Source organism: Pantoea sp. AG702, assembly GCF_003182295.1.
Taxonomy (GTDB): Bacteria; Pseudomonadota; Gammaproteobacteria; order Enterobacterales; family Enterobacteriaceae; genus Pantoea; species Pantoea ananatis.
This window is the reverse complement of sequence record NZ_QGTU01000001.1, coordinates 228,844-286,514: the sequence shown is the minus strand read 5'-3', so window position 1 is coordinate 286,514 and position 57,671 is coordinate 228,844. Positions and strand designations below refer to the sequence as shown.

At 54.7% G+C, this 57,671-nt stretch carries 53 protein-coding genes (1 of these 53 running past the window's edge); 20 read left to right on the top strand and 33 right to left on the bottom strand.

The genetic code is table 11. The features are described 5' to 3' along the window. Positions 1-20: 20 nt before the first annotated feature. The 3 genes from rimK to DFO57_RS01365 are packed head-to-tail and all read right to left on the bottom strand — an operon-like array spanning position 21 to position 1,937. A complete protein-coding gene (rimK, locus tag DFO57_RS01375; RefSeq protein WP_014593292.1) occupies positions 21-923 on the bottom strand; it encodes a 30S ribosomal protein S6--L-glutamate ligase in 903 nt (300 codons plus the stop codon). 22 nt (positions 924-945) lie between these two features. Continuing rightward, positions 946-1,668 carry an oxygen-insensitive NADPH nitroreductase gene (gene nfsA, locus DFO57_RS01370; protein ID WP_110014996.1) on the bottom strand — a complete coding sequence of 241 codons (723 nt, stop codon included), beginning with the start codon at positions 1,666-1,668 and terminating at the stop codon, positions 946-948. A gap of 11 nt (positions 1,669-1,679) precedes the next feature. After that, positions 1,680-1,937 carry a DUF1418 family protein gene (locus tag DFO57_RS01365; RefSeq protein ID WP_022623649.1) on the bottom strand — a complete coding sequence of 86 codons (258 nt, stop codon included), beginning with the start codon at positions 1,935-1,937 and terminating at the stop codon, positions 1,680-1,682. Between the two features lie 246 nt (positions 1,938-2,183). Between DFO57_RS01365 and DFO57_RS01360 the strand changes: the two genes are divergently transcribed. Further along, positions 2,184-2,447, top strand: a complete 264-nt coding sequence (locus tag DFO57_RS01360) for a GrxA family glutaredoxin (RefSeq protein ID WP_013025197.1) — start codon at positions 2,184-2,186, stop codon at positions 2,445-2,447. Positions 2,448-2,579: 132 nt separating this feature from the next. Here the strand turns inward: DFO57_RS01360 and ybjM are convergent, their stop codons facing one another. After that, a complete protein-coding gene (ybjM, locus tag DFO57_RS01355) occupies positions 2,580-2,945 on the bottom strand; it encodes an inner membrane protein YbjM (RefSeq protein ID WP_014606215.1) in 366 nt (121 codons plus the stop codon). Between the two features lie 253 nt (positions 2,946-3,198). Here ybjM and DFO57_RS01350 point away from each other — a divergent pair, with 253 nt between their 5' ends. Beyond that, positions 3,199-4,887: an aspartate:alanine antiporter gene (locus DFO57_RS01350; protein WP_028714974.1), complete on the top strand. Its 1,689-nt coding sequence runs from the start codon at positions 3,199-3,201 to the stop codon at positions 4,885-4,887. Between the two features lie 369 nt (positions 4,888-5,256). After that, on the top strand, positions 5,257-5,862 hold the full coding sequence (gene ybjG, locus DFO57_RS01345; protein WP_013025194.1) for an undecaprenyl-diphosphate phosphatase: 606 nt from the start codon (positions 5,257-5,259) through the stop codon (positions 5,860-5,862). A 30-nt stretch (positions 5,863-5,892) separates the two neighbouring features. Here the strand turns inward: ybjG and DFO57_RS01340 are convergent, their stop codons facing one another. After that, the gene (locus tag DFO57_RS01340) at positions 5,893-7,095 is read right to left on the bottom strand and encodes a serine hydrolase (protein ID WP_013025193.1); all 1,203 of its coding nucleotides are present in this window, start codon (positions 7,093-7,095) and stop codon (positions 5,893-5,895) included. Between the two features lie 272 nt (positions 7,096-7,367). Between DFO57_RS01340 and DFO57_RS01335 the strand changes: the two genes are divergently transcribed. Continuing rightward, positions 7,368-8,024 carry an HAD family phosphatase gene (locus DFO57_RS01335; protein ID WP_014593287.1) on the top strand — a complete coding sequence of 219 codons (657 nt, stop codon included), beginning with the start codon at positions 7,368-7,370 and terminating at the stop codon, positions 8,022-8,024. A gap of 1 nt (position 8,025) precedes the next feature. Here the strand turns inward: DFO57_RS01335 and DFO57_RS01330 are convergent, their stop codons facing one another. Beyond that, positions 8,026-9,162: a PQQ-dependent sugar dehydrogenase gene (locus DFO57_RS01330; RefSeq protein ID WP_110014995.1), complete on the bottom strand. Its 1,137-nt coding sequence runs from the start codon at positions 9,160-9,162 to the stop codon at positions 8,026-8,028. A gap of 223 nt (positions 9,163-9,385) precedes the next feature. Continuing rightward, positions 9,386-10,021 (bottom strand): carbonic anhydrase, encoded by a 636-nt coding sequence (locus DFO57_RS01325; RefSeq protein ID WP_013025190.1) that lies wholly within the window; start codon positions 10,019-10,021, stop codon positions 9,386-9,388. 376 nt (positions 10,022-10,397) lie between these two features. Here DFO57_RS01325 and rimO point away from each other — a divergent pair, with 376 nt between their 5' ends. Next, positions 10,398-11,726 (top strand): 30S ribosomal protein S12 methylthiotransferase RimO, encoded by a 1,329-nt coding sequence (rimO, locus tag DFO57_RS01320; RefSeq protein WP_110014994.1) that lies wholly within the window; start codon positions 10,398-10,400, stop codon positions 11,724-11,726. Here rimO and DFO57_RS01315 read toward each other — a convergent pair. From DFO57_RS01315 to DFO57_RS01290, 6 genes are all read right to left on the bottom strand, one after another. Further along, the gene (locus tag DFO57_RS01315) at positions 11,723-12,172 is read right to left on the bottom strand and encodes a DUF4385 domain-containing protein (RefSeq protein WP_014593286.1); all 450 of its coding nucleotides are present in this window, start codon (positions 12,170-12,172) and stop codon (positions 11,723-11,725) included. The two genes, rimO and DFO57_RS01315, sit on opposite strands and share 4 nt — an antisense overlap. Continuing rightward, complete coding sequence (gene gsiD / locus DFO57_RS01310) at positions 12,169-13,074, bottom strand: glutathione ABC transporter permease GsiD (RefSeq protein WP_110014993.1); 906 nt, start codon at positions 13,072-13,074, stop codon at positions 12,169-12,171. Before gsiD ends, DFO57_RS01315 begins: the two co-directional genes overlap by 4 nt. Then, positions 13,074-14,000 carry a glutathione ABC transporter permease GsiC gene (gene gsiC, locus DFO57_RS01305; protein WP_014606229.1) on the bottom strand — a complete coding sequence of 309 codons (927 nt, stop codon included), beginning with the start codon at positions 13,998-14,000 and terminating at the stop codon, positions 13,074-13,076. The genes gsiD and gsiC overlap by 1 nt, the downstream gene beginning before the upstream one ends. Before the next feature lie 143 nt (positions 14,001-14,143). After that, entirely contained in the window at positions 14,144-15,679 is a 1,536-nt protein-coding gene (gsiB, locus tag DFO57_RS01300) for a glutathione ABC transporter substrate-binding protein GsiB (protein WP_013025185.1), read from the bottom strand. Positions 15,680-15,730: 51 nt separating this feature from the next. Next, entirely contained in the window at positions 15,731-17,653 is a 1,923-nt protein-coding gene (locus tag DFO57_RS01295; RefSeq protein ID WP_233255843.1) for a dipeptide ABC transporter ATP-binding protein, read from the bottom strand. After that, positions 17,604-18,563, bottom strand: coding sequence for an isoaspartyl peptidase/L-asparaginase family protein (locus DFO57_RS01290; protein ID WP_014593282.1), 960 nt, complete (start codon positions 18,561-18,563; stop codon positions 17,604-17,606). The genes DFO57_RS01295 and DFO57_RS01290 overlap by 50 nt, the downstream gene beginning before the upstream one ends. A gap of 218 nt (positions 18,564-18,781) precedes the next feature. Between DFO57_RS01290 and moeA the strand changes: the two genes are divergently transcribed. Then, entirely contained in the window at positions 18,782-20,017 is a 1,236-nt protein-coding gene (moeA, locus tag DFO57_RS01285; protein WP_014593281.1) for a molybdopterin molybdotransferase MoeA, read from the top strand. Beyond that, a complete protein-coding gene (gene moeB, locus DFO57_RS01280) occupies positions 20,018-20,776 on the top strand; it encodes a molybdopterin-synthase adenylyltransferase MoeB (protein WP_110014992.1) in 759 nt (252 codons plus the stop codon). Positions 20,777-20,921: 145 nt separating this feature from the next. Here the strand turns inward: moeB and DFO57_RS01275 are convergent, their stop codons facing one another. The 7 genes from DFO57_RS01275 to mntR all read right to left on the bottom strand — a co-directional run bounded on the left by DFO57_RS01275 (position 20,922) and on the right by mntR (position 29,912). Further along, positions 20,922-22,514 (bottom strand): ABC-F family ATPase, encoded by a 1,593-nt coding sequence (locus DFO57_RS01275; protein ID WP_014606233.1) that lies wholly within the window; start codon positions 22,512-22,514, stop codon positions 20,922-20,924. A gap of 324 nt (positions 22,515-22,838) precedes the next feature. Beyond that, positions 22,839-23,240, bottom strand: a complete 402-nt coding sequence (locus DFO57_RS01270) for an H-NS family nucleoid-associated regulatory protein (RefSeq protein ID WP_014606234.1) — start codon at positions 23,238-23,240, stop codon at positions 22,839-22,841. Positions 23,241-23,938: 698 nt separating this feature from the next. Further along, positions 23,939-25,465, bottom strand: a complete 1,527-nt coding sequence (locus tag DFO57_RS01265) for an efflux transporter outer membrane subunit (RefSeq protein WP_014593279.1) — start codon at positions 25,463-25,465, stop codon at positions 23,939-23,941. Between the two features lies 1 nt (position 25,466). Further along, positions 25,467-27,035, bottom strand: a complete 1,569-nt coding sequence (locus DFO57_RS01260; protein ID WP_013025177.1) for a DHA2 family efflux MFS transporter permease subunit — start codon at positions 27,033-27,035, stop codon at positions 25,467-25,469. Next, a complete protein-coding gene (locus DFO57_RS01255; protein ID WP_015700686.1) occupies positions 27,032-28,177 on the bottom strand; it encodes an HlyD family secretion protein in 1,146 nt (381 codons plus the stop codon). Before DFO57_RS01255 ends, DFO57_RS01260 begins: the two co-directional genes overlap by 4 nt. A gap of 142 nt (positions 28,178-28,319) precedes the next feature. Continuing rightward, complete coding sequence (locus DFO57_RS01250) at positions 28,320-29,429, bottom strand: SLC13 family permease (protein WP_014593277.1); 1,110 nt, start codon at positions 29,427-29,429, stop codon at positions 28,320-28,322. 24 nt (positions 29,430-29,453) lie between these two features. After that, positions 29,454-29,912 carry a manganese-binding transcriptional regulator MntR gene (gene mntR, locus DFO57_RS01245; protein ID WP_013025174.1) on the bottom strand — a complete coding sequence of 153 codons (459 nt, stop codon included), beginning with the start codon at positions 29,910-29,912 and terminating at the stop codon, positions 29,454-29,456. 220 nt (positions 29,913-30,132) lie between these two features. Here mntR and DFO57_RS01240 point away from each other — a divergent pair, with 220 nt between their 5' ends. Next, positions 30,133-30,321 (top strand): hypothetical protein, encoded by a 189-nt coding sequence (locus tag DFO57_RS01240; RefSeq protein WP_014606238.1) that lies wholly within the window; start codon positions 30,133-30,135, stop codon positions 30,319-30,321. A gap of 441 nt (positions 30,322-30,762) precedes the next feature. On the opposite strand, the gene ompX is transcribed toward DFO57_RS01240, so the two are convergent. Further along, on the bottom strand, positions 30,763-31,275 hold the full coding sequence (ompX, locus tag DFO57_RS01235) for an outer membrane protein OmpX (RefSeq protein ID WP_014606239.1): 513 nt from the start codon (positions 31,273-31,275) through the stop codon (positions 30,763-30,765). Positions 31,276-31,641: 366 nt separating this feature from the next. Between ompX and rhtA the strand changes: the two genes are divergently transcribed. From rhtA to glnQ, 5 genes are all read left to right on the top strand, one after another. Further along, the gene (gene rhtA, locus DFO57_RS01230; protein WP_014606240.1) at positions 31,642-32,553 is read left to right on the top strand and encodes a threonine/homoserine exporter RhtA; all 912 of its coding nucleotides are present in this window, start codon (positions 31,642-31,644) and stop codon (positions 32,551-32,553) included. 322 nt (positions 32,554-32,875) lie between these two features. Further along, the gene (gene dps, locus DFO57_RS01225) at positions 32,876-33,379 is read left to right on the top strand and encodes a DNA starvation/stationary phase protection protein Dps (protein WP_014593274.1); all 504 of its coding nucleotides are present in this window, start codon (positions 32,876-32,878) and stop codon (positions 33,377-33,379) included. Positions 33,380-33,712: 333 nt separating this feature from the next. After that, the gene (glnH, locus tag DFO57_RS01220; protein WP_110014991.1) at positions 33,713-34,459 is read left to right on the top strand and encodes a glutamine ABC transporter substrate-binding protein GlnH; all 747 of its coding nucleotides are present in this window, start codon (positions 33,713-33,715) and stop codon (positions 34,457-34,459) included. 76 nt (positions 34,460-34,535) lie between these two features. Continuing rightward, entirely contained in the window at positions 34,536-35,195 is a 660-nt protein-coding gene (glnP, locus tag DFO57_RS01215) for a glutamine ABC transporter permease GlnP (protein WP_014593272.1), read from the top strand. Next, positions 35,192-35,914 (top strand): glutamine ABC transporter ATP-binding protein GlnQ, encoded by a 723-nt coding sequence (gene glnQ, locus DFO57_RS01210; RefSeq protein ID WP_014606242.1) that lies wholly within the window; start codon positions 35,192-35,194, stop codon positions 35,912-35,914. Before glnP ends, glnQ begins: the two co-directional genes overlap by 4 nt. A 35-nt stretch (positions 35,915-35,949) precedes the next feature. On the opposite strand, the gene rlmF is transcribed toward glnQ, so the two are convergent. Continuing rightward, the gene (rlmF, locus tag DFO57_RS01205) at positions 35,950-36,873 is read right to left on the bottom strand and encodes a 23S rRNA (adenine(1618)-N(6))-methyltransferase RlmF (protein ID WP_028714970.1); all 924 of its coding nucleotides are present in this window, start codon (positions 36,871-36,873) and stop codon (positions 35,950-35,952) included. Between the two features lie 237 nt (positions 36,874-37,110). After that, positions 37,111-38,217, bottom strand: a complete 1,107-nt coding sequence (locus DFO57_RS01200; protein WP_014593269.1) for an SDR family oxidoreductase — start codon at positions 38,215-38,217, stop codon at positions 37,111-37,113. 318 nt (positions 38,218-38,535) lie between these two features. Here DFO57_RS01200 and DFO57_RS01195 point away from each other — a divergent pair, with 318 nt between their 5' ends. Further along, positions 38,536-39,165, top strand: coding sequence for a flavin reductase family protein (locus DFO57_RS01195; protein ID WP_014593268.1), 630 nt, complete (start codon positions 38,536-38,538; stop codon positions 39,163-39,165). Positions 39,166-39,168: 3 nt separating this feature from the next. Here the strand turns inward: DFO57_RS01195 and hutH (DFO57_RS01190) are convergent, their stop codons facing one another. From hutH (DFO57_RS01190) to hutI, 7 genes are all read right to left on the bottom strand, one after another. Continuing rightward, complete coding sequence (gene hutH / locus DFO57_RS01190; RefSeq protein WP_110014990.1) at positions 39,169-40,668, bottom strand: histidine ammonia-lyase; 1,500 nt, start codon at positions 40,666-40,668, stop codon at positions 39,169-39,171. Further along, positions 40,668-41,459 carry an ABC transporter ATP-binding protein gene (locus DFO57_RS01185; RefSeq protein WP_013025163.1) on the bottom strand — a complete coding sequence of 264 codons (792 nt, stop codon included), beginning with the start codon at positions 41,457-41,459 and terminating at the stop codon, positions 40,668-40,670. Before DFO57_RS01185 ends, hutH (DFO57_RS01190) begins: the two co-directional genes overlap by 1 nt. Position 41,460: 1 nt before the next feature. Further along, the gene (locus DFO57_RS01180) at positions 41,461-42,192 is read right to left on the bottom strand and encodes an ABC transporter permease (protein ID WP_013025162.1); all 732 of its coding nucleotides are present in this window, start codon (positions 42,190-42,192) and stop codon (positions 41,461-41,463) included. An 11-nt stretch (positions 42,193-42,203) separates the two neighbouring features. Beyond that, positions 42,204-42,923: an ABC transporter permease gene (locus tag DFO57_RS01175; RefSeq protein ID WP_015700691.1), complete on the bottom strand. Its 720-nt coding sequence runs from the start codon at positions 42,921-42,923 to the stop codon at positions 42,204-42,206. A gap of 12 nt (positions 42,924-42,935) precedes the next feature. Then, positions 42,936-43,784 (bottom strand): transporter substrate-binding domain-containing protein, encoded by an 849-nt coding sequence (locus tag DFO57_RS01170; protein ID WP_015700692.1) that lies wholly within the window; start codon positions 43,782-43,784, stop codon positions 42,936-42,938. A 662-nt stretch (positions 43,785-44,446) separates the two neighbouring features. Then, positions 44,447-45,238 (bottom strand): N-formylglutamate deformylase, encoded by a 792-nt coding sequence (gene hutG, locus DFO57_RS01165; RefSeq protein WP_110014989.1) that lies wholly within the window; start codon positions 45,236-45,238, stop codon positions 44,447-44,449. Continuing rightward, the gene (gene hutI / locus DFO57_RS01160) at positions 45,235-46,452 is read right to left on the bottom strand and encodes an imidazolonepropionase (protein ID WP_014593262.1); all 1,218 of its coding nucleotides are present in this window, start codon (positions 46,450-46,452) and stop codon (positions 45,235-45,237) included. Before hutI ends, hutG begins: the two co-directional genes overlap by 4 nt. Positions 46,453-46,536: 84 nt before the next feature. Between hutI and DFO57_RS01155 the strand changes: the two genes are divergently transcribed. After that, the gene (locus tag DFO57_RS01155; protein ID WP_110014988.1) at positions 46,537-47,892 is read left to right on the top strand and encodes a formimidoylglutamate deiminase; all 1,356 of its coding nucleotides are present in this window, start codon (positions 46,537-46,539) and stop codon (positions 47,890-47,892) included. Continuing rightward, positions 47,889-48,434 (top strand): HutD family protein, encoded by a 546-nt coding sequence (locus tag DFO57_RS01150; protein ID WP_014606248.1) that lies wholly within the window; start codon positions 47,889-47,891, stop codon positions 48,432-48,434. Before DFO57_RS01155 ends, DFO57_RS01150 begins: the two co-directional genes overlap by 4 nt. Here DFO57_RS01150 and hutC read toward each other — a convergent pair. Beyond that, the gene (gene hutC / locus DFO57_RS01145; protein WP_014606249.1) at positions 48,418-49,173 is read right to left on the bottom strand and encodes a histidine utilization repressor; all 756 of its coding nucleotides are present in this window, start codon (positions 49,171-49,173) and stop codon (positions 48,418-48,420) included. The two genes, DFO57_RS01150 and hutC, sit on opposite strands and share 17 nt — an antisense overlap. A gap of 303 nt (positions 49,174-49,476) precedes the next feature. Here hutC and hutH (DFO57_RS01140) point away from each other — a divergent pair, with 303 nt between their 5' ends. Then, entirely contained in the window at positions 49,477-51,033 is a 1,557-nt protein-coding gene (hutH, locus tag DFO57_RS01140) for a histidine ammonia-lyase (protein WP_014593259.1), read from the top strand. Positions 51,034-51,043: 10 nt separating this feature from the next. Next, positions 51,044-52,726 (top strand): urocanate hydratase, encoded by a 1,683-nt coding sequence (hutU, locus tag DFO57_RS01135; protein ID WP_014593258.1) that lies wholly within the window; start codon positions 51,044-51,046, stop codon positions 52,724-52,726. Positions 52,727-52,824: 98 nt separating this feature from the next. Here hutU and DFO57_RS01130 read toward each other — a convergent pair whose 3' ends face one another. Next, on the bottom strand, positions 52,825-54,138 hold the full coding sequence (locus tag DFO57_RS01130) for an MFS transporter (RefSeq protein ID WP_014593257.1): 1,314 nt from the start codon (positions 54,136-54,138) through the stop codon (positions 52,825-52,827). Between the two features lie 72 nt (positions 54,139-54,210). Next, the gene (locus tag DFO57_RS01125) at positions 54,211-55,407 is read right to left on the bottom strand and encodes an L-talarate/galactarate dehydratase (RefSeq protein WP_014593256.1); all 1,197 of its coding nucleotides are present in this window, start codon (positions 55,405-55,407) and stop codon (positions 54,211-54,213) included. A 269-nt stretch (positions 55,408-55,676) separates the two neighbouring features. Here DFO57_RS01125 and DFO57_RS01120 point away from each other — a divergent pair, with 269 nt between their 5' ends. Next, positions 55,677-56,732, top strand: a complete 1,056-nt coding sequence (locus DFO57_RS01120; protein ID WP_019106162.1) for a LacI family DNA-binding transcriptional regulator — start codon at positions 55,677-55,679, stop codon at positions 56,730-56,732. 142 nt (positions 56,733-56,874) lie between these two features. Further along, a protein-coding gene (locus DFO57_RS01115; protein ID WP_024470907.1) for a M20 aminoacylase family protein crosses the window boundary here: on the top strand, positions 56,875-57,671 show its 5' portion. 367 nt of this gene lie beyond the right edge of the window; 797 of the gene's 1,164 nt are visible here — the first part of the coding sequence; it begins with the start codon at positions 56,875-56,877; the stop codon falls past the right edge of the window.

The following is a 57,671-nucleotide window of genomic DNA, read 5'->3' as shown; positions in this document are numbered from 1 at the left end:
AAACCACTGAAAAGCGCGGGTCAACCCGTGGTTTTAGGACGGAGCCCGGGGGTAGCATGCCGTTCAATGTGGTCAATCATCATGCCGGCGATGTCAAGACCGCTTGTGGTTTCAATCCCTTCCAGACCTGGTGAAGCATTCACCTCCATTACCAGCGGGCCGCGCGCCGAGCGCAGAATATCCACCCCCGCGACGTCCAGCCCCAGAACCGCGGCGGCTTTGACTGCCATCTCGCGCTCCTGCTCGCTAATGTCAACCGTGCAGGCTTTGCCGCCGCGATGTAAATTCGAGCGAAAATCGCCCTCTTTCGCCTGGCGCTCAATGGCCGCCACGACCCGATCGCCAATGACCAGACAGCGCACATCGCGTCCGCGCGCTTCCTGAATAAACTCCTGCACTAAAATGTGTGCATTCAGCCCACGAAAGGCATCGATAACGCTTTCTGCCGCCTGGCGCGTCTCTGCCAACACTACGCCGATCCCCTGCGTGCCTTCGACCAGTTTCACCACCAGCGGCGCGCCGCCTACCATGGCGATCAGATCCTGCGTGTCGTCAGGAGAAGAGGCAAATCCCGTTACCGGCATATCAATTCCGTCCCGTGCCAGCAGCTGCAGGGAACGCAATTTGTCACGCGCGCGGGTCACGGCGGCGGATTCATTCAAAGGATAACTGCCGCACATTTCGAACTGGCGTAGCACCGCCGTGCCGTAGAAGGTAATCCCGGTGCCAATGCGCGGAATAACGGCATCGAAGTGCCCCAGCGGCTCGCCACGGTAGTGAATACCTGGCGAGGCGGGGTTGATGTTCATGTAACACGAGAGCGGATCGATGATTTGAACAAAATGACCGCGCTGTTCGGCGACGTCACGTAAACGGCGACAGGAATAGAGCGTTCCATCGCGCGACAGAATGGCCATTTTCATCAATCAAAATCCTTGCGTTAAATTAGCGTGTTGCCCAGCCCTGCTGATGCAGGTAATCCAGCATAAACGGGCGCGTCTCTTTGATGATCAGGCGCTGAATCAACTGGCTCCAGGTTTCGCTACGCTGGTTGCTGTCGCGTTGTTCATAGTAGATCGCCGTGCGGCTATCGTAATCAGCCAGTACCGCAGGATCCACTGGTTGATAACGATTTTCGTGCACCAGCATCGACTGCGGGATGCGCGGTTTAACATCCGGTACGGATTCAGGATAGCCAAGACAGAAACCAAACAGCGGCAGCACAAATTTTGGCAGGCCCAGCAGTTCGGTAACCTGAGCGATATTATTACGAATGCCGCCAATAAAGACGCCGCCCAGCCCCAGGGATTCCGCTGCCACCATGGCATTTTGCGCCATCAGCGCCGTATCCACACAGCCCAGCAGCAGCTGTTCTGCCCGGCCTAACTGGGCATCAGGGCAGATTTGCAGGTGACGATTAAAGTCAGCGCAAAATACCCAAAACTCCGCCGCCTCGGCCACCCATGTCTGACCGCCCGTCAGGGTAACCAGTTGGTCACGTAACGCCGGATCGGTGATGCGTACAATAGATGAGCACTGCAAAAAGCTGGATGTGGACGCCGATTGCGCCGCAGCAATAATCGCCTCACGCTGTTCAGCACTCACCTTTTGATCCGTAAAAGAACGGATGGAACGGTGGCTGCATAATAAATCAATAGTCGGTGTCATAAAATCTCCAGCTAATTATCTTTTTTTTCAGAAAGGTTGAACAACTGCGGCGCAAGTGCTTTGGCACAGCGCCACATCAATAGCCAGGCGGCAGGTAACATCAGCAGAATGCCAATAATAAACAGTGCGGTCGCCAGGCGCGTGCTCCCGGCACCGGCAGGCAGTGCGGGTAACCACTGGTTAACGACCAGCAGCGCGCTCGCGATAAGTACGCCGCCCAGCGCCTCCAATGCCAGTATGGTCTTGGGCAATTTTGCGACATTCCGCATGGTTTCCTCCTGCCTCAGAGCTGACTGAGTCTCAATTATGGATAACATCCCTAAAATTGCCCATCAGCGGTTTCGGAGAGTGCCATTGCAGAGCACCGGGCCCGGCTTTTCGATGTCATAGGATGCGGGCATCAGACTAACAGGTAAATCCTGCTTTCTTTAAGCACGACGAGCGGGCATCATTACCGGCTTTCCAGACTTTGTCGTGTGATCGTCATCACACACTGACCTCGCAAGGAGTTCTCAATGATTGCTGTTATTTTTGGTCGTCCCGGCTGCCCTTACTGTGTTCGGGCGAAAGAACTGGCGGATAAGCTGCAGGCCGGGCGTGACGATTTCAATTACCAGTATGTTGATATTCAGGCGGAAGGCATCACTAAAGCCGATCTGGAAGCCAGTGCAGGTAAACCTGTCAGCACCGTACCGCAGATTTTTCTGGATGAGCAGCATATTGGTGGCTACACCGAATTCGCCGCCTGGACAAAAGAGAATCTGGGATTTGTTGCCTGAGCAACGGATGTATCAGAACTGACGTCCTGAAAAGTGCGCGCTGGCGTGATGCCAGCCGCGCCTTGATGATCGGTTAAGCCAGCCCCGCGTGCGTTAACGCGACAACGGCAGGATGCAGCTCAACACAGTAGCCTAACGCTTTGAGGCCGCGATCAGTCGCAGCAACCGCACCAGCAATGCCCCGCATCCCGCCCAGAACATACCGCTCATGCTCCAGACAGCAATATAATTCCAGCTGGCACTCCCGGCAAACACGCTATGTAGCAGCAGCGCAGCCAGCACCGTTCCAGTAAACGCCATCACCAGCGTGCTTTTTAGCGGCGCCTCCCGCTGCATGAGCGCCATGACGGCACCCGGCAGTAAAAAAAGCAGCAATTCAGGCTGGCTGTGTAGCGTCTGCGTGCCTGACAGCCGGAAATCCTGGGTAAACATAAACACGACACAATAAAACACGCCACCTGATACGCAGGTTGCCCAGAAATAATAACGCTGCGGCATAACTCCCCACTCATTAAAAACATGCCAAAACTTCGCCTTTGACCTTGCCGAGCCTGGTGGAAATAAAAAGAAACAGTCGTTTTGAGAACGAATGAAAGTCGCCAATGGCTGAGAATGATTTTTCTGATTAGAATATTGGCCGCGTTACCTTTTCAGACATCAGTGATAGCTGGAGGTAATCTTACGGCCTGCTCAAGATAGCGAAAAACAGGCCTCTCTTCAATAGGTTACAAGTAAACAAGAAGTTAAAATGTTGAATGTTAACATCGCAGAATTGTTAAGAGGTAATGACATTCTGTTATTATTTTTCGTACTGGCACTGGGACTTTGCCTGGGAAAATTACGTTTTGGCTCGATACAACTCGGAAATTCCATTGGCGTATTAGTGGTTTCATTATTATTAGGTCAGCAACACTTCTCGATGAATACGGATGCTCTGAGCCTGGGTTTCATGTTGTTTATTTTCTGCGTCGGCATTGAAGCAGGCCCCAACTTTTTTTCCATTTTCTTTCGGGATGGCAAAAATTATTTCATGCTCGCCATTGTGATGGTGGTCAGCGCCCTGCTGCTGGCCCTGGGATTCGGCAAGCTCTTTGGCTGGGACATCGGCCTGACCGCAGGCGTACTGGCCGGCTCCATGACGTCCACGCCGGTCTTGGTTGGCGCGGGTGATACGCTACGCCAGAGCATCAGCGATCCCAGACAGCTGGGCATCATGCAGGATCAACTCAGCCTGGGTTATGCCGTAACCTATCTTGTCGGGTTAGTCAGCCTGATTTTCGGCGCACGCTATCTGCCCCGTTTACAACATCAGGACTTACCCACCTGCGCCCAGCAGATTGCGCGCGAACGCGGTCTTGACGCTGACAGCCAGCGCAAAGTGTTTCTGCCGGTGATTCGCGCTTACCGCGTCGGCCCGGAACTGGTGGCGTGGAGCGGTGGCAAAAACTTGCGTGAGCTCGGTATTTACCGGCAAACCGGCTGCTATATCGAACGAATTCGCCGCAATGGCATCCTTGCCAGCCCGGATGGTGATGCGGTGCTGCAACTGGGGGATGATATTTCCCTGGTGGGCTATCCGGATGCCCACGCGCGCCTGGATGCCAGCTTTCGTAACGGCAAAGAAGTTTTTGACCGCGATCTGCTGGATATGCGGATTGTGACGGAAGAGATCGTGGTGAAAAACCACAATGCCGTCAACAAACGGCTAAGCAAACTCAACCTTACCGATCACGGCTGCTTTCTCAACCGCGTGATTCGCAGCCAGATCGAGATGCCTATTGATGACAACATCATGCTGAACAAAGGTGATGTGTTGCAGGTCAGCGGCGAGGCGCGACGGGTGAAGAGCGTAGCGGATCGCATCGGCTTTGTGGCGATTCACAGTCAGATGACCGACCTGCTGGCATTCTGTGCTTTTTTTATCATCGGTCTGATGGTCGGGTTAATTACGTTCCAGTTCAGCAACTTTAGCTTTGGCATCGGTAACGCCGCAGGGTTGTTGTTTGCCGGCATTATGCTGGGCTTCCTGCGCGCTAACCATCCTACCTTTGGCTATATTCCGCAGGGTGCGCTGACGATGGTGAAAGAGTTCGGGCTGATGGTATTCATGGCGGGCGTCGGGCTGAGCGCCGGCAGCGGTATCGACCACGGTATATCGGGTAACGGCGCGCTGATGCTCTTGTGCGGCCTGCTGGTCAGCCTTTTGCCGGTGGTGATTTGCTACCTGTTTGGCGCCTATGTTCTGCGCATGAACCGCGCGCTGCTGTTTGGCGCCATTATGGGTGCACGCACCTGCGCGCCAGCCATGGAGATAATCAGCGACACGGCTCGCAGTAACATCCCGGCACTCGGCTACGCCGGGACCTATGCTATCGCGAACGTTTTGCTGACGCTGGCGGGAACATTAATCGTTATTATCTGGCCGTTACTGCCCCTATAAAATTTTTTTACTGACGTCCAGAACTTTTTTTCCCGACCACAGTCTGAATAAGTGCCACTGCTTTTCTTTGAAATCCCCAAATTGTGGAGCCCGCTGGTCTTTTTCCCAGCGGGTTTTTTTATGCCTTTCTCCTGCCCGCCCTGCCTGGACACTAAAACATCATTAAACTTAAACCGTTTTGCAACCTTAACGCAGATTAAGAACCTTGTGATGGACTCTCTGACCGTCTGCACGCAGGATAGGCAGCTTATTTTGTTAGCAGTATGTGCTAGCAGATGCGACAGACTCAATCCGGTTTCGCCCGTTGGCTTAAGCCCTTTTTCCCGGATTGAGAGAATCTGAACATCAGTAAGAGGAACCGATCCAGTAATGGAAGAATTGAACCGCACCCTGTTTATGGCAATTAACGCAACACCGGATTCGCCTCACTGGTTATTGCAGCTTGCCATCTTCATCGCCAGAGACTTAATCGCCATCGTTCCGCTGCTGATTGTGGCACTGTGGCTGTGGGGACCGCGCGATCGGGTTGCCTCACAACGTGTGCTGGTATTAAAAACCGGCATTGCGCTGCTGTACGCGCTCGCCATCTCCTGGTGCGTTGGGCAGCTGTTACCGCATCCGCGCCCTTTCGCGATCAATTTTGGTCATCAGTTTCTTGCGCACGCGGCCGATGACTCCTATCCCAGCGATCACGGCACCACGATTTTCACCTTTGCGCTGGCTTTCCTGTTCTGGCATCGGCTCTGGTCGGGCATCATTCTGATGGTGGTCGCCACCGCAATCGCCTGGTCCCGTGTTTACCTTGGGGTTCACTGGCCAATGGATATGCTGGGCGGTTTTCTGGTGGGAATGCTGGGTTGCCTGGCGTCACACCTTGCCTGGCAACTGTATGGCGAACGCCTGCTCAATATCATCAACCCGCTCTATCGGGCGCTGTTCGCTTTACCGATTCGTAAAGGCTGGACACAAGGTTAAAAAAAAGGGACGCCACGGCGTCCCCTGTTTTTAGCTGAACCACTTCCCGAACCAGCCATTAAATTTCATCATGACGAAATCAATGATGCGGCTGAAGAAGCCGCCTTCCGGCACATCCTGCAGCACCACCAGCGGACGTTGTTCGATCGTTTTACCGTCCAGCTGAAAATCAATGGTGCCCACGACCTGATTTTTCTTCAACGGCGCCTCAAGCTGCGGCGATGTCAGGCTGTAGCTGGCTTTGAGGTTTTTCATCTGCCCTTTAGGAATGGTCAGTGCCGCGTCTTTTTCCACACCCAGGTTGACCTGATTATGTTCGCCAAACCAGACGCGCTGCTGGGCAAAAGGCGCACCCGCTTTAATTGGGGTCACGGTTTCAAAGAAGCGGAAGCCCCACGTCAGTAATTTTTCACTTTCCCGGAAGCGAATGGCATCGCTGGCGGTGCCCAGCACAACCGAGATCAGTCGCATATCGCCTTCGGTGGCTGAAGCGACCAGGTTATTTCCCGCGCCAGAAGTGTGGCCGGTTTTAATCCCATCCACCTTCAGATTGCTGCTCCAGAGCAGACGGTTGCGGTTCATCTGACGAATATTGTTAAAGGTAAACTCTTTTTCCTTGTTCAGGGCATACTCTTCCGGCACATCCCGAATCAGCGCCTGGCCAATCAGCGCCATGTCCCGAGCGGTGCTGTACTGTCCGTCGGCATCCAGACCATGCACCGTCATAAAGTGGGTGTTTTTCAGGCCAAGCGCTTTCACATAGTTATTCATCAGACCGATAAAGGAATCCTGACTGCCGGCAACATAGTCCGCCAGCGCGATGCAGGCATCGTTCCCGGACTGGATCACAATCCCTTTGTTCAGCTCATGCACCGGGATACGATCGCCGGGCTTCAGAAACATCAGAGAAGAGCCCCGCAGTTTAGGATTGCCGGTAGCCCAGGCATCCTGCCCCACTGTTACCATATCGTCAGGTTTAATTTTGCCGGATTTGATTGCCTGGCCAACCACATAGCTGGTCATCATTTTTGTCAGGCTGGCGGGATCGAGTCGCTGATCGGCATTGGATTCGGTCAACACTTTGCCGCTGGCGTAGTCAATTAAAATCCAGGCTTTGGCGTCAATTTGAGGGGCGGCCGGTGCCTGTTCCGCGAAAACAGCCATCGGCGCAACGAGTAGCAAAGAGGTTGCAGCAATACGCCGCAGGTGAGATGAAAAGCAAGTATTTGTCATGGGCTTGGCCGGATTGTCCTTAGTAAAACGAGAGTCAAAGGCTTAACACCTTCTGTGAGAACGCTACCCGCTGGCGTCAATGAAAAAAACCGCTTAATCGTAAAGTTTTATAGATTTTAGTAGATTAACCCTGGCAAGCGTGCCGCGCGCGTGCCATTTTCCCGCACGAATGTCGCACATAAAAATGCGCTAAATTCTGATTTTTTAATCAGAAAGTTAAGGCCGTCACAAAACTGGGTTACCCTGACTTTATTCAATTGAGGAGAACCCCTATGGATCTAGCCCTGTTTGATCTGGACGAAACGCTGATTAGTGAGGACAGTACCGGCCTGTGGCTACGCTGGCTGGTCTCACAAGGCTTTGCCTCCAGTGACCTGATTGATGAAGAACAGGAATTAATGCGTCAATATTATGCCGGGACGCTGTCGATTGATGAGTACATGCATAAAACCCTTTCCCCGCTGACCGGCATGGCGACGATGACGGTGGAAGGATGGGTTCGACGCTTTATCCACCGTGATATCATGCCGCGCGTTTACCCGGAAGCCCGGGCGCGGCTTGACTGGCATCAGGCGCGCGGTGACAGAATTATCGTGATCTCCGCCAGCGGCGAACATCTGGTGAATCCTATCGCCAGCCAGCTCGGTGCCTGCGGGGCCCTGGCCATTGGTGTCGAAGTGGTGGACGAACGTTACAGCGGCAACACCTACGGCACCCTGACGTTTCAGCATGGCAAAGTGAAGCGGGTAGAAGAATGGAAAGCCGCGCGCCCTGCCGAAACCTACGCGCACACCTGGGCTTACAGTGATTCCATGAACGACCTGCCCATGCTGGCGCAGGCCGACTATGCACACGTAATTAATCCGGCGGAACCGCTGTTACAGGAAGCCGAAAAGCGCGGCTGGCAGGTCTGCCACTGGGCTCGCTGAGTTAACCGCGGGACGCGCTGGCGTCCTGCGTCAACCCAACCCTGAGCAATTTACCGTTAGCCTCATCCGTCAGTAAATAGAGATAGCCATCGGGCCCCTGACGGACATCGCGGATGCGCTCATTGCGCCCGTCCAGCAACCGTTGTTCTTCGACGACCTTCTCGCCATTGATATGCAACCGAATCAGGTTCTTCTCTTTCAGCGCGCCAATAAACAGCGAATTTTTCCACTGTGGAAAACGTGCGCTGTTATAAAACGCCATACCGCTGATCGCTGGCGAGACTTTCCAGTAAAACGCCGGCTGTTCCGTGCCTGCCACATGCGTGCCTTTGGATTCCGGCACCTTACTGCCGTTGTAATCAATGCCGTAGGTTGCCAGCGGCCAGCCATAATTTTTGCCCTTCTGAATAATATTTACCTCATCGCCACCGCGGGGAGCATGCTCACTTTCCCACATCACCTGAGTCCAGGGATTCAGTGCCAGCCCCTGAGGATTGCGTAAACCATAGGCCCAGATTTCGGGGCGCGCGCCGGGTTTATTGACGAAGGGATTATCGTTTGGCACGCTACCGTCCGCGTTCAGGCGCAGCAGCTTGCCCTGAAGTTTATCGAGGTCCTGTGCGGCACTGCTGACAAAGTTGTCGCCAAAGGCAATCCATAAAAAGCCCTGACGATCGAAGGCCAGCCGGGTACCGATATTATTGCCACTTGATAGGCGCGGCGTTTGCTGAATCACCTCATGAAAATCGGTTAACTGGCGGTTATCAGGGCTGAGTTTGCCGTAGCCCACCACGGCGCCAGCCTTGCCGTTGCTGTCCGCTTCGGTATAGCTGAGCCAGACGCGGCGGCTCTGGGCAAAATCGGGGGCCAGCACCACGTCCAGCAGTCCGCTCTGACGCTGCGCCCAGACCTTTGGCACGCCCTGAATCGGTTCGGACAAGCCGCTGTCAGGCCGCCAGCTGCGCAGTTGGCCGGATCGTTCAGTAATCAGCAACGTCTGATTATCGGGCAAAAACGCCACAGACCAGGGGTGATCCAGCTTATCCTGAAGCACCTCAACCTTAAGGTCACTCGCCCACAGCGGGCTGGAAAAGAGTAATGCGCCACTCAATAACAACGGGGTCGGAATACGAACCATAGTCTTCTCCTGACAGCGTGCAGTGCTGTTAAGCGTAGTCAGACCGTCTGGAATGCAGTAAAGGATTTACAAAAGATTAAACAAGGCGTTGGCAGCAGGATGGGCAATGGCATGCGCTGGGAAAACCGACCGAAAAGGGATCGTGAAGAGAAAAGAAGAGACCGCCCGAAAAGTGATCGTGAAGAGAAGAGACCGCCCGCAGTAAGATAGCGGGCGGAAGCGGTTATTCGAAACAGGTATCGGGATTTTCCGCCAGTGAGATAAACTCTTTACCGCCTGGCGTCAGCGCCAGAATCGTACCGCTCTCAATATCGTACACCCAGCCGTGCAGGCGCAGCTTGCCCTGACGTAACCCGACCGAAACTGACGGGTGGGTTTTCATGTTGTTCAGCTGGGCAATCACGTTTTCCTGCACCATTTCGTTGAGCTTCTTCTCAGGCGAATCGTATTCACGCTGCTCAACCACCGCTTTTGCCGCATCGGCATAACGCAGCCAGTGCTCGACGGCTGGCATAGAATCCATGCAGGCACAGGAGGCGATAGCGTTCATCGCGCCACAGTTTGAGTGACCACAGATAATGATGTCAGAAACCCCCAGCGCCATTACGGCATACTCAATTGTCGCTGACACGCCGCCCGGTTCCGGACCAAAAGAGGGCACAATGTTGCCCGCATTACGGATGACGAACAGCTGTCCGGGTTCCTGCTGTGTAACGAGTTCCGGCACCAGACGGCTGTCTGAGCAAGAGATAAACAGCGCTTTTGGATTCTGATTAGATGCCAGACTTTTAAAAAGCGCCTTTCTTTCGGGAAAGACTGTCTGCTGAAAACTCAGAAACCCGTTGATGATCTCTTTCATTATTTTGCTCTCACATTGTCCACGTCATGATCTGAAGAAACGACGCCTTCAGTACTGGTTAAGCGATTCATTATTAATGAAAACAAGCAAATATCAACTTAGAATGTGACCAAAATCGCTGTCGTAAAGTTAAAGATGTTTAATATTTATCCACCTGATTATTCGGTGTTTATTAGAAATTCTTTTACACAACGGTGAGTTACTGACTTTCGGTTGCCCTCGTGTTCTGCCGTCCGACCCCGGGCGATAGGTGCAGACCTTTACGGGTTTTTGCGTTACTTTACGCTTAACTAATCCCTTACAGATAACGCTACAATTTTCATCACAACACAGGTAAAATCGCGCGCCATTGCTGTGCTGAACCGGAAACCACCTTATGTCCACTACCAATACACTGCCGCCGCGCGTCGGATTTGTCTCGCTCGGCTGTCCAAAAAACCTTGTCGACTCAGAGCGCATCCTGACGGAACTGCGCACCGAGGGTTATGAGGTGGTACCATGCTATGACGATGCTGAAATCGTTATTGTTAACACCTGCGGATTTATCGACAGCGCCGTCCAGGAATCTCTGGAAGCGATCGGTGAAGCCCTGAACGAAAACGGTAAGGTCATCGTGACCGGCTGTCTGGGCGCCAAAGTCGATCAAATTCGTGAGGTGCATCCGAAGGTGCTGGAGATTACAGGTCCACACAGCTATGAACAGGTGCTGTCGCATGTGCATCGCTACGTGCCTAAGCCGCAGCACAACCCGTTCCTGAGCCTGGTGCCGGAACAGGGCGTGAAGCTGACGCCGCGCCATTACGCCTACCTGAAGATTTCTGAAGGCTGTAACCATCGCTGCACCTTCTGCATTATTCCTTCGATGCGTGGCGATCTCGACAGCCGTGCCATTGGTGAAGTACTGGATGAAGCGAAACGTCTGGTTGAAGCCGGTGTGAAAGAGTTGCTGGTGATTTCACAGGATACCTCGGCCTACGGCGTGGACGTGAAGCACCGGACGGGCTTCTGGAACGGTGCGCCGGTAAAAACCAGCATGGTCAGCCTGTGTGAGCAGTTAGCCAAACTCGGCGTCTGGGTCCGCCTGCATTACGTCTATCCGTATCCCCACGTTGATGACGTTATTCCGCTGATGGCTGAAGGCAAAATTCTGCCGTATCTCGATATTCCGTTACAGCATGCCAGCCCACGCATTCTTAAACTGATGAAACGTCCTGGCGCAGTAGAACGGACGCTGGAGCGCATTAAGCGCTGGCGTGAAATCTGCCCTGAGTTAACCCTGCGCTCAACCTTTATCGTTGGCTTCCCCGGTGAAACCGAAGAAGACTTCCAGATGCTGCTGGACTTCATTAAAGAAGCCCGTCTGGATCGCGTAGGCTGTTTCCAGTACAGCCCGGTCGAAGGCGCAACGGCGAACCAGTTGCCCGATCCGGTTGATGAAGCTGTTAAGCAAGAGCGTTACGACCGCTTTATGCAGTTGCAGCAGCAGATCTCTGCTGAACGCCTGCAGGAAAAAGTGGGACGCGAGATTATGGTCATCATTGATGAGGTCGATGAAGAAGGTGCGATTGGTCGTAGCATGGCTGATGCGCCAGAAATCGACGGCGCCGTTTACCTGAACGGCGAGAGCAACGTTAAGCCGGGTGATGTCCTGCGCGTGAAGGTGGAACACGCAGACGAATACGATTTGTGGGCCAGCCGCGCTTAACCGTACTTCTGCTGGTGCGCTTTTTTGCGCGCCAGGTAGTCATCATCAGCACGTAGCTTGTCCCAGTATGCTTTGAAAATGGCCGCCGCAGCGGCCTTTTCTTCGTCCCTGCCCCAGGGCAATTCCTTCCCCTGGGCATCGTATTTCCGTCCGCCCTTGTGGTTGCTGTAGCGACGCGCGCGGGTATAACCCATCTGGATAAATTTGCGTGCCATGTCCATGCCGACAAAATCATCCTGCTGGCGATAGGCTTCGAACAGCGCCATGATTTCTTCTGCCGAAGCTTTGGCAACCTCAACGGTACGAAAACGCCAGTGCGGTAAGATCTCGCCCTTATAAGGCTGGACCATGAGCACGCCCTGCTCTCCGCGCCCCACCTGATAACGCTCAGGCTGCTTGCGAAAATCGATGGTGCTGAAGTCCTGGTCATAATCAAAAGGTTTCATGTCTTAAGTTTAGGATCAAGTGCGTCACGTAGCCCGTCGCCAAGTAAATTAAAGGCTAAAACCGTAAAAAAAATGGCCAGCGCCGGAAAAATCGCCACATGCGGCGCAATGACCATATCGGTCCGCGCTTCGTTGAGCATGGCACCCCACTCCGGCGTGGGCGGTTGCGCGCCCAGTCCCAAAAATGACAGGCTTGCCGCCGTGATAATCGAGGTACCGATGCGCATAGTGAAGTACACCACAATGGACGATACCGTCCCTGGCAACAGGTGGCGCAGGATAATCGTCCAGTCGGATGCCCCGATGCTGCGTGCAGACTCGATATAGGTTTGATGTTTCAGCACCAGCGTATTGCCGCGCACCAGACGGGCAAACGCTGGAATACTGAAGATCGCCACGGCGATAATCACGTTGCTGATACCGGTGCCCATAATGGCCACCACGGCAATGGCGAGCAGAATACCGGGAAAGGCAAACAGGACGTCACAAACGCGCATGGTTATCCTGTCCCACCAGCCTTCGTAGTAGCCCGCCAGCAGGCCCGCCAGGGTGCCGATAAACGCGCCTATTGCCACGGAGACAAAACCGGCAATCAGCGAAATTCGGGTGCCCACGAGTACGCGGCTGAAAATATCGCGGCCCAGTGAGTCCACGCCAAACCAGTGCATCAGGGACGGCCCGTCATTCAGGCGGTCATAGTCAAAATAATTTTCAGCGTCGAACGGCGCAATGGCCGGTGCCGTGAATGCCAACACAATCAGCACCAGCACGAAGAGACCGGCCAGCAACGCCACGGGCTGATGGCGAAAGCGCCGCCAGAACTCGCGCCACGGTGTTCTCACCCGGTTGCCGTTTAACAGCGGCATACTTTTTAATGCCGCTTCCCGTCGCCAGTTTTTCATCAGGTGTCCTTAAAGCGAATCGCCGGGTTAATGACGGCATATAACATATCGACAAACAGGTTAATAAGGATAAACTCCAGCGAAAACAGCAGCACCTCCGCCTGAATGACCGGATAGTCACGCATCTGCACTGAATCCACCAGCAGACGCCCCAACCCCGGCCAGTTGAACACCACCTCCACCACAATCGACCCGCCCAGCAGGAAACCAAACTGCAGGCCCATCATGGTCACTACCGGAATCATGGCATTCCGTAATCCGTGTTTAATCACCACGCCGGATTCACGCACGCCTTTCGCGCGCGCGGTGCGCATGTAATCTTCCTGCATCACCTCAACAAAAGAGGCCCGGGTAAAACGCGCCATGACGGCGGCGACGGCCGCCCCCAGGGTAACGGAAGGCAAAATGTAGTGCTGCCAGCTATCGGCTCCCACCGTGGGTAGCCAGCCCAGCTGGACAGAAAACACCTGCATCAGCAGCATGCCAAGGGCAAACGCCGGAAAGGAAATGCCCGAAACCGCCAGCGTCATGCCCAGGCGGTCCGGCCAGCGATTGCGCCACACCGCAGAAACAATGCCAATCGCCATTCCCAGGATCACCGCCCATACCATACTGACTAAGGTCAGCCACAAGGTTGGCATAAAGCGGGTGGCGATTTCCTGTGAAACCGGCCGCCTCGACACTAGCGACTGGCCAAAATCCCCCTGTAGGGCATTGACGACAAAGTGCCAGAACTGCAGTGGCAGCGGTTGATCCAGCCCCAACTCCTGGCGTACCAGCGCGACGACGGAGGCATCGGCTTCCTGGCCGGCAATCAGGCGTGCGGGATCCCCTGGCAGTAAGTGCACAAACATAAACACCAGCACCGCCACGATAAACAGCGTGGGAATCAGGCCCAGCAGTCGTTTCAGAAAATAGTTAAACATGTCAGATCCTACACAGCCGCCAGCCGTCGCGGCTGGCCTGCCCGCCCGCTTCAGCACACACGGCAAAAGCGGGCATTACACGGCCCGCTCAGGTTTGGCTGTGGGCCGTGCCCCCTCGCGTCAACCTGAACGGGTCCGCCGGGTTACTTCAGCTCGGCATCGTCAAAACTAAATGAGGTATCCGGCATCATATAAAAGCCACTCAGGTTTTTGCTGTGGGCTGAAACCAACTGCTCCACCACCAGTGGAATCCAGGGATGATCGTTCCAGATCGTATCCTGCGCATCTTTGTAGAGTTCGGCTTTTTGCTTGCTGTCGGTGGTTTTCAACGCATCGGCCAGATCCTTATCGACTTTCGGATTGCTGTAGAAGGCAGTATTAAAGATCGCTGGCGGCCAGGCGGTCGTGGCAAACAGCGGCGTTAATGCCCAGTCAGCTTCCCCGGTGGAGGCAGACCAGCCGGTATAAAACATGCGTACGCCGCTCTCTTTCTGACCTTTGCCCTCCACTTCCGCCGCGCGCTGTCCCGCATCCATGGCGGTAACCTTCACCTTAACGCCCACCTGTGCCAGCTGCTGCTGCACAAACTGCAGAACTTTCTGTGCCGTACTGTGGTTGTGAGAGGACCAGAGCGTGGTTTCAAACCCGTTCGGATAGCCGGCTTCTTTCAGCAACGCTTTTGCTTTGGCAGGATCATAGGGAATGGGCGGATAGGTTTGAGCGTACTCAATCGATGGCGGCACAATACCCGTAGCCGGTGTGGCATAACCGGCAAACGCGACTTTGACCAGGGCCTGACGATTAATCGCGTATTCCAGCGCCTCACGCACCTTGGGATTATCGAAAGGCTTTTGTGTCACGTTCAGGCTGATATAGCGCTGCATGATCGAGGGCGAGACCACCACGTCAAGCTTGCTGTTTTTCTCCAGCAGTTTGGCCTGCTCGTAGGGCACCGGGAAAGCAAAGTTCGCCTCGCCCGTTTGCAGCATGGCCGCTCGGGTGTTGTTATCCACCACCGGACGCCACGTAATACTGTCGAGTTTTGGATAGCCCTTCTTCCAGTAGCCATCCCATTTTTTTACCTTAACGAAGTCGGTCTGGTTCCAGGTGACGAATTCAAACGGCCCGGTTCCCACCGGATGGAACCCAATCTCCTTACCATATTTTTTCAACGCAGCGGGCGAGATCATCGCGGCGGCCGGGTGCGCCAGAATGTTGATAAAGGCCGAGAAAGGCTGTTTGAGCGTGATTTTCACCGTCACAGGATCGACGGCTTCCGTGCTGGCGATATATTTGAACAGGTTATAGCGTTTCAGATGATTATCGGGATTACTGGCACGGTCGAGGTTGGCCTTCACCGCCTCGGCATTAAAGTCGGTGCCATCCTGAAACTTCACGCCGGAGTGCAGTTTAATCGTATAGGTCAGACCATCCTCGCTCACCTGGTAGCTGTCGGCCAGCACGTTGATGCGCTTCATGTCTTTATCAAAGCCGAACAGCCCCTGATAGAACGACTTTGCGACCGCCTGCGACAGCGTATCGTTGGCGTCGTAGGGATCGAGGGTGGTGAAATTAGAGGCCACGGCAATGACCGCATCCTGTGCGGCCCAGGCGGGTAACGCCATTGCACTGCTGAGTACGCCCGCTGCCAGTAAGCCTTTTCGCATCGTTATCTGCATTGTCTTCTCCTTGTTATCCCTGTCTGATTTGTCGCCGTAGCGACGGCTTAGTTATTCAGGTCGCGCGTTAGCGTGACGTGCCACGAAATGGCCGGGCGCGACTTCCATCAGCGAAACCGTTTCGGGTTCGTCGCCCAGTGAACGAATTGGGCTGGGGATCTCATCGACCAATAAACTGCGCTCGCGCTGCCGCTGCGACGGATCGGCAATCGGCACGGCGGCCATAAGCTTTTTGGTGTAAGGATGCTGCGGGCGTTCAAACACCGCCTGACGCGGCCCCATCTCGACGATTTGTCCAAGATACATCACCGCAACACGATGGCTGATGCGCTCAACGACCGCCATGTCATGGGAAATAAACAAAAATGCGATGCCAAACTCGCGCTGTAAATCCAGCATCAGGTTAATAATCTGTGCCTGAATGGACACATCCAGCGCCGAAACCGACTCATCGGCAATCACCACTTTCGGGTTCAGCGCCAGCGCCCGCGCAATGCAAATACGCTGCCGCTGGCCGCCGGAGAACTCATGGGGATAGCGCCTTGCATGCTCCGGCAATAACCCGACCTTTTCCAGCAACCACGCGACGCGCTGCTCTGCTTCATGGCGCGGCATCACCTTGTGGACCAGCAGTGGCTCCATAACAGAGAAGCCGACGGTCAGGCGAGGGTCCAGCGACGCATAGGGATCCTGAAAAATAAACTGAATATCGCGCCGCAGATGGGCCAGGGCAGGACCGGAGAGATCGTTTATGCGCTGACCGTTAAAGGTGATACTGCCGCCCTGGCTGGCAACCAGCTTTAGCAGGGAGCGTCCGGTGGTGGATTTTCCGCATCCGGACTCCCCCACCAGCGCCAGCGTTTCACCTGCGTAGAGATCAAAACTGACATTCTCGACCGCGTGTACCCGACTTTTCACCCGGTTAAATAACCCTGAGCGGATATCAAACCGCGTGACCAGATTGCGTACCTGTAAAATCGGTGGCCGATCGTGGCGTACGGTATTCTGTGGTACTGCCGGTTCGTCGCCGCTGCCAATCAGCGGGAACCTGGCGGGCAGCGGCTGGCCCCGCATGGCACCCAGCGCCGGTACGGCGGCCAGTAGGGCGCGCGTGTAAGCCTGGCAGGGCGCACTGAACAGCTGAGCCGTTTCGGCATTTTCCACCACTTCGCCACGGTACATCACCTGTACCCGGTCAGCCATTTCAGCCACCACGCCCATATCGTGAGTGATAAAAATCACCCCCATCCGCATCTCTTTTTGCAGTTCGCGAATCAGTTGCAGAATCTGCGCCTGAATCGTCACGTCAAGCGCGGTGGTGGGTTCATCTGCAATCAGCAGCGCAGGTTGACATGACAGCGCCATGGCAATCATTACGCGCTGACGCATGCCGCCCGAGAGCTGGTGGGGAAAGCGGCGCAGGATCTTTTGCGCATCGGGAATACGTACCCTGTCGAGCATGCGACGCGCTTCTGCCAGCGCCCCCGCGTGGGATTGGCCCTGATGAAGACGAATGGATTCGGCAATCTGCTCACCAACCGAGAACACCGGATTAAGCGACGTCATGGGTTCCTGGAAGATCATCGCCATATCGGCCCCACGTACCTGCCGCATCTGACCGCGCGGCATGCGCATCAGATCCCGTACCTCGCCGTTACGACCGCGCAACAGGATCTCGCCGCTGACGTCTCCGCCGGCCTGCTCAATCAGGCGCATCAACGCCAGCGAGGTCACTGACTTGCCCGAACCAGATTCGCCCACCAGGGCCAGGGTTTTACCCCGGTAGACGTCAAGGGAAAGATGGCGTACAGCCTGGGTGACTACGCCATCGTTTTCAAAACGCACGTTGAGATCGCGTACGGCCAGCACCTGCTCGTCGGTCAATACTGTTGTGCCAGACAGGCTGTTGTGGAGGGCCTCACGATTAGCTTTCACGGTATATTGCCACCTCTGCGGCCTCATCTGTGCGGGCATAAGCCCGGTACATGCCTTCGCTGTTGAAAGGCAGCGCGACGTTGCCCTCACGATCAACTGCAATCAGCCCGCCGCTGCCGCCTAACTCCAGCACGCTGTCGTGAATAACATTTACGCTGGCCTGTTGTAACGTGCGTCCACCGTAGCGCATCTGCGCCGCCACATCGTAAGCGGCCAGCGTGCGGATAAACACTTCTCCGGTGCCGGTACAGGACACCGCAACGCTGTCGTTGCTGGCATAGCAACCCGCACCGGGTAAGGGCGAGTCGCCAATGCGGCCAACCTGTTTATTGGTCATCCCGCCGGTAGAGGTGGCGGCGGCGAGATTACCGTCGTTGTCCAGCGCAACCGCGCCCACCGTGCCGAACTTACGGTCCGGATCAAGGGGATCGCCGCCCTGGGCCGCACCATCATGGTCCAACAGCGCGGTATCGCTGCCGAGCGCGCGCTGCAGTTGCTCCCAACGTTCAGGCGTAGAAAAGAAATCAGGTTCAACCTGCTCAAGGCCTTGTGCCAGGGCAAACGCTTCAGCGCCCTCGCCCGCTAACAACACGTGCGGGCTGTTTTCCAACAGCGCGCGGGCCGCCAGCACCGGATTGCGTATACGCGATACGCCCGCCACTGCGCCGGCCTGTAACGTCCGGCCATCCATGATGCAGGCATCCAGTTCATGGGTGCCCTGCCGCGTAAACACCGCGCCTTTACCTGCATTGAATAACGGGCACTCCTCAAGCCTGCGCACCGCCTCAGTCACCGTATCCAGCGCAGAAGCCCCCTGAGCCAGCATGCTCTGCCCGTGCGTCACAATGTCGTAAAGCGCCTGTCGGTATGCCTGCTCTTTTTCTGCGCTCATGGCGGCGCGGGTAATTGCCCCCGCACCGCCATGAATGGCGATCGCTGCTTTAGCCATACTGCGTTACCCTGTGGTTGCATCAGAAGGAAAAACACTGATTTTGAATGGTTTTAACTCGGTTTGGACCATTTTTGAATATAGAAAGCCCGCTATAGGTTGTAAAGCGGAAACTGACAATGCGCTAATAACCTTTCGTTGTGCCTTATGCCGATGTGACTCTGAAGGGAAAAGTCACCATAATAGACAGCCCTTGCAACAGACAAGCTGAGAATAGAATGGAAAGCTTTACTGCCGGACTGATTTCCCTTGAGGACGCGCAACAAAAGATGCTGGCGTCGCTAACGCCCATCACAGACTCGCTTGAGCTGAGCCTGCCAGACGCGGCCGGGCGCATTACTGCCTGCGCGGTCACGTCACCGATCGATGTTCCCCCTTTCAACAACTCGGCGATGGATGGTTACGCCGTCAGGCTGGCTGATATTGAGAGTAACCAGCCTCTGCGGGTTGCAGGTAAAGCCTTTGCCGGGGCCCCGTTTAGCGGTGAATGGCCGGCGGGTAGCGTGATCAGAATAATGACGGGCGCCCCTGTACCTGCCGGTTGTGACGCGGTCGTTATGCAGGAGGAAACCCGTCTGCAGGATGAGAAGGTGATTATCACCGCCCCGGTCAACGCCGGACAAAATATCCGGCTGACGGGTGACGATATTCGGGCTGGCCATCAGGTGCTGGCGGCGGGCGTGCGTCTGGGTGCTGCCGAACTGCCCTTACTGGCCTCGCTGGGGATCGCGACCGTGCGGGTGCTGCGTAAACTGCGCGTCGCGATTTTTTCCACCGGCGACGAACTTCAGCCTGTGGGCCAGCCGTTAGCGGCGGGGCAAATCTATGACACCAACCGTTTTGCGATTTCGCTGATGCTGCACAAGCTGGGATGCGAGGTTATCGATCTGGGCATTATCAAAGACGATCCTGCTGCACTGCGTGCGGCCTTTACCGAAGCCGATCGCCAGGCTGATGTGGTCATCAGTACCGGCGGCGTTTCGGTGGGCGAAGCCGATTTCACCAAAACGATGCTGGAAGAACTCGGCGTGATTCGCTTCTGGAAGCTGGCGATGAAACCCGGTAAACCTTTTGCTTTTGGTCGTCTGGCGAACAGCTGGTTCTGCGGCTTACCCGGAAATCCGGTTTCTGCCGTAGTGACCTTCTATCAACTGGTGCAGCCGCTGCTGTCCACCCTGACGGGACAAACGGCTGCCGCGCTGCCGCCCCGCCAGCGGGTACGCACGGCAACCGCGTTGAAAAAATCGCCTGGCCGGCTGGATTTCCAGCGTGGCGTTCTGCGGCAAAACAGCCAGGGTGAACCAGAGGTTGTCAGCACCGGCGCGCAGGGATCCCATGTATACAGCTCTTTTTCTCAGGCCAACTGCTTTATTGTGCTGGAACGCGATCGCGGCCCTGTTGAAGCAGGTGAATGGGTGGATGTCGAACCCTTTAATACGCTGCTGGAGGGGTAAATGCTGACCGAACTGAGCCACGAAGAGATGCTGCGCTACAACCGACAGATTGTATTGCGTGGTTTTGACTTTGACGGTCAGGAACGATTAAAAGCCAGTCATGTGCTGATTGTCGGGCTGGGCGGTTTAGGCTGTGCGGCCTCGCCCTATCTGGCGGCAGCGGGCGTAGGCAATCTTACGCTAGTGGACTTTGATACGGTTTCACTTTCTAATCTGCAGCGACAGATTTTGCATTACGATGCCGATATTGGCCGCGCCAAGGTGGAATCCGCCCGGGAAACGCTGGCCGCCATTAATCCTCACTGCCAGTTACAGGCTGTGCAGGGTCAACTGGACGATGAGGCGCTCAACGCCCTGATTGCCCGGCAGCAGGTGGTGGTGGACTGCACGGACAATGTGGCGGTGCGCGAGCAAATTAACCGGTTATGCTACCAGTTGAAAGTGCCGCTGGTCTCAGGCGCGGCGATTCGTATGGAAGGCCAGCTCAGCGTATTTGACTGGCAACCCGATACGCCCTGTTATCGCTGCATCAGCCGGCTGTTTGGCGCCCAGGTTCTGAGCTGTGTGGAGGCCGGCGTAATGGCACCGCTGGTGGGCGTCGTCGGCGCCATGCAGGCGATGGAAACCCTGAAGCTGCTGACGCACTTCGGCTCACCGGCGCGCTCGCGTTTGCTGATGTACGATGCGCTGAGCGCGGAGTTCCGTACCCTGAAGGTCGCGCAGGATCCCCATTGTGAAGTCTGCGGTCATCATGATTGAGCCGTTAATTGATAGGGTTCATGCGTAAAGCGGAGGGGGCTGCAGGTCAGGTAAAGAAAGGACTTTAAGCCGGATCGTCGCAGGCAATCCACCCTGACGCACAGACCCAAACGATAACGGGGTAGCCATCGCTACCCCGTTCTTGTTAGACGATGCCCTGGCTGCGCAGGTAATCTTCGTAATTACCGGTGAAGTCCACAATGCGATCGGCTTTGATTTCCATCACTCGCGTCGCCAGTGAACTGACGAACTCACGGTCATGAGATACAAAAATCAGCGTACCTTCATACATTTCCAGCGCCATGTTTAATGACTCAATGGATTCCATATCAAGGTGGTTTGTCGGCTCATCCATAATCAGGATGTTGGGCTTTTCCATCATCAGCTTGCCAAACAGCATCCGACCTTTTTCCCCACCGGACAGCACCTTAGCCGGTTTTTTAATATCGTCCTGTGAAAACAGGAGGCGGCCAAGAATCCCACGCACGGCCTGTTCATCATCGCCCTGCTGTTTCCACTGGCTCATCCAGTCAAATACCGTCAGGTCGTTAGCAAAATCGTCTGCATGATCCTGGGCATAATAACCAATCTTCGCGTTTTCAGACCATTTAACGCTGCCGCTTTCCGGCGTCAGTTCACCGACCAGCGTTTTTAACAGTGTGGATTTACCAATACCGTTAGCGCCGAGGATCGCCAGCTTTTCGCCCACTTCCAGCAACAGATTTAAATTTTTAAACAGCGGACCGTTATCAAACCCTTTCGTCAACGCTTCGACTTCCAGCGCATTACGGAACAGTTTCTTATCCTGTTCGAATCGAATATACGGGTTCTGACGACTGGAGGCTTTTACCTCTTCCAGCTTTATTTTGTCCATCTGTTTCGCACGCGATGTCGCCTGACGTGATTTAGAGGCATTAGCACTAAAACGGCTGACAAAGGATTGCAGATCGGCAATTTGTGCTTTTTTCTTGGCGTTATCGGATAACAGTCGCTCACGCGCCTGGGTGGCAGCGGTCATATATTCATCATAATTACCAGAATAAACACGCAGTTCGCCGTAGTCCAAATCAGCCATGTGGGTACAGACCATATTGAGGAAGTGACGGTCGTGCGAAATGATAATCATGGTGCTGTCGCGTTCGTTGAGGACCTGCTCCAGCCAGCGAATAGTATCGATATCCAGGTTGTTAGTCGGTTCGTCCAGCAGCAAAATATCCGGGTTGGAAAACAATGCCTGAGCCAGGAGAACACGTAATTTAAAACCCGGGGCAATTTCGCTCATTGGGCCATAATGCTGCTCTACCGGAATACCGACGCCCAGTAATAATTCACCGGCGCGCGGTTCAGCGCTGTAGCCATCCATTTCACCATACAGCACTTCAAGGTCGGCCACTTTGTAGCCTTCCTCTTCTGTCATTTCAGGTAAGGAATAAATACGGTCACGTTCCTGCTTCACTTCCCATAATTCATGGTGCCCCATGATGACCGTATCTAACACGCTATATTCTTCGAAGGCGAACTGATCCTGACGTAATTTACCAATACGTTCATTAGGATCATAAGAGACATTGCCGCCTGATGGCACCAAATCGCCACCCAAAATCTTCATGAAGGTGGATTTTCCGCTGCCGTTCGCACCGATTAAACCGTAACGATTACCGCCGCCAAATTTTACGGAGATATTTTCGAACAGTGGCTTGCTGCCAAACTGCATGGTGATATTGCTGCTAACTAACACGGCGTTGACCTTAGTGAAGAGAGTGGATGGAAAAACGGCGGCTATTATGCCAGATGTGACGTAGCGCACGCCAGTCTCCGGCAAGGATTGCCTGAGTGTCCCTTGAAAACGCGCAACTTTTAATTATCGTCCTGCACGGTTTCCTGCAGCTGGCGCGCAGGTCGCATCGGGTTGCCACGCATGCCACAGACGTTTCCGTCAGGCACGACGGGATTTAATTAACGGGTGGAGATCGTAAACAGGGAAACGGCACGCAGGGTTTTTTAAATAAAAAAAGCCGGGAACATAAATGCACCCGGCTACCGCTTACAAGGATTGTGTCGATTAATCGATCAGGAAACTGTCCAGGCTTTTACCTTCATCCAGCGCTTTTTTAATAGCTGCTGGGGTGCGGCCCTGGCCGGTCCATGATTTTTTCTCGCCGTTTTCGTCGGTGTAAGAATATTTAGCCGGACGTGGCGCACGCTTAGTGCGTTTTTTACCCTGCTCCAGGGCACCTAATAATTCATTAGGATCGATGCCGTCAGCCAGCAACATTTCGCGATATTTAGATAACTTCTCTTCTTTTTCACGATTCTGCTGCTCTTCAGCGTGAGCTTCTTCACGGCGTTCAGTCACAACGACGGTCAATTTCTCAAGAATCTCTTCCAGATCGCTCAGTGGCAGTTCACGAGCCTGGGCACGTAATGTGCGAATGTTGTTTAGAACTTTAAATGCGTCACTCATCACAATATCCTTGATTAAGGGGGTTTAATTAAACTGTAGCGATAAGACTACCTAATTCAAATAAAAAAATAAATTAATTTATTACTACAGATAATTCCGAGTGTTTTTTTAAATGGCCGTGAAGTATTCAGAATCCTTATGTGGAGAGATTATTAACCACGAATTAACACTAAACGCCTGCTATCCTTGCACAATGTAAACGATTTCATTGATTACGCACGCTGCATGAATCCACCCCAAAACTTTATAACGTTCCGGTCGATTATTTTATCGTCTTTAAAGAATTTGCATTAAATTCGCTGCCTTCCCGTCTGTTTTTCTCACCACGGCCGCTCTGCCGCTCACAAAATTAACCTGCATATAACGGCAAATTTATCCGGTTACCCGGGACAATATCGGGATGCTTTTTTATCATTCCGGCGTTTGTATCGCGCGTTCCTGCGTTTCTCTGACGTAAAAAAATACGCGCGCGTTTACAGACCCGGTGAGTGCTACTTCGGCGAGGACGTGATTCCTTCTCTTAACGTCGGGCGTAAAAGATAAATAGCGGAGCGTCGTTGGGCGGCGAGTTCGACAGAGTAACATGAGGCGTTTGATGATTTTTATTTGACGATAAAAAGCATAAATAATAAATCATGGGTATCAGTAGAGCGGATTGTCAGGCCGCGCCCTTTTAACAGGGGGCACGGCCTGAACGCTTAGTTCACCTGCGTGGCGGGACCAAATACATCGTACTGCGGCAACTGCACGTTCTGGTAGGTCTCCCAGCCGCCCCCTAAGGCTTTATACAGGGCGACGAGATCCAGCCCGCTTTGCATGCGCGCCTGGGTCGCCTGTTCCCGGGCCTGCGCCAGCTGGCGCTGTGCATCCAGCACCTCAAGGAAAGTGGATAATCCCTGACGATAACTGTCACTGGCCAGATCGAAGGTACGCTGCAGCGCGCCAGTCGTTTCATCCAGTGCCGTTACCCGTTGCTGATCGGCACGGTAACTGACCAGGGCATTTTCCACATCCTGCAGGGCAGTCAGCACCGTCTGACGATAGTTAAGTGCCGCGCTGGCCTGTTGCGCCCGCGCCAGCCTGACGCTGGAAACCAGCCTTCCTCCCTGGAAGATGGGAATAGATAACGACGGTCCCACGCTGTAGAAATGACTGCTCCAGTTATCAAGATAGCTGACGTCAGTGTTACGCACGCCCAACTGACCGGTCAGCGACAGGCTGGGGAACAGCTGCGCAACAGACACGCCAATCTCGGCGGTCTGTGCATGCAGTGTGGCTTCTGCCTGACGAATATCCGGACGACGTCGCGCCAGTGTGGAAGGAATGCCCACAGAAACAAACGCAGGCAGTGCAGGCAGCGCTTTCGGCTCGCTTAACTCGGCATCCAGCGCGCCCGGCGTTTTGCCCAACAGCACGGCCAGCCCGTTCATCGCCTGGCGCGTTTGTGCCTGATACTGCGGCAACTGCGCCTGCAGACTGCTTAACTGCGCGCGGGCATTTTCGACATTCGTGACTGGCGCTAAGCCGTTGCGCTGTTGGCTTTCCGTCAGTTGCCAGGTCTGATCCGCCACCGCAATCTGTTGTTGTAACGTTTTTACCGTTGCCTGCGCGCCACGCAGCTGTAACCACGCGCGCACCACTTCGGCCTCAAGCGACACCAGCGCGTCGTTGCGCTGCTCAATCGCCGCCTGCTGTTGGGCATTCGCTGACTCGATCTGGCGGCGCACCTTGCCCCACAGATCCAGTTCCCAACTGGCATCGAAACTGCCCTGATACAGCGTGACGGGCTGTGTCAGGCCGTTCAGCTGGCTGGCGACATTACTGTCGAGCTGGTCGGCACCGTTGGCTTTCAGTAGCCCTTCCAGGCCAAGCTGCTGACGGGTGACTTTGGCTGAACCGTTAAGGCTGGGAAACAACCCGCCCTGCGCCTGAGATAACTGCTCGCGCGCCCCGGCAATGCGCAATACTGCCTGTTGTAATGAGAGGTTACCTTCGATGGCGCGCGCAATCAGGCTATCGAGCTGAGGATCCCCGAAATTGCGCCACCAGCGCGAATCCACCGCTGACGTTTGCGGCCTTGAGGTTTCCTGTGAATCCAGCGCGTGATAGCTGCCCGGGAGCTGGGGCTTTGGCGCCTGGTAGTCCGGGCCAACGCTGCAGCCCGTCAGGGCGAACAACAGCATCAGGTTGAGTGGATTCAGGCGATGCGTAGTCATAACTTTCATGTCAGTGTGCTCCTGCACTGCCTTCGCTCTTGACAGGCGACAGCAGCCAACAAAATGGAATCAAAATCAGGGCAACGATACTCAAGCCTGAAAAGACGTCGATATAAGCCAGAATGCGGGACTGGACAATCATCTCTTTGTAGAGCTGACCCGTTGCCAACGTAACGGGATCGCCCACCGCAGAAGTGAAGTCGCGAATCGCCTGTGCCCAGTGCTGAACGGTGATGTTGAACTGTTCGTTCAGCGGCGTCATGTTGTGCACCATATGGGCCGAACGCGCCTGCTCCCGTTCAGTAATCGCCGCGGTGGACAACGAGATACCAATCGAACCCGCTACGTTACGGAACATGGTGAACAGGGCTGAGGCGTCCGCATTCAGGCGCTGGGGAATCGTAATAAAGGCAATGGTAGTCAGCGGCACGAACAGGAAGCCCAGGCCAATTGACTGCGCACTGCGCATCATGACCAGCGTAGTGAAATCGACATCAGGCGTTAAGGACGCCGAATAGAAGAAGGCCAGCGCCAGGCAGCTAAAACCAAAGGCAATAATGTAGCGGGTCTGCACCACCGGCATCAGTTTCAAGACCAGCGGGATGGTCAAGACGATCAACACCGCGCCGGGAGACAGCACCAGTCCCGACCAGGTCGCCGTGTAACCGAGATCCTGCTGCGCCAGCTGGGGCAGAACCACCGAGCTGCCGTAAAGTATCATCGCCATGCCGGCCATTAATAAACCGGCGACCCAGAAATTGCGATCTTTCATGACCAGAATGTCAACGACCGGTTTACGGGCATACATCAGCCAGTAAATGGCCCCCACGATCCCGACCAGCGCCAGCACGGCAAACAGGACGATAAAATGCGAGGCGAACCAGTCTTCATCCTCGCCACGATCCAGCATGACCTGCAAACATCCCAGGCCGAGCGTAATCAGGCTGATGCCGATATAGTCGATCTTGAGTTTGCCCTTGGCCCATTTACGCTCCCACGGCGGATCTTCCAGCAAGGGTAAAATGGCCATGATGGTCAGCACGCCGACCGGGATATTAATAAAGAATACCCAGCGCCAGCTGTAATTATCGGTGATCCAGCCACCCAGCGTCGGGCCAATAACCGGCGCAACGATAATCGCGATGGAAGAAAGGCCAAACGCTTTGCCCCGATCTTCGGGTTTGAAATAGTCGAGCAGCACCGACTGTTGTACCGGCTGCAGCCCGCCGCCAAAAAAGCCCTGCAGGACGCGAAACAGAATAATTTGCCAGAGTTCCGTGGCAATACCGCACAGGAAGGAGCAGATGGTAAACATCACAATGCAGATTAAAAAAAACTGTTTGCGGCCAAACAGACGGCTGAAAAAGGCAGAGATGGGCAACACGATACCGTTCGCTACCAGATACGACGTCAATACCCAGGTTGATTCATCGTAACTGGAAGAGAGTGAACCCGCGATGTGCGGCAGGGCCACGTTAACGATGGTGGTATCCAGGATTTCCATAAATACCGCCAGCGTGACCGTAATGGCCACTAGCCAGGGGTTACTGGCGGGTTTCCAGCTCTGCGATTCGCTCATTCCACGGTTACCTTCGGTTCAACCGATAATCCCAGTGGCAGCGGTCGGTTTGGATCCAGCCCTTTATCAATCACGATTTTCACCGGAACACGCTGGACAATTTTCACGTAGTTACCCGTGGCATTCTCAGACGGGAAGGTGGAGAAACGCGATCCTGTGCCCATCTGAATACTGTCGACATGCCCTTCCAGCTTCATGTCTGGCCAGGCGTCTACGCTGATTGCCACTTTGTCGCCGGGATTCATTCGCTCAAGCTGAGACTCTTTAAAGTTTGCGGTGATCCAGATGTCCGGAGAAACCAGCGAGAACAGAGCACTTCCCGCCTGGACCAGCGTGCCCATCTGGACATTGCGCTTCGTGACAAAGCCATCGTAAGGCGCACGAACCTGAGTGTAAGAGAGATTCAGCTCAGCCACGTTGAGCTGCGCTTTGGCCTGCTCAACCTGCTCCTGACGCGCTTCAACATTGGTTTCCTGCTGACGAATTTGCAGGGCAACCTGCGAGGCCACTTCCACCTGGGCTTTGGCACTTTGCAGCTGTGCCTGCGCAGAACGGAGCTGTGCAGATGCCGAGTCGATGTTTCGCTGACTGGTGGCACGCGGATCGACGCCACGCTGGCGCCGGTAGTCCGCCTGGGCGTTCATGTAGTTGGCTTCGGCTTTCGCCTGGTCGGCCAGCGCCTGATCGCGCTGGGCCGGATACTGAACACGAGAGAGCGCTAACTGCGCCTGTGCCTGATGCAGCTGTGCCGTGGCCAGACCCAACTGGGCTTTAGCCTGAGCACGCTGGGCCTCATTGTCACTCGGATCGATTTCAACCAGCAGATCGCCCTTCCTGACGCGTTGGTTATCGTTAACCAGCAGTTTAACAACATAGCCGGACGCTTTTGCGGCAATGGTGACCGCATTGCCTTCGGTAAAGGCGTCGTCAGTGGTTTCTTCGTTACGGGTCGTAAACCAGAAGAAAAAGGCCACGATTAGCATGACCACCACGACAACGGCCAGGATGATTAACGGTTTTTTGCCGGGGCGTTTGCGCGGCTTTTCATCGTCATGATCCTGATTGTCATGTGGCTGGCTGTTTTTATCTGGCGCGTTTTCTGCGTCTTCCTGATGTGAATCGCGGTTGTTGTTCTCGCTCATAGTGTCCGTCGCTGGCTAAGGCCCTCTGTCCTGGGCGTAGAAAGTCCACTAAACATTAGATCGAAAACTGACAAAATCCAGTACAACTTTACGTAACTTGAGAAAGGCAGCACATCCTGCACCGCGGCAGGATGTGTCTGAGTCAGGCGACCAGTTTCAGCAACAGCCAACCCGTGAGCATTGACCAGGCGAGTAAGGGCACGGAGAAGAGATGAAAACGCCACCAGATGGCGCGATCTTTGGCCATTCGTAGCGCAATAAGGTTAGCGAGCGAACCGGGAAGCAAACCAAAGCCACCAATATTGACCGCCCAGGCAAGCACTTCTGTCGGCTGCACTTTTTGCAGTAGCAGGATGGTGGCCGGCACATTACTGATGACCTGGGACAGACCGATGGCCAGCAGATAAAGCTCGCCTTTGCCCAGATGCGTAATGGCATCGAAATGCGCCTGAACGACCGGTAAACGCGTCAGCAAGAAGACATCCAGGAACATCACGATGAAGACCACCAGCAGGCTCCAGTCGATATTGAGCAAGACCTGACGCGCCATAATCAGGAAACACACCATAATCAGCAACAGGGCCCAACCGGTCACATGCCATTCCAGCGCGGCAATAAAAAGCAGATACAGCACGACACTGACGGCAAAAAGGGGTTTCTGCCAGCTGTGCTCTTCGCTGGTCTCGTGCTTGTCAATCGTGCGTTTGGCAAAGCTGAACCAGGTCACCACCATCAGGCTCAGCAGCAGCCAGGCGGCCAGCGGCGTCATTTGCAAGATAAAACCGCCCACGCTCAAAGAGCCGTGGCTCCACAGCAAAATATTTTGTGGATTGCCCACCGGGGTGAGTAGCGAACCGGCATTGACCGCCAGCGCTTCAAAGATAATCAGGCGCGAGATAGGTAAATGCGAAAATTTGCGTAACGTCAGCGTCAGCGGCACCAAAATAAACAGCGCCACATCGTTGGTTAAGAAGGTCGACAGCAGCGCCGCCGCCAGCACCATAAAGAGTGCCAGCGTGCGTTCGTGTTTGAAGCGCGCAATTAACCTGGCCCCGAGAACATCAAAATACCCGCTGGTTTCTAACCCTTTTGTGAGGATAAGTAATCCACTCAGGGTAATGATGGTATGCCAGTCCACCGCGGCGGGAAGATCCGGCCAGCGATAGTCAGCAAGAAACAGCAGAACAACCCCAACAACGACTAACAAGTGCAATATATGGTCATGCAAAAATGAGCGAAGCACGATGGGCATGATGTCCGGCGCCTTACCTGAGGGTTAATTGTTTTCGTAAAATTTCTGGAATACAGCCAGGGTTTCATCACTCACGTGATGTTCAATGCCTTCTGAATCGCGCCGTGCCGTCTCCGGACTGATGCCAAGCGCTAACAGAAAGGTTTCAACAATATGATGGCGGGCGCGGCTCTCTTCAGCCAGCTTTTCGCCTTCACGTGTCAAAAAGACACCACGATAAGGGACCTGCTCTACCAGCCCGGCGGTACCTAATCGCTTTAACATTTTTGCGACGGTGGGTTGCGAAACCCCCAGGCGCGCCGCCATATCGACCTGACGTGCTTCACCAAATTCACCAATTAAATCAGAGATTAGCTCAACATAATCATCAATCAGCTCACGGCGATGCGCCTCGCGCACCTGCCGAAACCCTTCGACATGCTCTTCAATATCTTTTAGTGGTCCTTGCGGGGCAGAAACCACGCTTTTGGCACGACGACTCATTCAGCTTCCTCTTTATTTTTTTCCACACCAGCCCTGCCGTATGGATTTAGCTGCGCTCATTGTAAACCAGGCGCAAATAAGCTCAAATTTTTCGTCGTTAGCCTTGGCTAAACGATATAGCCAATGCTATATTTGTTGATAATGTAAACAGAGTGGTGCATTAAAGCACGATTAGGCCAGTCTGCTTACCGTTGCGTTAAATTAATTGGGAGGTGATGTTATGAGCACCCTGAAAAGCTGCATCGACTGCGGCAAATGCTTTCAGGCAGAAAAATCTACATCAGGTATGAAATCCTGGTGGTGCCTGCTGACGCGTTCCCCTTTTACGCTGCGCCTGATGTTGATCAACAAACTCCTGGGTCACGAACCTGAAGAACGCCACTGCCAGAAACTGATCTGGCGCGGCTAATCGTTGATAACGCCTTCTGGCTGCGAGCCTGAAGGTGCTATCTTCCGGCTGCTCGCCCTTTTTTTTCGCTGTCTGGCTGTGCCATTCGCGCACGATTTGCCTTTTGCTGTCGCCCGTTTGCACACCTCCAGCGCTTCTCACTTTTGCATCACCCTGTCTGTGGCAATCCCACGTTTATTTTGCAACCCACGACCACGTGGCTGTCTCCGGCATCGCCTGGCGGATCGCTTTTTTCATTGTACAGCCGTCGTTTTCAGCACGAGCAAGCCGGTAAGCTCAGAGGGAGACAGGCTGCGGCGCCGCATCCGGCAGGGAGTCAGGGTAATGGACGATATTGGGAAGGCGTGAAGGCCAGGCTGACGCTCTCTGGCGGGCTGTTTTTTTGTCACCAATAAAAACGGCCCTTAACAGGGCCGTTTTTTTAAACTCGACTAAGATCACTTAGAAGCTGTAACCTACGCCAGCAATCCAGGTGCCAACGTCAACGCTACGGATGCGGCTCTGCTCATAGCCCACGTCCAGTGCAACGTTTTCCATTGGGTTGAACTGCATACCTGCGCCGTAAGAGAAACCGTAATCGCTGGTATCAGTTTTGCCGCGTGAAGCAGTGTCGTTCTGCTGGTATTTACCGTAGCCAACACCGACTACACCATAGATGCTTGCCCAGTCATTCAGACGGAATGCTGGACCACCGGTGATGCCGTAGTACTGGCCTTTATTGTAAATGCCATCTTCGGTACGATCTTTCTCGGTGTAGGTGAATGAGCCGATCCAACCCAGTGGGTTAGAACCGTCTTCATAACGATATTTCAGGTTGAAGCCGTTTGCTTTGTTAGCAACGCCCTGGTAGTCGCTCTGTGCGTAGCCACCGGTTACAGTGCTTTGTGCCATGGCGGAACCTGTCGCTACTGCTAACACACAGGCTAATGCTGAAAGACATGCAATTTTTTTCATAACCACCTCAAATGTGAAAGTACTTCTCTCCTGACAACGCTAAAAATATAACAAAAATTAGCGAGAAACTCTGCCCGCATTTTGTTGTCTAACACATAGTTTGGTGTAACAGGAAGTTAATGAAGTTTCGTATGTCATTCTTTTTTCTTATAAAATACGTCATATGATTGCAACAAACCTGCTTAATAAATTTTCATGCTTTAAGTTAATTCCTAAAAAATCCTGACATTAATTTACTTTTGCAGCCGCAAATGTGCCTAAAATCCAGGCAAACAGACAAAATTAAAATCGCTTTACGTCCTCTTTTTGACCGCCACTTCCATTACACTGGTCATCTTTAGCTCATGTTTGGGAAGTGCCTACAGGATGTCAGCCACCTCATTAAAGTCCATTACACCCGTTTTTATTCCCGTTATTGTTCTGCTTGTCTCAATGTTGTCACTTCAGGGCGGTGCCTCGCTGGCGAAAACCCTGTTTCCCACCGTGGGCGCAACCGGCATTACTGCGCTGCGTCTGGGATTTGGCACCCTGATCCTGTGCATTATTTTCAAACCCTGGCGACTGCGTTTTAGCCGGGAACAACGTACGCCACTGCTGATTTATGGTTTGTCACTGGGCGCGATGAACTTCTTGTTCTACCTCTCCATCCGTACCGTGCCCTTAGGCATTGCGGTGGGCCTGGAGTTTGTCGGTCCACTGACGCTGGCGCTGCTCGGTTCGCGCCGCGCGCTGGACTTTGTCTGGGTCCTGCTTGCCGTGGCAGGGCTGTGGTTCCTGCTGCCGTTTAGCACCGGCATTGCCTCGGTGGATCCGGTCGGCGCGCTGTTCGCGCTGGGTGCCGGCGCCTGTTGGGCGATATATATCTTATCGGGCCAGCGCGCAGGGGCAGAACATGGTGCTGCGACCGTGGCCATCGGATCGCTTATTGCCTCGCTGGTTTTTGTTCCCGTGGGTCTGACGTTTGCCGCCAGTGGCATCTGGCAGTGGAGCGTGGTTCCCGTCGCGATTCTGGTGGCGTTTCTTTCTACAGCACTGCCCTACTCGCTGGAAATGGTGGCATTAACGCGCTTGCCGGCGCGCATCTTTGGCACATTGATGAGCCTTGAGCCTGCAGTGGCAGCTCTGTCGGGGATGATGTATCTGCATGAAAGCCTTTCGGGTAAGCAATGTCTGGCGTTGCTGGCCATCATTCTGGCTTCCGCAGGCGCCACCCTGACGATGCGTCCAAGAAAGAGTCAGTTAAATGAAGTTGAATTGACCGACAACGCAAAAAAATAATCCGCTTTAGCCTGTTGAAAAACAGGCTAAATAACAATAAAAATCATCTTGATAATTATTTCATTAGAAATGTCATTGAAAATTAATATTTTGAAACACACAAAACCTCTTTCCAGAACTCCCACCTAACCAACTGATTTTTATTACCTTTAAAGCGCTGTTAAATTTAACATATTATTAACTCTTTCGGTGTTTACGTCGTTAGAGCTAAGGCAGATGCTATTTCAGCCATTGATAAGGCCAATCCTGCAAACCCCGGAATCGCTGCTATACTTAGTTTCGTACTTGATTAGGACAACCATTGAATGAGAGGACTGAAACAATGAGTACCGCTAAACTGGTTAAAACAAAATCTTCTGATCTACTTTACACCCGTAATGATGTGGCAGATGACGAAAAGAGAGCCACCATTGAGGTGCTCAACCGCCTGGTAGTGGAGTTCATTGATCTGTCGTTGATCACCAAGCAAGCCCACTGGAACATGCGTGGTGCAAACTTCATCGGCGTGCATGAGATGCTGGATGGCTTCCGCACCGCGATTACCGATCACCAGGATACTATCGCAGAACGTGTTGTGCAGTTGGGCGGTGTGGCACTGGGTACCACCCAAGTTGTGAACGACAAAACGCCGCTGAAAAGCTATCCGTTAAATATTCACAGCGTACAAGATCATCTGAAAGCGCTGGCCGATCGTTACGGCATTGTCGCTAACGATACGCGTAAAGCGATTTCGGAAGTTAAAGACGAAGATACTGCAGATATTTTCACTGCCGCCTCGCGTGACCTTGATAAATTCCTGTGGTTTATCGAATCCAATATCGAATAATGCCAGACACTGAGGTGTCAACAGGCGGGGAAACCCGCCTTTTTTACGTCTGTGTAATTATAATTTTATGACTTTGTTAACAGTTCTTACTTCCTGCCCTTCCTGTTTTTCCCGTCTGATGCACACTACCTCTGCACCACCGCAGCACACCGCACCAACACAGAGCACCAAAACAGTGCACACCGTTTGACCTGTGCAGAATCGTGTCAGCGATTGTGTCTCAGGCGGTGAATTCTGCGGTTTTTGCAAAGTTGGCATAATTTTTTCATATGATAGCCCGCAAACGATAGCTCGCAAACCTGGCTTTGAGCCCGGTCGTAAAAAGGAAAAATAATGAAATCGCTGTTTAACGTCTCTGTGGCCGCCCTGGCGCTGGCCTTCTCTCTCTCCGCTACCGCAGCTGAAAAGAAACTGATTGTCGCCACTGATACCGCCTTTGTCCCGTTTGAATTTAAACAGGGTGATAAGTACGTTGGGTTTGATGTGGATTTGTGGGACGCCATCGTCAAAGAATTAAAACTGGATTACACCCTGAAGCCAATGGATTTCAGTGGCATCATCCCTGCACTGCAAACGCGCAACGTTGACCTGGCCTTAGCCGGTATCACCATTACGGATGAACGTAAAAAAGCGATCGAATTTTCTGATGGCTATTACAAAAGTGGTCTGCTGGTGATGGTGCGTAATAACGAAAACGACATCAAAAGCATCAATGACCTGAACGGCAAAGTGGTCGCGGTGAAGAGCGGAACCGGCTCGGTGGATTACGCCAAGAGCCACATTAAAACCAAAGATCTGCGTCAGTTCCCTAACATCGATAACGCCTATATGGAACTCGGCACCAACCGTGCTGACGCCGTGCTGCACGATACGCCAAACATCCTCTACTTTATTAATACTGCGGGCAAAGGCCGCTTTAAAGCAGTCGGTGATTCCATTGAAGCACAACAGTACGGTATTGCCTTCCCGAAAGGCAGTGACGACCTGCGTGAAAAAGTGAATGGCGCCCTGAAAACGCTTAAAGAGAACGGTACGTATAACCAGCTCTACAAAAAATGGTTCGGCACCGATCCTAAATAATAACTGAAACGGTTTTACTTTTTTCAGCAGGGAAGATTTCCCTGCTTTTTTCCATCGCAACAACTGGAGTTTCACCATGGAGTTTGACTGGAGCGTCATTTGGCCAGCCATGCCCGCGCTGCTCGAAGGCGCAAAAATGACCTTAATTATTTCCATTATCGGCCTGGTGGGCGGTTTGATCATCGGGCTGGTCGCGGGTTTTGCGCGCGCTTACGGCGGCTGGATAAGCAATCATATTGCCCTGGTTTTTATTGAAATCATTCGTGGCACGCCTATCGTTGTGCAGGTCATGTTTATCTATTTCGCCCTGCCAATGGCTTTCCCGGATTTACGTATCGATCCTTTCACCGCTGCCGTGGTGACCATTATGATCAACTCGGGCGCTTATATTGCGGAAATCACGCGCGGCGCCGTGCTGTCAATTAATAAAGGTTTTCGCGAAGCCGGCCTGGCGCTGGGCCTGTCGAGCCGTGAAACCCTGCGCTATGTGATTATGCCGTTAGCGCTGCGCCGTATGCTCCCTCCGCTTGGTAACCAGTGGATCGTCAGTATCAAAGATACCTCTCTGTTTATCGTGATTGGCGTGGCCGAACTGACGCGTCAGGGCCAGGAAATTATTGCCGGTAACTTTCGCGCGCTGGAAATCTGGAGTGCGGTAGCGATTATCTATCTTGTGATTACGTTGGTGTTGAGCTTTGTGCTGCGCCGCATTGAGAAAAGGGTGAAAATCCTGTGATTGAATTTAAAGACGTCTCAAAGCATTTTGGCAAAACCCAGGTGCTACACAATATCGACCTGAAAATTAAGCAGGGAGAAGTGGTGGTAATTATTGGCCCATCCGGCTCCGGTAAATCCACACTGCTGCGCTGTATTAACAAGCTGGAAGAGATCACCAGCGGTGAGCTGATTGTCGATGGATTGAAAGTTAACGATCCGAAAGTCGACGATCGCCTGATTCGTCAGGAAGCGGGCATGGTGTTCCAGCAGTTTCACCTTTTCCCGCAGATGAGCGCCCTGGATAACGTGGCTTTTGGTCCGATTCGGGTACGGGGTGCCAGCAAAGAAGAGGCTCGTCAACTGGCGCAAAGCCTGCTGGCTAAAGTGGGCCTGGCCGAACGCGCCGGTCACTTTCCCTCTGAGCTGTCCGGCGGCCAGCAGCAGCGTGTCGCGATTGCCCGCGCGCTGGCGGTTAAGCCCAAGATGATGCTTTTCGATGAGCCGACCTCTGCGCTGGACCCGGAACTCCGTCATGAAGTCTTGAAGGTGATGCAGGATCTGGCTGAAGAAGGCATGACGATGGTCATCGTCACCCATGAAGTCGGCTTTGCACAGAAAGTCGCATCGAGGCTGATCTTTATTGATAAAGGTCGCATTGCCGAAGACGGCGATCCTGACACGCTGATCAGCCATCCGCCAAGTGAACGTCTGCGCGAATTTTTACAGCACGTCTCCTGAGTGATTAACACAGCAGCCCATAACGGGCTGCTGTCTCATCGTGACAGACGCTGTGCGCGTTGGGCGGCGGACATAAAGCTCCACGCCAGAAAACGGCTCTGCTTCTGCCCCTGCGCCATATTGACGACCCGGACCACCGCGGTATCCAGTGCCTGTAACTGTTTTTCCAGCGCAGGCAAATGCTCTTTTCGCGATACCAGTGAGGTAAACCACACCACCTGACTTGCCAGGCCAGCGCTTTCCGCAATCATTTTCCCCACAAACGCTTTTTCACCGCCTTCGCACCAGAGCTCATTATGCTGACCGCCAAAGTTGAGCGGCGCCGACTGCTGTAAGCCCAGATTCCGTGATTTACGCTGTGAACCCGCCGCCGCCTCTGCAGCCGACGCATGAAATGGCGGATTGCAGATGACCGCATGGAAAAACGCACCTTTATTCACAACGCCGTTCAGCACCGCCTGAGGATTTTTTTGCCGACGTAAGCGGATCAGACGCGACATACCGGCGTTGGCGGCGACAATTTTACCTGCGGCTTTCAGGGCAGCGTCGTCGATTTCGGTTCCGGTGAAACGCCAGCCGTATTCTGCGGCTCCAATCAGGGGATAAATGCAGTTTGCCCCGCAGCCAATATCCAGCACGTCGGCCGAGGGAACCCTGCCCTGATTATCCAGCGCCAGGAGATCCGCCAGATAATGCAGGTAGTCGGCGCGCCCCGGCACGGGCGGACACAGCGATCCCGGCGCCAGCTGCCAGTCGAGTCCGTAGAAGAGTTTAAGCAGCGCCTGGTTAAGCAGCATCACGGCCTCGGGATCGGCAAAATCAACCGACATGACGCCATAACCATTGGGCCGGACCTTTGCTGCCAGCGGTGGATGCGCCGCCGTGAGGGCAGCAAAATCATATTCACCCTGATGGCGGTTTCGGGCGTGGAAAAGCGACGGGCTGGCAGACTTTTTCATACTTTCTCTCATGTTTTCAGGCGCGCGTACAATACGCTGTGACTGGCAGAAAATAAACAGCATTCTCGGCTGAAAGCAGACTTTATGGCGGGCAAGCCAGGTGACGTTATGCAGGCGAACCGCAGTTTAGGGTGTTTTGCAAAGCGAATAAAAGGCAGACGAAGGGAAAAGCATGAGCAGAGAGCAAAATGCGCGCCGCCAGTCATCATGCTGGCGGCGCGACGCACAAATGCGGGATTATTTAAAATCGACGCGCATTAAATCCTGGATGGGCATCCCTTTCGTCGTTTCTACACAACGATCGATATAGCTGGTAAAGCCCGGGGGCGAACTCATTCCCAGACGCAGCAACTTATCATTAGAGAACACGACATTCAGACGGGCAAACTCGCCGTACAGACGCATCGCGCGCAGCATCAGGCGTTCGTTGCAAGGCCCGTAAATCTTTTTAAAGTTCTTACGCTCTTTAACGATTTCGCTGAAATCAACTTGCAGATAGTTAGGTGCCAGCGGTGCACTTTTTTCTGCGGTGGCAAAGGCCGAATCGATCTCAGAGAAGGTGTTGCTGCTGCGCTCACCGGCAGAAATATGGTAGACCATCTCTTTGGTGCAGCCGTGATCCATCAGGAATACCAGGGATTTTGCACAGTAGTCCACCGGGATAACATCGACACGATCATCAAGCGAGCAGAGGAATTTCTCCAGCTTCATCACCATTTTAAATACCCAGAAAATGCTGCCTGACGGCGTACAACCTTCCTGAGAATGGCCAACAACGATGGACGGACGGGCAATGACCAGCGGCAGGTGCGGTAACTCCTGCTTGATCTTGTTTTCGATATAAGATTTGGAATAGGTGTAATCGACAATGTGATCTTCACGTGACGACAGCACCAGGTCCTCTTTGACGACTTCACCCTGATCCGGCGCGGAAGACATTGCCGTGCCCACGTGAACAAATTTTACGAATTCTGGCAGCCCAGCCATTCTGGCAGCCAGCTTAAAGGTGCCTTCGACGTTGACGCGCCAGATATCGTTATTTTCACCAAATGACGCAATCGCTGCGCAGTTGATAACGTGGCTGACCTGATCGATACGCGCATCACCCAGAAAAAGTTCGGGTGCAAGGAGATCGCCGACCAGAATATGATCTGCGGTCAGGCGTTGAATCGCCTGTGCCGAACATGAAAACTTGGTTAAATTTTCTTTAACCCTCTCCAGTCCCTGGTTAGCATCGCTGGCTCTGACAAGCAGCAGCAACTCAACATCCTGGCGCATCAGCAATTCTGCCACAACTGCACCACCAACGAATCCAGAAGATCCTGTAACAAGAATTTTTTTCATATCGACCACGAGAACAATTGATGAGGTTGTATAGTGCACCTAATTCGTTAAACAAATACGAAACTTTGTTAGCACAAAATGTATAAAATGCAATCGTTTACTTTTCGTTTACTTTTGCACCATCTGTTTTCAGCAGTAAAATCGGAAAATAACACTTAACTAACTGATATAAATAAAAATTCATCCGTTAGCACAGAAAGTAACGGCTGTTATTATTCAGGAATAATCCGGTACCTGATCGAGACCTTTTTTACAGATTTGCCCCGCCAACAGCCATTTACCCACTACGCTTGAATCAGCTTTTACAGGGAGACAACCATGAACAAACGTTATTCATACCAGCCACGCGCCGGACACGGTCTGCCGCACGATCCACTCAATGCGATTATCGGCCCGCGCCCCATCGGCTGGATAAGCTCCACCAGCGCCAAAGGCATACGTAATCTTGCCCCTTACAGCTTTTTCAACTGTTTCAATTACCTGCCGCCGATCATTGGTTTTGCCAGTAGCGGCTGGAAAGACAGTGTGCAAAATATTGCTGAAACCAAAGAATTTGTCTGGAATCTGGCGACCCGTCCGCTGGCTGAGGCCATGAATGAAAGTTCGATTTCTGCGCCCGCCGATCAGGACGAGTTTGCCCTTGCCGGTTTAACGCCCCTGGCCGCCTCTCAGGTCAACGCCAGTCTGGTGCAGGAAAGCCCGGTGAATTTTGAATGTAAACTCACGCAGCTGATTCAGTTGCAGGATGCGCAGGGAAAAGCCATCGACAGCTGGCTGGTGTTAGGCGAAGCCGTCGCTATCCACATTGACGAAAGGCTGCTGGAAAACGGGATTTATCAGACGGCAAAAGCCGAACCGATTCTGCGCGCGGGCGGCCCCAGTGCCTATTACGGGATCACTGAGGCGCAGCGGTTTGACCTGGTGCGTCCGGATGCGCGGCGGGGATAAATCTCAGAGCACCTCCGGCATCTGGGTTCGAAGGACCTGCACCGCGCGGGCAATCTCCGGTGCCAGCCACCGATCCTCCTGCCAGCAGGGTACAATCTGACGCAGACGTCGCCAGGCGCGAAGGGTTCCACTTGCCAGTTGCGCCTCACCGTGGAACTCCAGCGCCTGGGCCGCCAGCAGGTATTCAATGGCGAGAATGTGATAGACGTTACTCACGGTTTTCAGCAATTTTAATGCCGCACCGGTTCCCAGACTGAGGTGGTCTTCCTGTAGCCCGGAGGTGATGTAGTTATCCAGCACCGCCGGCTGGGCCAACTGGCGATTCTCAGCACAGAGCGAGGCCGCCACGTATTGCGCAATCATCATGCCGGAGTTGACGCCGGGCTGGCCGACCAGGAAAGGCGGTAAGCCGCTGACCAACGGGTTGACCAGACGATCCAGACGCCGTTCGGCAATGCTCCCCAGTTCCGCCAGGGCAATGGCCAGCAGGTCGCAGGCCATCGCGACCGATTCACCATGTGGATGCGCTTGTGAGACCACGCGCCAGGCCTGCGGTGTGCCCATTACCAGTGGATTATCGGTACAGGCGTTGAGTTCCGTTGCAATCTGACGCTCGACATGTGCAAACTGATCGCGGCAGGCACCGTGCACCTGCGGCATGGATCGCAGGCTCAATGCATCCTGGGTCCGGATGCCGCTGCTTATCTTCAATAGCGGGCTGTCGCCCAGTAAACGCCGTAACCGCTCGCCGCTGCGCTGGATACCCGGGCTGGCTTTAAGGGACAACACCTCTTCGTCAAAGGCAACCAGCTGACCACGCAAGGCTTCAAAACTCATGGCTCCGGTAACGTCCGCCCAGTCCAGCAAACGGCGGGCATCATCCAGCGCCAGGCAGGCCAGTCCGGTCATGCACGGCGTACCGTTTACCAGGCTAAGCCCCTCTTTTGCACCAGGTCGATAGGGCGTGAGTCCGGTCCGCGCCAGCGCCTCACTGGCAGGCACAATCTGCCCATCAAGTTCCGCCTCGCCCACGCCAATCAGCGTCAGGCTGATATGCGCCATGTGCGTCAAATACCCTACCGATCCCTGCGAAGGCACCTGAGGCGTAATGTGCTGGTTAAGCAGCACCAACAGGCGCCGAACCAGTTCGACCGACACGCCGGATTTCCCGTGACTGTAGTTCGCTATTGCGGTGCATAAGATAGCGCGCACCTCATGTTTTGCCAGCAGCGGCCCCACGCCACAGGCATGACTTAACAAGGTGTTACGCGACAGCTGACTCAGCTCTTCTTCCGCCAGCATAATATTGCACAGCGCCCCCAGCCCCGTGTTGATGCCATAGGCGATCTGACCACTCGCAACGATATTCGTTACGATTTCTCGCCCCCGGGCAATGCGCTGCCAGGCACTCTCGCTCAGCACCAGCTCGGCATCGTGGCGGGCGACCTCAACCACCTCCTGCCAGGCTACCGGCGCGTCTCCCCAGACAACAACGCGACTCATTACACAGACTCCGCTGCATGGTGGCTGGAGATAAACTGCCTGAAGCGCGCCGAGCCGCCCTCACCGAACATGTCATCCGGCGTTCCCTGACAGTCAATGGTGCCTTGATGCATAAATATCACCCGGTTTGATACGTGGCGGGCAAACCCCATTTCATGCGTCACCACTAACATGGTGCGCCCCTCTTCTGCCAGACTGCGCATGACCTTCAGCACTTCGCCGACCAGTTCAGGATCAAGTGCCGAGGTGGGCTCATCAAATAACATCACCTCCGGGTCCATGGCTAGCGCACGGGCAATGGCGACGCGCTGCTGTTGACCACCCGACAACTGGGCCGGATAAAAACCTTTGCGATTCAAAAGTCCGACCCGGTCCAGCAGCTGTTCTGCCTGCGCAATACAGGTTTTCTTATCGCGTTTCAGAACATAGTGCGGCCCTTCAATGACGTTTTGCAGCACGGTCATATGGGACCAGAGATTGAAGCTCTGAAAAACCATCCCCAGGCGTGAGCGCAAACGTTCCACCTGTTTGGGATTCGCGGCCAGTTGATGCCCGCGGGCATGGCGTTTCATCTCAATGGTTTCCCCGCCGACGCTTACCACGCCGGAATCGGGTGTTTCCAGCAGGTTAATACAGCGCAGCAAGGTACTTTTGCCCGAGCCGCTGGCACCGAGGATCGAAATGACGTCACCTTTGTGGGCCTGTAATGAAATGCCTTTCAGCACTTCCATGGCACCAAATGATTTATGGATATCGCTGGCGGACAGCGTTACGGCGGATGAATCCTGCATCTTAATCTCCCCCAGGGACGGGTTTAATGGCCGCTAGCGGCTTCTTTGCGGGCTGATGAACCGGCGTCAGTCGACGCTCAAGCAGGGCATACAGCTGCACGATGATGAAATTGAGGATCAGGTAAATGGCGGCGGCACACAGAAACACCTCCATCGTGCGGTAGGTACGCTGGATAATCTGCTGCGCCACGCCCGTGACATCCCACACGGTAACCAGGCTGGCAAGTGCGGTGGACTTCACCAGCAAAATGGCTTCGGTTGAATAGGCCGGCAAGGCATAGCGCAACATCACGGGCGCAATAATGCGCCGCAGCAGCAGCCAGCGCGACATACCGCACGCCATACCGGCTTCCACCTGCCCGGCGGGCACCGCCAGCAACGCACCACGCAGGATTTCTGCCGTATAGGCAGCGGTGCACAGGGACAGCGCCAGCACGGCACAGCTGAATGGCTCACGTAAAAACGGCCAGACAAAACTGTGGCGAATCACGCCAAACTGGCCCAGGCCGTAATAGATTAAAAACAGCTGGATCATCAGGGGAGAACCGCGAAACACCAGAATATAGCCACGGGCAAAACTGCTTAGTATGCGCCAGCGGCTCATGCGCAGCGCCAGAATGCCCACCGCCAGCACGCCGCCGCACAGGAATGAACTGATAAACAGGCCGAGCGTAACCGGCAGGGCGGCGCTTAACTTCAGGAAAGTATCAGCAAGAAAGGCAAAATCGATCATGGTGCGGTTCCTTAATGCTGTGCCGCCGTTCGGCTCTGCCAGGCGCGGCCCAGACGAGCTTCCACGCGCAGAAAAGCCCGATTCGACAGCACAGTTAACAACAGATAGCATCCGCCGCCGATCAGATAAAAGGTGAAGTAGTCCCGCGTAGAACCCGCCGCGACCTGACTGGCGCGCATCAGTTCCACGATGCCGGTGACCGAAACCAACGCAGAGTCTTTCAGGCTCATCTGCCAGACATTGGACAGGCCAGGTAGCGCGTAGCGCGCCACCTGAGGCAGCAGGATGCGCTGACGAATTCGCCAACGCGACATGCCTGTTGCCACCGCCGCTTCCACTTCGCCCCGGGACAGCGCCAGCCGGGCAGCACGATAAACTTCAGCCTGATAGGAGCCCGAAATCAGCCCGATCGCCAGTGCGCCGATCAGAAAAGGCGGCGCCTCGATAAATCCCTGCGCACCAAATATTTGACCAATCTGGGTGATCAGGCCTGAACCACCAAAGTAAAACAGGTAGATCACCAGTAGCTCCGGGATGCCGCGAAAAATCACCGAATAGCCCTCACCCAACCAGCGTAAGGGACGGTGAGAAGACAATTTCGCCGCGGCGATGCCTGAGCCCACGACGGCTCCTACCATCAGCGCGACCAGCGACAACAGCAATGTAGTGAGCGTTGCGCTCACTATCAGCCGCCCCCAGCCATCTGCGCCAAAACCCAGCAGGCTCATCATGCTCGACCTCACTTATGGCGTAACGTCAGTTTTAAACCATTTCTCGCTGAGCTCTTTTACGGTGCCGTCAGCCAGCGCGGCCTTGATGGCATCGTCCAGTTTTGCTTTCAGATCGCCGTCTGCCATCCGCACGCCCATGGCTTCACCTTCGCCCCAGATCGGGCCGCCCAGTTGCGGACCGCTGAAGGCCAGGTTGCTGTTGTCTTTGCGCGTCAGCATTGATTTGGCAAAGGTCACATCGTCAAACACCGCATCAATACGTCCAGCCTGTAAATCCAGAATGGCATCGGCAGAGGTGGTGTATTCGCGTATGTCGGCCACGCCTTTGAAATATTTATCGATAAAAGGCGTATATACCGTGCCGGAGGCGATACCGATGGTTTTTCCTTTCAGGGCCGCCTTTATCGGTGCCAGCGCGGTTTCAATCTCTTTTTCATCATCATGCAACTTCGTCACGCCCTTGCCCGGGGGGAGCAGCGTCCCTTTTACGGCAATAAAGGTGGCTGGCGTAGAGGCATAGGGAAGCGTAAAACTGACCACTTTTTTTCGCTCTGGCGTGATCACAATGGCGTCCATGATCACGTCGTATTTACCCGCATTCAGCCCGGCAATCATGCCATCCCAGTTCTGGACAACCAGTTTGCATTCCATGCCCATGCGCTTGCACAGGTTGGCCATGAGTTCCGGCTCAAATCCCCCGAGTTTGCCGCCGGGCAGCGTCAGGTTCCAGGGTTCATAGCTGCCTTCCGTCGCTATCGTGATCGATTTCCACTCTTTCGCCTGCACCGCAACGGTGCTGAGCAGCAGGCTGGAAAACAGGGTCGTAAGGCAAAAACGGCGAAACGCTTCGGGGTGCTTCATACGGCTTCTCCTGGATGAAAATGCGTTTTAAGAGTGTCAGTGTTGTTTTAACAAAAAACTTACAAGATGATGAATCATGTATATACAAGCTAACATTGTCGAATTCATTGTCGGCTTGATCGTTTTGTGAGCCAGACACGATAAATAGCAACGGGATATCGAACAGAGCTAACTTGTACATACAACCTAGCAAAGGTCGTGCCAGTTCAGGACGCTCGGCAACCGCCGCCCCATTGCCCGGTGAAAGTGCTCTTACCAGGCCAATGCCCGTTTCAGGTGCAGCACTGCACACATTCAGCGCAAACTTGCGCGCAGTGCTGCGGCGGACAGAAACAGATCGGCAACCGGTTATGTTATCGCCTGGCGGGGATCACGGATAAGCGCCCTGCATTTAGCCCCTCTCACCGGTCTGGCGAACATCATCGCTCAGCCTCTTCATGCCTGGCGCGCACCTGTAAATACCTTGCCTGAACAGGCGAAAAGATGCTGAGAGTCGTGGGAGAAAGTCGTGCGGTATGCGGTAAAAGGAGGCAGCCGGGACCCGGCTTGGCGCCCGGCTGTGTGCTATTGTGCCAACGGGCGCTAAGTGGCCGAAGCCCATCAGGTCCGTTATTCTGCGCCGGCCAAAACCGCCAGCCGGGCCGCGGTGATTGGGTTACGCCTCAGCCCGTTTTTCCCTGTTCGAGAAAGCTATGCAGCAGCGGCTTTAACACCTTCTTCAACTGCGCAGCCCGCGCTTCATGCCAGGTAAACGGCGGCGTTTCATCCATATAGTTAATTTGCGACAGCTCCAGCTGCACAGCCTGAACCTGCTGCTGCGGCTGCCCGTAAGCACGCGTGATATAACCGCCTTTGAAACGGCCGTTCACCACCCAGCTGTAGCGATCCTGCGCGCGGCACACCGAGGTGAGTCCGTTAATCACGACACTGCTGCAGCTCGCCCCATCGTTGGTACCAATATTGAGATCCGGCAACCGCCCCTCAAACAGACGGGGAATTTCACTGGCAATAGAGTGCGCATCAAACAGCAAAGCGTAACCAAACTCCGCTTTCATTTGCGCCAGCGTCTGCTGAATCTGCTGATGGTAAGGTTGCCAGATAGCGTTGATGTAGCCCTGGCGCTGCGCATCCGTGGGCGTTTTGCCCTCGATAAAAGTCGGCGTGCCGTCAAACAGGGTTTCGGGGAACAGGCCGGTCGTGGCCGTGGTATAGAGCGGTTGATTATCCGACGGGCGATTCAGATCGATAACAAATCGTGAGTAGCGACCGATGATAATGCTCGCTCCCATATCACGCAGAAAATCATAAAGTTGTGGCAGGTGCCAGTCGGTGTCAGGTAAGTTGCGGGCGGCCTCGCTGAGTCCCTCCTCCACTTCCGGTGTCAACAGCGTACCGGCATGAGGGATACTGACCAGTAGGGGAATATTGCCCTGGGTGAAATGAAAAGGTGTCATTGTGCTTCTCCGCGATAGATGACCGTACAGGGCAGTTCACCGCCCAGCCAGTAAACCAGTTCCGCCGGGCGAGCCAGCGGCCAGTGGACAAAACTGGCAACTTTGCCAGCCTCAAGCGAGCCGTGGCTGGCTTCCAGCCCTAGCGCCTTCGCGCCCCACAGGGTGACGCCGGCCAGCGCCTCTTCCGGCGTCATGCCAAATAACGTGCAGCCCATATTGAGCATTAACCGCAGTGACAGGGCCGGAGAGGTACCAGGGTTGGCATCACTCGCCAGCGCCATGGGCACGCCATAGCGGCGAAACAGCGCCACAGGTGGGCGCTGCGTTTCCCGTAACAGGTAAAATGCGCCGGGCAGCAGTACCGCGACCGTGCCGTGCCCGGCCATCGCCTGGACATCCTGCTCGGTGGCATATTCCAGGTGATCGGCTGAGAGCGCGTCATGGCGTGCTGCCAGCGCCGCACCACCCAGCGCAGACAACTGCTCTGCATGAAGTTTTACCGGCAGCCCCAGCGCCTTTGCCCGCTCAAACACCCGGGCCACCTGCTGAGGAGAAAAGGCCAGATGTTCACAGAAAGCATCAACCGCGTCAGCCAGCCCTTCGGCTTTGACCTGAGGCAGCAGGCGTTCGCAGATAATCGCTATCCAGCCCTCGGGATCCTGTTTAAATTCCGGCGGAAAAGCGTGCGCAGCAAGGCAGGTTGCCTGCACATCCGCAGCCACCTCTTTACCCAGTTGGCGGATGGCGCGCAGCATACGTAATTCGCTCTCTTCGTCCAGCCCGTAACCGGATTTGATCTCGACAGTCGTCACGCCTTCAGCCAGTAAACGATTCAGTCGCCAGCGGGCCGATGAAACCAGCGCCTGCTCGCTGGCCGCGCGCGTAGCCCGAACGGTAGAGAGGATGCCCCCGCCCTGTGCCGCTATGTCGGCATAACTGACCCCGTTGAGACGCTGTTCAAATTCCTGACTGCGATCCCCACCAAAAACCAGATGCGTATGACAATCGACCAGCCCTGGCGTGATGATCCCGCCCGGTAACTGATGATGTTTTTGTGCGCTAAAGGCAGGCATATCCGCGGCGGCGCCTACCCACACCAGCTTGTCTGCCTTCACCGCCAGCGCCCCCTGCTCAATCATCGCGTAGCGACCACCGCGCATGGTCACCACATCAGCACCGGTCCACACACTGTCTACCTGGAGTTCTTCTGCCATTCCTGCCTCTCGTTACTCTCGCCGTTTACAGCCCACTTTAAAGTATGTATATGTATATACAACCACATCCCTTGAGGATCAACTATGGCAACTTTTTTTGCGCCCCGCGCACTGCTGGCTGACGGCTGGTACAAACAGGTACGCATCCACGTCAGTCCGGCCGGAATCATTGAGGCCATCACGCCCAACAGTGATGACCGTCAGGCATGTCGCTTACCCGGCGAGGTCATTCCCGCTATCGCGAATCTGCACTCTCATGCTTTTCAGCGCGCCATGGCCGGTCTGGCCGAAGTGGCGGGCGATCCGCAAGACAGCTTCTGGACCTGGCGCGACTTAATGTATCGCATGGTGCAGCGCCTGACGCCCCAGCAGGTGGGCGATATTGCCGCGTTGCTGTACATCGATATGTTAAAAGGTGGCTACTGCCAGGTTGCAGAATTCCATTATCTGCATCACGACGTTAACGGCGCGCCCTATGCCGATGATGCCATGCTGCAGCAGTTGATTGCCGCCGCCGAGACGGCAGGCATTGGTCAGACCCTGCTTCCGGTGCTTTACAGCTACAGCGGGTTTGGCGCGCAGCCGCCTGTGGCCGGGCAGAAACGCTTTATTCAGCAGACCGACAACTACCTGCAACAGCAGGCACGCCTGCAGACGTGGGTGAAAGACAAGCCATTGCACAACGTGGGCCTGTGCTTTCACTCACTGCGTGCGGTGAGCGAAGTGCAAATGCACGAAGTGTTAGCCGCCAGCGATCGGTCGTTACCGGTGCACATCCACGTTGCCGAGCAGGAAAAAGAGGTGAACGACAGCATGGCCTGGAGCGGCGAGCGCCCGGTGAGCTGGCTGATGAACCGCTTTGACGTTGACGCGCGCTGGTGCCTGATCCATGCCACACATCTTGATGACAGCGAGGTGACGCGCCTTGCCACCAGCGGCGCGGTCGCCGGGTTGTGTCCGACTACCGAAGCCAATCTTGGCGACGGCATTTTCCCGGCGGTGGACTATATCGCTCAGGGCGGTCGCTGGGGCATCGGCTCTGACAGCCATGTCTCATTGAGCGTTCAGGAAGAGCTGCGCTGGCTGGAATATGCTCAGCGTCTGCGCGACCGCCGTCGTAACCGTATCGCCCTGGCTCACCAGCCTTCCGTCGGCGACCTGCTGTGGCAGCAGGCAGCTGCAGGCGGCGCTCAGGCCTGTGGGATCAGGAGTGGTTCACTGGCCGTGGGGCAGCGCGCCGACTGGCTGGTACTGCGCGATCAGGCCTGGCTGGGCAGCGTGAATGAACACGCCCTGCTTAACCGATGGCTGTTTGCGGGCCAGCGCGATCAGATTCGCGACGTGTATGTGGCGGGCAATCGGGTCATTAACGACGGGCATCATGCCGAAGAACACGCCTGCGCGGCGCGCTTCGCCCAGGCAATGGCGGCGCTGCAATGAGAACGTTATTTTCTCTGGAAAACTTACCCGTGAGCCGCTGGCGCAACGGCGGAGGCGAAACACGCGAGATTATCAGCTTTCCGCCTGATGCCGACGATTTCGCCTGGCGAGCCAGTATTGCGACCATTGCTCAGGACGGCCCGTTTTCGACGTTCAACGGCATAGATCGCACCATTACTCTGCTGAACGGCAGCCCGGTGCTGCTGCGCGGTCCGGCAGGCGAGCACCGCTTACTGCCTGAAGTTCCCTGGGCTTTCGCGGGGGAATGGGCGCTTGAAGCCAGTCTGGAAGGCAAAGAGGCCAGTCAGGATTTTAACGTCATGACGCGGCGTGACGCATGGCGGGCGCAGGCCGACGTCGTTACGCAAGCCGTCTGCAGCGAGCACGGCGTTGCGTGGGTGCTAGCCGGAGAATGGCGCATCGCGGATGACGCGCGGTTAGAGGCGCAGCAGGGGACATGGTGGGTAGATCACTCCACCCTGCTCTCGCCAGCCAGTCCCGAGGCAAGACTGCTGTTCGTGCGCCTTACCCGTGTCCTTTGAAGCGGCCCAGCAGCTTATAGCGCGAGCCCGGATAGAGTAATCGCGCATAGGTCACGATTTTATTGTCGCTCCAGGTCTGGCGGCGGATAAGCAGACAGGGCTCATGCTCATCGATCGCCAGATGTTTACGCTGACGCGCATCGGGCATAACCGCTTCAACGATGTGCTCGCCTGCCGTTAACGGCGCCGCCCGCATCAGATAGGTATAAGGCGTGAGCGTATGGTAATCCTGAGTCAGATAGTCCGGAGCCAGCTGCGGATTCACCAGTCGGTCTTCAAGCTGCACCGGCAACTCGTTTTCATAATGCACAATCAGCGAATGAAACAGCGTTTGCCCGGTGGTCAGCCCCAGAACCGAAGCCTGCTCGGGATCGGCTTTGTTCTGACCCATCATCAGAATTTTGCAGCTGTGCTGGTGACCGCGCTGGGCAATTTCATCGGCGATGTTATGCACTTCGAGCATGGCCGTATAGCCTTTCATTTCGGCAACAAATGTTCCTACGCCCTGCATACGCACCAGAAACCCTTCGCTGGTCAGCTCGCGTAATGCACGATTGATGGTCATCCGGCTCACGCCTAGTTCATTGACCAGCTCGCTTTCGGAGGGCACGCGCTGATTTGCTTTCCAGTGTCCTTCACGAATCTGGCTGATGATAGCCTGCTTGACCCGTTGATAAATAGGCGCAGGTTCATCGCTCATGGCCGCCGCCAGTTGTGCAATTGCCGTATGCTCGGCCATAACGTTTTCCTTTCGCAGATAATGCGCAGAGTTTACTGCCTGCAGGGTTGGATGTATATACATTCAGACGCGGTTTCAGCACTTTAACCGTGCACCTGCTGCCTGATAAAGGTGCAGCAATACCGGTCGTTGCTCGCTCCCCCCTGTCCTGACGCCCGATCAATTTTGTGATCGGTTTGGCACGCTGATTGCAACTTGTATAGACAAGAATAGACACTTATGGTTCACTCGCGTTATTCAGTTGATCAGGGTCAATAAAGATGCCCTGCGGCAACCCAACCCTTGTATAGACAGGAGCAGGTTATGTCAGGTTCGACTCAGGTATTACACCTGGTGCCAGGTAATGTTGATCTCGCGACGTTACGCGCAATTTATCAGGGCAACGTTACCCTCAGCCTCGACGATGGCGCCCGCCAGGCCGTCGCCGAGGCACAACGCACCGTTGACGCGATCGTCGCCTCCGGCAGCGTGGTTTACGGCATTAACACCGGTTTTGGCAAACTGGCCCAAACTCAGATCCCCGCCAGCCGTCTGGCGGATCTGCAACGTAATCTGGTGCTGTCCCACAGCGTCGGGTTAGGGAATTTACTGCCTGATAACGTCACGCGGCTGGTCGTCGCCAGCAAAGTGATCAGCCTTTCGCGGGGCCATTCGGGTGTACGCATCGAACTGATCGATGCCCTGCTGGCCCTGTTTAATGCCGGCATCATGCCGTGCATTCCGGAAAAAGGATCGGTGGGTGCCTCGGGCGATCTGGCACCGCTGGCGCATATGTCGCTGATGCTGCTTGGTGAAGGTCAGGTCAGGTTCAAAGGGGAACTTATTGCGGCAACAGAAGGCCTGGCTAAAGTCGGGTTGACGCCCTTTGTTCTGGGCCCGAAAGAAGGTCTGGCATTGCTTAACGGCACCCAGGTTTCCACGGCGCTGGCGCTGCGTGGCCTGTTTGAAGCCGAAAACCTGTTTGCCGCAGGTTTACTGGCGGGCGCCCTGTCGTTAGAAGCGATCAAAGGTTCGTTAAAACCCTTCGATGCCCGTATCCATCAGGCGCGCGGTCAGCACGGGCAGATTGCCGTGGCCGCCGCGATTACCAGCCTGATTGAAGGAAGCGAAATCCTCGGTTCACATACCCACTGTGGCCGGGTACAGGATCCCTATTCTATCCGCTGCGTACCCCAGGTGATGGGCGCCTGCCTGGATAACCTCTCTCATGCCGCGCGCGTCCTGCAAATTGAAGCCAACGCCGCCTCTGATAATCCGCTGGTTTTCAGCGAAACCGGCGATGTGATCTCCGGCGGCAACTTCCATGCTGAACCGGTCGCCTTTGCAGCCGACATTATTGCGCTGGCCGTGGCTGAAGTGGGCGCTATCTCGGAACGTCGACTGGCCCTGCTACTGGATACCGGCCTGTCCGGACTGCCACCTTTCCTGGTTCGCGACGGCGGCGTGAACTCCGGCTTTATGATTGCCCAGGTCACTGCGGCGGCGCTGGCATCAGAAAATAAATCGCTGGCCCATCCCGGCAGCGTAGACAGCTTACCGACCTCGGCTAACCAGGAAGATCACGTTTCCATGGCCACCTATGCCGCCCGCCGCCTGGGGGATATGTGCTTTAACAGCGCCGCCGTGGTGGGCATTGAAGCGATGGCCGCCGCCCAGGGCATTGAGTTTCATCGTCCCTTGCAAAGTTCTGCACCGATAGAGCAGGCCATTGGCCGCATCCGCGAACGCGTTGCCTTCCTGGAAGAAGACCGCCTGCTGGCACCCGACATTGAGGCGATGCGTCAGTGGGCAAGCCGCTGCGACTGGCCAGAGGCACTCACCGCATTACTACCCAGCATGGGCACCTATTCAGTTAAATAAGGAATCCGTCATGAGCGAAACCCTGTCTAAAGCGGTAGCACGCGAGATCCGTGCGCCGCGTGGAAATGAACTGCACTGCGCTAACTGGTTAATTGAAGCAGCTTACCGCATGATTCAGAACAACCTGGATCCCGACGTGGCAGAACGTCCGGAAGATCTGGTGGTGTACGGCGGTATTGGTAAAGCCGCGCGCAACTGGGAATGTTTTGAGCAAATTTTACGATCGCTGCAGCTCCTGCAGCCGGACGAAACCCTGCTGATCCAGTCGGGCAAACCCGTCGGCGTGTTTCGTACCCATGCGGATGCCCCCCGCGTCCTGCTGGCCAACTCCAATCTGGTTCCTCACTGGGCTAACTGGGATCACTTCCACGAACTGGATAAAGCCGGGCTGATGATGTATGGCCAGATGACGGCCGGCTCATGGATTTACATTGGCGCCCAGGGAATCGTTCAGGGCACCTACGAGACGTTTGTCGAGGCCGGACGCCAGCACTATAACAATGATCTAAGCGGACGCTGGATCCTGACCGCCGGTTTAGGTGGCATGGGTGGTGCGCAACCCTTGGCAGGCGTGCTGGCGGGCGCCTGCGTACTGGCGATTGAGTGTCAGGAATCCCGTATCGATTTTCGTTTACGCACGCGTTATGTCGATTACAAAGCCACCTCGCTGGATGAAGCACTGGCCTTGATTGATGAGGCGACCAAAGCGAAGAAAGCCATTTCTGTCGGCCTGCTGGGCAACGCGGCGGAAATCCTGCCCGAGCTGGTTAAGCGCGCCAAAGCGGGTGGACCTAAGCCTGACATCGTCACCGACCAGACTTCGGCGCACGATCCCCTTAACGGCTATCTGCCCATTGACTGGGACGTCTCACGCTGGGAGCAGGAACGCAAGACACATCCTAAAGCCGTGGAGAAAGCTGCCCGTGCCTCTATGGCCGTCCACGTTCAGGCGATGCTCGACTTCTGTCATATGGGCATTCCTACCGTCGATTATGGCAACAACATTCGCCAGGTCGCACTGGATGAAGGCGTCAGCAATGCCTTTGATTTTCCCGGTTTTGTGCCAGCCTATATCCGTCCCCTGTTTTGCGAAGGTAAAGGTCCGTTCCGCTGGGTTGCCCTGTCTGGCGACCCCGAAGATATCTATAAAACGGATGCCAAACTCAAAGAACTTTTCCCGCAACATAAAACGCTACATCGCTGGCTGGATATGGCGCAGGAACGCATCGCCTTCCAGGGCTTACCGGCGCGTATCTGCTGGCTGGGATTGGGTGAGCGCCATCTCGCGGCCCTCGCGTTCAATGAAATGGTACGCAACGGCGAGCTAAAAGCACCGATTGTGATCGGTCGCGATCACCTCGACTGCGGCTCTGTTGCCTCGCCAAACCGTGAAACCGAAGCGATGAAAGATGGCTCGGATGCGGTATCCGACTGGCCGCTGCTCAACGCCCTGCTGAATACGGCGGGCGGCGCGACCTGGGTGAGCCTACATCATGGTGGTGGCGTGGGCATGGGTTTCTCCCAGCATTCTGGCGTGGTGATTGTGTGCGACGGCACGGAAGCGGCTGATGCCCGCTTGGGCCGCGTGCTATGGAACGATCCTGCTACCGGCGTGATGCGTCATGCCGATGCGGGATACGAACAGGCACAGCAGTGTGCGACAAAACACGGTCTGAACTTACCGATGCAATAACCCGCAACGCCGATTTTATTGAGTCGCGTCATGCGGTAAAAAACGCTGTTCCGGAGAGTGCGGTTCCGGAACAGCGGCGCGAAATGCTCGCAACAGGCTTACTCAGGCTTCGTGGACGTCAGCGTAATCCGTTCCAAAGGCCCGACAATAAAGAGATAGGAAATCAGGCCGAGCAGCCCCATCGATCCCACATATAAAATCGCATAATCAAATGATTGCGTATTCGCCAGAATGATCCCGATCACCAGCGGGGTAACGATACTGGCCATATTGCCGCACATGTTGAAAACGCCACCGGCAATGCCCAACACCTCTTTCGGCGATGTATCGCTCAGCACACACCAGCCCAGGTTGCCAAAACCTTTGGCGAAAAAGGCAACGCTCATGGCCGCAACCACCACAATTTCCGAGGACGTGTAATTGGCGATAACAATGACACAGGAGAGCAGCATCCCACAGATGACGGGCAGTTTACGCGCAACCGTCAGGCTGTAACCGCGTTTGAGTAACGCATCAGAAAACACGCCGCCCAACAGGCCGCCCACAAAACCCGCGATGGCCGGTATACTGGCAATAAATCCCACTTTCAGAATCGACATGCCCTTGGCCTGATAGAGATAGGTAGGGAACCAGGTCAGGAAGAACCAGGTAATTGAGGTGACACAAAACTGGCCAATGTAGACACCAATCATCATGCGGTTAATACACACGCTTTTAAACTGCGCCAGTGTAATTTTCTCTTGCGCCTTTTTACTGCCTAATGCGGGTTCTCCACCGCCGTCACGAATATACTCGATTTCCTCCTGATTTACTTTGGGATGCTGTAAGGGATCTCTGACTTTAAACAGCCAGACGATCCCTAAAATAACGCCAATCGCGCCGATATAATAAAAAACATAGTGCCAACTTAAATTATGAAGAATAATTGTCATCAAAGGCGTAATAATTCCGAGCGAGATATATTGTGCTGACTGATAAATCGACGTCACAAATCCCCGCTCTTTATTTGGAAACCACTGCACACTTAACCGACTGTTTGCCGGAAAAGCTGGCGCTTCAATGGCCCCCATTAATAAACGCAAAATCACCAGAACGATAAGCGGACTGGCGTAGAGATAAATCGTGCCCTGCAGCATGGTCACCAGCGACCAGCCAATCAGCGCACAGCCGTATACCATGCGGGCACCATAGCGGTCCAGTAACCAGCCGCCGGGTAATTGCATAATGACATAGGCAATACCAAAGGCCGAAAAGGCCAGCCCCATTGCTTCAGGATCAAAGCCCAACTCCTGACTCATAAAAGGCGCGACAACAGATAACGTCGCACGATCGGCATAATTAAATACGGTGGCAAGAAACAGAAATAGCAAAATAGAATAACGTACCTTGGTACGTTTTATTATTGTATTCATCACCCACTCCTGGATATCGGGTTGAGAGAGATTTAAAAGGAGAGGTGGCGGGAGAGATTCCCGCCAAAAAGATTAGGGACGTTTGCCGAACTCACAGGTTAATTGAGTCCAGCTTCGTGCTTGTTCGCTGAGCGTAAAACCAAGTCCGTGGCGATCTGAAACAAACATCCGTCCGTCACGTAATTCCAGTTGCTCATTAAATAACGGGTTCAGCCATTCGAAATGCTCCAGCCAGGGCTCAAGCGGATAGGCCGCCGCCAGATGCAGGTGAACTTCCATGGCGAAATGTGGCGCAAGCTTACGACCGTGCTTCGCCGCCAGATCCATGATTTTCAGGAAAGGGGAAATGCCACCCACGCGCGGCGCATCCGGCTGAACGAAATCACTGGCGTTGCCCAAAATCAGTTGCTCATGCTCACGGAAGCTGGTGAGCATCTCACCGGTCGCAATGGGCGTGTCCAGCGCGGCGGCCAGTTGTGCATGGCCTTCCACATCGTAAGCATCCAGCGGTTCTTCAATCCAGATCAGATTGAACGGCTCCATTTTGCGGCCCATACGGATAGCGGTCTCACGATCCCACTGTTGGTTGGCATCAACCATCAACGGAAAATCGTCGCCCAGCGCTTCACGCACTGCCGTTAAGCGACGAATGTCTTCGGCACAGTTTGGCTGCCCCACTTTCAACTTGATCCCGCCGATGCCGTTTTCACGTGAAATCACCACGTTCTTTAATACCTGCTCCAGCGGTGTATGCAGGAAGCCGCCCGAGGTGTTGTAGCACTGTACGGAATCACGATGGGAACCTAACAGTTTTGCCAACGGCAGCCCGGCGCGTTTCGCTTTCATATCCCACAGCGCAATATCAATGGGAGAGATAGCCTGCACCGCCATGCCGCTTCGTCCTACCGATGCGCCCGCCCACAACAGTTTGGTGTAGATTTTATCAATATCGTTTGGATCTTCCCCCAGCAGATTATCGGCAATCTCCTTAGCATGCGCGTAAATGCCCTGCCCGCCAGCGCGTTTGGAATAGCTGAATCCCACCCCTTCAAAACCCTCACGGCTACGAATTTCAGCAATGATAATGGCCACTTCGGTTAACGGCTTTTGGCGCCCTGTCAGCACCTTGGCATCGCTGACGGGCGTGGCCAGGGGTAAAATCGACAGGGAGAGTTTGACCCATTCAATACGATCACCGACGTCAGCCGCCGTTTTTGCGTTTACCGTTTTGGCATAGCTCACGGCATGAGAATTTGCGCTTACAGACATAGTTATCTCCTGTGGTCTAAAAATGATTGCGCTAACATTTTTATCTTTACACCCCGGCCTGCGGCAGAAAACTGCGTTGTGTTTATTTTGAACAACAGATCACATTTACCTTGCATAAAGGGAGCCATGCTGCCAGCGAGATCGCATTTATGACTTTTTCTTCGTGTTAAACAACATAATGATTGCGTTAACATCTATCGCGAATTTTTTTAGTCATGTCAGCGCATACTGCTTAATGCGTAACGCACCGGCTGGAAATGCTCAGGAACATGAAGAATAATGCCAGTGCGAATACCGCCGTCACCGTGAAATGGATTGCCGTGAAAAGTTCGAAACCGACCCATGCGCCCACGCTTGAAGATGTCGCCCGCCATGCCGGACTGTCACCGATGACCGTCAGCCGCGTGCTGAATGCCCCGCAGTTAGTGCGGCCTAAAACGGCAGAAAGAGTCATGGAGGCGGTGCGGGTGACGGGATACATTCCTAATGCGCTGGCGGGAAGCCTGGCTTCAAGGCGCAGTAAGCTCATCGCTGTCGTGGTGCCGCAAATCAACAACAACATGTTCGTGGATACCATTCAGTCGTTGAGTGATGAGCTGGGCTTGCGGGGTTATCATATCCTGCTGAGCGTGGCGGGCTATCGCACTGATACTGAAGCCGAACTGGTGGCAACACTGCTGTCACGACGTCCGGACGGGATTGTTCTGACCGGGATCCATCATTCGGCCGCCCTTAAAAAGGTGATCCTGAATGCCGCGATACCGGTCGTTGAAATCTGGGATCTGACGCCAACGCCGCTCGATATGCTGGTGGGATTCTCGCATCAACGCGTCGGTCAGGCCACGGCAGAATACCTGCTTGAACAAGGCTTCCGTCGGCCCGGCCTGGTGTGGACGTCAGACAAACGTGCCGGACAGCGTAAACAGGGATTATGTGACGTCTTCAGCCAGCAAGGAATTGACGCAATCCCACAGGCAGACGCGGCGCTCCCCGCCTCTCTGGCATCCGGACGCGCCGGTTTAACGCAGCTCTTCGATCAGGGTGAGTATGACGTCATCGTCTGCAGTTCAGACACGCTGGCACAGGGTGCGATTATGGAGGCAGAAAGCCGTGGCCTGCGCGTGCCTGAAGATATTGCGGTGATGGGCTTTGGCGATCTGGATTTTGCTGCCAGCAATCGCCCTGCCCTCACCACGGTCAGCGTCGATCGGGTCGCTATAGGTCAACGTGCCGCTACGCTGCTGGCCGATCGGATTGAACAGCGTCCCTGCGCAGAAAGCATTATTGATATCGGCTTCCATTTAATTAAGCGTGAGTCGGCATAACAGGCGATACGGTTGCACGCTTGTTTATTACTTATTCCATTTTGATTTAGCCCATTCGCTATTTTATCGCGCCTGGCGATAGACGCGCTCTCGCCCGGCCTCTAAAGTGAATCTTCCTGAATGATATGGAGCGCGACATTGCATGACTCTTTCCTCTGACCTGCTTGATGATGCGCTGCGCTGGCGCCACCAGTTTCATCGCGAACCCGAACTCGGCTATGAGGAACATCGGACCAGCGATAAGGTTGCGCATGAACTTGAGCAGGCGGGCCTGCAGGTATTTCGTGGTCTTGCCGGGACGGGCGTGGTTGGCACCCTGAAAAATGGAAGCGGACCGGTCATCGGCCTGCGTGCCGATATGGACGCGCTGCCCATCAATGAAAAAGGCGAAACCGCCTGGCGCTCCAGTAAACCTGGTGTGATGCACGCCTGCGGCCATGATGGCCACACGGCGATTTTACTGGCGGCCGCCAGACAGCTTGCCGCCACGCGTCAGTTCAGCGGCACGGTGCATTTTATTTTTCAGCCTGCGGAAGAAAACCTCGGCGGCGCCCGGAAAATGGTGGAAGAGGGATTATTTACCCGTTTCCCCATGGATGCTGTCTATGCGATGCACAACTGGCCCGGCCTGCCGCTGGGATCGCTGGCGGTTAACGCCGGTGCGATGATGGCCTCACTGGATGCGTTTGAAATTACGCTGAGCGGTAAAAGCTGCCACGCGGCCATGCCGGAAAGCGGTGCCGACCCGATGGTGGTGGCAGCTGAACTGATTCTGGCCCTGCAAACGATCCCCTCACGTCGCCTTTCTCCCCTTTCCTCAGCCGTGGTGAGCGTCACGCAGATTCAGGGTGGTGAGGCAATTAACGTGATTCCCGAACAGATCGTTCTGCGCGGCACCGTGCGCTGCCTGCAAGACGATGTGCGCAAACGGGTTCATGC

Bases quoted from the DNA above. Each gene is read 5' to 3' on its own strand.
- rimK (WP_014593292.1), bottom strand. From the start codon at position 923: ATGAAAATGGCCATTCTGTCGCGCGATGGAACGCTCTATTCCTGTCGC.
- nfsA (WP_110014996.1), bottom strand. From the start codon at position 1,668: ATGACACCGACTATTGATTTATTATGCAGCCACCGTTCCATCCGTTCT.
- DFO57_RS01365 (WP_022623649.1), bottom strand. From the start codon at position 1,937: ATGCGGAATGTCGCAAAATTGCCCAAGACCATACTGGCATTGGAGGCG.
- DFO57_RS01360 (WP_013025197.1), top strand. From the start codon at position 2,184: ATGATTGCTGTTATTTTTGGTCGTCCCGGCTGCCCTTACTGTGTTCGG.
- ybjM (WP_014606215.1), bottom strand. From the start codon at position 2,945: ATGCCGCAGCGTTATTATTTCTGGGCAACCTGCGTATCAGGTGGCGTG.
- ybjG (WP_013025194.1), top strand. From the start codon at position 5,257: ATGGAAGAATTGAACCGCACCCTGTTTATGGCAATTAACGCAACACCG.
- DFO57_RS01340 (WP_013025193.1), bottom strand. From the start codon at position 7,095: ATGACAAATACTTGCTTTTCATCTCACCTGCGGCGTATTGCTGCAACC.
- DFO57_RS01335 (WP_014593287.1), top strand. From the start codon at position 7,368: ATGGATCTAGCCCTGTTTGATCTGGACGAAACGCTGATTAGTGAGGAC.
- DFO57_RS01330 (WP_110014995.1), bottom strand. From the start codon at position 9,162: ATGGTTCGTATTCCGACCCCGTTGTTATTGAGTGGCGCATTACTCTTT.
- DFO57_RS01325 (WP_013025190.1), bottom strand. From the start codon at position 10,021: ATGAAAGAGATCATCAACGGGTTTCTGAGTTTTCAGCAGACAGTCTTT.
- rimO (WP_110014994.1), top strand. From the start codon at position 10,398: ATGTCCACTACCAATACACTGCCGCCGCGCGTCGGATTTGTCTCGCTC.
- DFO57_RS01315 (WP_014593286.1), bottom strand. From the start codon at position 12,172: ATGAAACCTTTTGATTATGACCAGGACTTCAGCACCATCGATTTTCGC.
- gsiD (WP_110014993.1), bottom strand. From the start codon at position 13,074: ATGAAAAACTGGCGACGGGAAGCGGCATTAAAAAGTATGCCGCTGTTA.
- gsiC (WP_014606229.1), bottom strand. From the start codon at position 14,000: ATGTTTAACTATTTTCTGAAACGACTGCTGGGCCTGATTCCCACGCTG.
- gsiB (WP_013025185.1), bottom strand. From the start codon at position 15,679: ATGCAGATAACGATGCGAAAAGGCTTACTGGCAGCGGGCGTACTCAGC.
- DFO57_RS01295 (WP_233255843.1), bottom strand. From the start codon at position 17,653: ATGCCCGCACAGATGAGGCCGCAGAGGTGGCAATATACCGTGAAAGCT.
- DFO57_RS01290 (WP_014593282.1), bottom strand. From the start codon at position 18,563: ATGGCTAAAGCAGCGATCGCCATTCATGGCGGTGCGGGGGCAATTACC.
- moeA (WP_014593281.1), top strand. From the start codon at position 18,782: ATGGAAAGCTTTACTGCCGGACTGATTTCCCTTGAGGACGCGCAACAA.
- moeB (WP_110014992.1), top strand. From the start codon at position 20,018: ATGCTGACCGAACTGAGCCACGAAGAGATGCTGCGCTACAACCGACAG.
- DFO57_RS01270 (WP_014606234.1), bottom strand. From the start codon at position 23,240: ATGAGTGACGCATTTAAAGTTCTAAACAACATTCGCACATTACGTGCC.
- DFO57_RS01265 (WP_014593279.1), bottom strand. From the start codon at position 25,465: ATGAAAGTTATGACTACGCATCGCCTGAATCCACTCAACCTGATGCTG.
- DFO57_RS01260 (WP_013025177.1), bottom strand. From the start codon at position 27,035: ATGAGCGAATCGCAGAGCTGGAAACCCGCCAGTAACCCCTGGCTAGTG.
- DFO57_RS01255 (WP_015700686.1), bottom strand. From the start codon at position 28,177: ATGAGCGAGAACAACAACCGCGATTCACATCAGGAAGACGCAGAAAAC.
- DFO57_RS01250 (WP_014593277.1), bottom strand. From the start codon at position 29,429: ATGCCCATCGTGCTTCGCTCATTTTTGCATGACCATATATTGCACTTG.
- mntR (WP_013025174.1), bottom strand. From the start codon at position 29,912: ATGAGTCGTCGTGCCAAAAGCGTGGTTTCTGCCCCGCAAGGACCACTA.
- DFO57_RS01240 (WP_014606238.1), top strand. From the start codon at position 30,133: ATGAGCACCCTGAAAAGCTGCATCGACTGCGGCAAATGCTTTCAGGCA.
- ompX (WP_014606239.1), bottom strand. From the start codon at position 31,275: ATGAAAAAAATTGCATGTCTTTCAGCATTAGCCTGTGTGTTAGCAGTA.
- rhtA (WP_014606240.1), top strand. From the start codon at position 31,642: ATGTCAGCCACCTCATTAAAGTCCATTACACCCGTTTTTATTCCCGTT.
- dps (WP_014593274.1), top strand. From the start codon at position 32,876: ATGAGTACCGCTAAACTGGTTAAAACAAAATCTTCTGATCTACTTTAC.
- glnH (WP_110014991.1), top strand. From the start codon at position 33,713: ATGAAATCGCTGTTTAACGTCTCTGTGGCCGCCCTGGCGCTGGCCTTC.
- glnP (WP_014593272.1), top strand. From the start codon at position 34,536: ATGGAGTTTGACTGGAGCGTCATTTGGCCAGCCATGCCCGCGCTGCTC.
- rlmF (WP_028714970.1), bottom strand. From the start codon at position 36,873: ATGAAAAAGTCTGCCAGCCCGTCGCTTTTCCACGCCCGAAACCGCCAT.
- DFO57_RS01200 (WP_014593269.1), bottom strand. From the start codon at position 38,217: ATGAAAAAAATTCTTGTTACAGGATCTTCTGGATTCGTTGGTGGTGCA.
- DFO57_RS01195 (WP_014593268.1), top strand. From the start codon at position 38,536: ATGAACAAACGTTATTCATACCAGCCACGCGCCGGACACGGTCTGCCG.
- hutH (WP_110014990.1), bottom strand. From the start codon at position 40,668: ATGAGTCGCGTTGTTGTCTGGGGAGACGCGCCGGTAGCCTGGCAGGAG.
- DFO57_RS01185 (WP_013025163.1), bottom strand. From the start codon at position 41,459: ATGCAGGATTCATCCGCCGTAACGCTGTCCGCCAGCGATATCCATAAA.
- DFO57_RS01180 (WP_013025162.1), bottom strand. From the start codon at position 42,192: ATGATCGATTTTGCCTTTCTTGCTGATACTTTCCTGAAGTTAAGCGCC.
- DFO57_RS01175 (WP_015700691.1), bottom strand. From the start codon at position 42,923: ATGATGAGCCTGCTGGGTTTTGGCGCAGATGGCTGGGGGCGGCTGATA.
- DFO57_RS01170 (WP_015700692.1), bottom strand. From the start codon at position 43,784: ATGAAGCACCCCGAAGCGTTTCGCCGTTTTTGCCTTACGACCCTGTTT.
- hutG (WP_110014989.1), bottom strand. From the start codon at position 45,238: ATGACACCTTTTCATTTCACCCAGGGCAATATTCCCCTACTGGTCAGT.
- hutI (WP_014593262.1), bottom strand. From the start codon at position 46,452: ATGGCAGAAGAACTCCAGGTAGACAGTGTGTGGACCGGTGCTGATGTG.
- DFO57_RS01155 (WP_110014988.1), top strand. From the start codon at position 46,537: ATGGCAACTTTTTTTGCGCCCCGCGCACTGCTGGCTGACGGCTGGTAC.
- DFO57_RS01150 (WP_014606248.1), top strand. From the start codon at position 47,889: ATGAGAACGTTATTTTCTCTGGAAAACTTACCCGTGAGCCGCTGGCGC.
- hutC (WP_014606249.1), bottom strand. From the start codon at position 49,173: ATGGCCGAGCATACGGCAATTGCACAACTGGCGGCGGCCATGAGCGAT.
- hutH (WP_014593259.1), top strand. From the start codon at position 49,477: ATGTCAGGTTCGACTCAGGTATTACACCTGGTGCCAGGTAATGTTGAT.
- hutU (WP_014593258.1), top strand. From the start codon at position 51,044: ATGAGCGAAACCCTGTCTAAAGCGGTAGCACGCGAGATCCGTGCGCCG.
- DFO57_RS01130 (WP_014593257.1), bottom strand. From the start codon at position 54,138: ATGAATACAATAATAAAACGTACCAAGGTACGTTATTCTATTTTGCTA.
- DFO57_RS01125 (WP_014593256.1), bottom strand. From the start codon at position 55,407: ATGTCTGTAAGCGCAAATTCTCATGCCGTGAGCTATGCCAAAACGGTA.
- DFO57_RS01120 (WP_019106162.1), top strand. From the start codon at position 55,677: ATGAAGAATAATGCCAGTGCGAATACCGCCGTCACCGTGAAATGGATT.